Genomic DNA, 57,671 nt, shown 5'->3' with positions numbered 1-57,671 from the left:
ACGACGGCTGGCTGACCGGCGTCGAGCAGATCGGTTACGGCGGCGACTACAACCCGGAGCAGTGGCCCGAGGAGGTCTGGGCTCAGGACGTCCGGCTGATGAACGAGGCGGGCGTGAACCTCGTCAGCCTCGGCATCTTCAGCTGGGCACTGCTGGAGCCGCGCGAGGGCGAGTTCGACTTCGGCTGGCTGGACCGCGTGGTCGAGCTGCTGCACGCGGGCGGCGTCCGGATCCTGCTCGCAACGCCCACGGCGGCCCCGCCCGCCTGGCTGTACGCGGCCCACCCGGACGCCCGGGTGATCGACCGGAACGGCACACCGATGGGCCCGGGCGGGCGGGGCCTCATGGCGCCGACCGCCCCCGCATACCGCGAGGCGGCTCTGCGCATCACCACCCAGCTCGCCGCGCGGTACGGCACGCACCCGGCCGTGGTCGGGTGGCACGTGCACAACGAGTACGGCGCGCCGGTCTCGCTCGACTACTCGGTGCACGCCCAGCGCGCGTTCCGCACGTGGCTGCGCGAGCGGTACGGCTCGCTCGACGGGCTGAACGCCGCCTGGGGCACCGCCTTCTGGGGGCAGGTCTACGGCGACTGGGAGCACGTGCAGGTACCGGCGGCCACGGCGACGTCGGCCAACCCGGCGCAGCAGCTCGACTTCGCGAGATTCTCGGACGCGGCCCTCCTCGCCTGCTTCGTCGCGGAGCGCGACGCGATCCGCGAGCACTCCGCGGCGCCGGTCACCACGAACTTCATGGCCACGATCTGCCCGTCCACCGACCTGTTCGCGTGGGCTCGTGAGGTCGACATCGTGGCGAACGACCACTACCTGTGGGCCGCGGACCCGCGCGGCCACGTGGGCCTGGCCATGGCCGCCGACCTCACCCGGTCCGTCGCGGGCGGCAAGCCGTGGCTCCTGCTGGAGCACTCGACGTCGGCCGTGAACTGGCAGCCGCGCAACGTGGCCAAGCGCCCCGGGGAGCTGGCCCGCAACTCGTTCTCCCACCTGGGGCGGGGTGCGGACGCGATCATGTTCTTCCAGTGGCGGGCCTCCCGCTCGGGCGCGGAGAAGTTCCACTCGGCGATGGTCCCCCACGCGGGCACGGAGTCCCGGGTGTGGCGCGAGGTGACCGAGCTCGGCGCGAACCTCGGCCGGCTGACCGAGCTGCACGGCTCCCAGGTCCACGCCGACGTCGCGCTGCTCTGGGACTACGAGTCGTTCTGGGCCCAGGACCTCGAGTGGCGGCCAAGCCAGGGCGCGTCGCACCGGGAACGGATCGACACCTACTACGACCGCCTCTGGCGGGACGGCCACACCGTCGACCTGGTGCGGCCGGGCCAGGACCTGTCGGGCTACAAGCTGGTCGTCGCGCCGGCGTCGTACCTGCTCACGGCCGACGACGCGGCGAACCTCACCGCCTACGTCGAGGCCGGCGGCACGCTGCTGGTGAGCTACTTCAGCGGCATCGTCGACGAGAACGACGCCGTGCACCCCGGCGGCCTGATGGCTCCGCTGCGGGACGCGCTCGGCGTGTGGGTCGAGGAGTTCCTGCCGCTGCGCGAGGGCGACTCGCTCACCGTGGCGTACGGGGCCGGAACGGCGGCGGCCGACGCCGGCACCACGGCGCTCACCGGCACGGTCTGGGCCGACGACCTGGTCCTCGCCGGGGCCGAGCCCGTCGGAACCTACGCCGACGGCCCGAAGCCGGGCGGCGCCGCGATCACGCGGCACACTCACGGTGCGGGCACTGGCTGGTACGTGTCGACCAACCTCGACGTCGAGGCCCTGGCCACGGTCTTGGCCGACGTGTACGCGACGGCCGGGCTGGCGCCGTCGGGCACCGTGGACGGGCTGGAGGTGGTGCGCCGCACGGGCGACGGCGCCACCTACACGGTCGCGATCAACCACACCGACGACGACGCGAAGCTGCCCCTGGACACGCCGGCCACCGACCTGCTCACCGGCGACGCCGTCGCGGGCGACGCGACCGTCCCCGCGGGCGCAGTCCGGGTGCTGCGCCAGGACGGCTGACGCCCCGCTGCGCACCCGCTGCGGACCCCCCGCGCGCCGGCCTACGGTCTCGCTGCCTGACCGGCTGTAGGACCGGCGCGCTCGACGGGCAATAATCAGTTCCGTGACCACCATCAACTGGCTCGAAGCCTGGACCGCCGAGGACGGCGCGCGCCGGGTCGACGAGCTCTTCACCCGTTCGTTCGACGGCTCCCCTGAGGGCGTCTGGTCCGCCCCCGGCAGGGTCAACCTCATCGGCGAGCACACTGACTACAACGCCGGGCTCTGCCTCCCGACCGCACTGCCGCACCGCACCTACATCGCGCTGCGGCCGCGCGACGACGACCACGTCCGGCTGGTATCGGCGCAGGCAGAGGGCATGTGGGAGGCACGCCTGTCCGACATCGCACCCGGCGCGGCGCGCGGCTGGGGCGCGTATGTGGCGGGCGTCGCCTGGGCCCTGGACCAGGCGGGCCACAAGGTCGGCGGCTTCGACGCCGCCGTCGACTCGTGCGTGCCGTTCGGCGCCGGCCTGAGCTCGTCGGCCGCGCTTGAGGCCGCCGTCGCGGTGGCGCTCGACGCAGTGGCCGGCCTCGGCCTCGCAGCGTCCGACGCCGGGCGCGCCGAGCTGGTCGACGCCACCCGCCGCGCGGAGAACGAGATCGCAGGCGCGCCCACGGGCGGTCTGGACCAGTCGGCGTCGCTGCGCTGCCGCGAGGGCCACGCGCTGCTGCTCGACTTCAAGCCCGGGCTGGACCCGCTGGAGTCCGGCGTACCCGTGCCGTTCGACCTCGCCACCGCCGGTCTGACCCTCCTGGTCGTCGACACCAAGGCCGAGCACGACCACGTGAGCGGGGAGTACGGTGCGCGGCGCGCCTCGTGCGAACAGGCCGCGGAGCTGCTCGGGCTGGACTCGCTCCGCGACATCGCGCCGACGCTCGGCGGCATGGGCATCGAGCGGGCGCTGGCGGAGCTCGAGGCGCACGACCCCGACGGCGTCCTGCGCCGTCGCGTGCGGCACGTCGTGTCGGAGATCGACCGCACCGCGCGGTTCGCCGACCTGGTGCGAGAGGGGCGCGCGGCCGACGTCGGCCCGTTCATGCTGGCCTCGCACGCTTCCCTGCGTGACGACTACGAGGTCTCCTGCCGCGAGCTCGATCTCGTCGTCGACACCGCCATGGCCTCGGGCGCGCTCGGCGCGCGCATGACCGGCGGCGGCTTCGGCGGCAGCGCCATCGCGCTGGTCCACCTGTCCGACGTCGACGCGGTCTCCCAGGCGGTCGCGGACGCCTTCGCCGACGCCGGCCTGACCGCCCCGGCGTTCCTCCTGGCCCCGCCCTCGGCCCCGGCCGCCTAGCCGGCTCTGCTGAGGGCGTGATCGTTGCGGCTAGAACGGACGCATAGTCGCAACGATCACGCCCACGACAAGACCGCCCGCTGGCCGCAAAGCCTTGGCTTCACCCGGTGCTTCCATCCCGTCCCACGCCGGATCCGCCGCCGCGACCGCCTCGGCGGCATCCTCCACGAATACCAACACGCGGCTTGACCTGCGCCGACGGACTTCTCGGCGCTGACAACGTCCCCGCCGTCGCGCCATCGGTCCACATAGGACGGTAGGTACCTCGGCGCGGATACCGTCGCGGCGGTTGCATCCACGACGCCGCCGCCGAGGAGACCGCACCGTCCGGGCACAGGACTACCCGGCCCAGCGGATCTGGCCGACGCTCATGGAGCGGCCTCTTCTCGCGACATGGTTTACAAAGACGTAACGGAATGGTGTTACGAGAGATGACATTTGTCATCAGCCATCGGTCAGGATGTGCGTCGTGATCATTCGACGCTCCGGCATGCCAGTGAAAGCAACGCACGGCCGCCACAAAGGCGTGCTGCCCAGGCGTTGGCTCGTCGTGTCGGCAACTGGGGCGGCCCTCGTCGCCACCGCGCTCATCGCCACCCTGGTCGTGGTTTTGCTACCCGACCACGTGGCCGATGCCGACCCTGGCGCCGCCGGCACGGAGGCGATTGACCCAACCGGGGTTGAGTCCCCGACCGGGTCGGCTTCACCCACACCGTCGGCTTCACCCACCCCGTCGGCTAGCGCGAGCGCCAAGCTGACCTCGGGTAAAACTTTCATGGGCAAGAGCACGGTGTTGATCGGAAGAATATCGAATGATGAACCTTCGGTTGCCGCACCATTCGACGCTCAGTACCAATACGTCGTCAGTCCGCCTGCACCGTCGAGCGACGTGTACACGGCGAAGACCTGCCCGGATGGGACGAACTGGTGGGGATGCGTGTGGGGTGGGCGCGGGGGGCTCGTCCCCCATATGCAAGACCGCGCTGCACAGGCCACCTATAAGGGTCAACCTTATCCGCAGACGATGGTGTGGTCGTGGTTTGTACTCCCTCACCTCACCCCCAATGCGACGTGGCAGGACGAGGTGAAGGCGGTCAACCAGGTCGACCTCCTCACCAGGTACCTGAACGACTACCGTTTCTTCCTCCAGAAGATCGGCACCTCGCCCGACATGATCGATCTCGAAGCTGATTTTTGGGGATTCGCACGCGGGACGGGCGATGTGAACACGGTCCCGGCGCAGGTGACTGCTGCGGCGCCGAACGACTGCGGAAACCAGGCGAACACTATTGCGGGCCTGTCCCGCTGCCTGATCGAAATGACCCGCAAGTACGCTCCTAACGCGACCGTCGGTCTGCACCTCACCTGCTGGGACTGGCCGGGCAACGAGCAGAAATGCGCCAGGGATTACGGGGCCCTCGGGGCAAAAAACGCGGACTTCCTGGTCGGGGAGGTTGAAGATATGGACGCCGGCCTCAAGGCCTTGCCGGAGAATGGCGGACACAACTCATTCTGGAGCGAAGAGAAGTGGTCCGCGCAGCTCGCGTATTGGAAGATTATGGCAGAGGCGGCCGGCAAACCGATCGTGGTCTGGCAGATCCCGGTCGGCAACATGCGACAGAACAACACCCCGTACCACTATCAGGACGACAAGGTGGACTGGCTGTTCTCGAACATGGACCGGGTCGCGAGCGCCCATGTCGCGGGTCTGCTGTTCGGCCAAGGATCGGACAAGTCGACCACGATTGAAACCGACGGCGGCAACCTGTTCGCGAAGACGATCGCCTACCGAAACTCGGGTGGCACGCCGCTGAACTTACCGTGACAAGGCTGCTGCCTTCGCGGTCGGCGCGTCGTTCAGCACGGTCGGCCTGGTCCGCCCTGGTGGGAATGGCGTGCGCCGTCGGCATCGGTGCCCTTGCGGGCCTGATCCCGGCGATCTACGCGGTGCGCGTCAAAGTGATCGACGCGATCCGCCACTGACGGCCCGGGATGCCGCGGCATCCCGGGCGGCTACAGCTCGTAGGTGGCCACGACCGGGGCGTGGTCGCTCCAGCGCTCGGCGTAGGTGGGCGCGCGGTCGACCTCGACCTTGCGGCACGCACCCGCGAGGACCTGGTTCGCGAGCTGGTAGTCGATGCGCCAGCCCGAGTCGTTGTCGAACGCCTGGCCGCGCCACGTCCACCACGTGTACGGGCCGGGCCCGTCGCCGGCGTGCACCCGCCCGAGGTCGGTCCACCCGTGCTCGTCGAGCCAGCGCGTCATGTAGGCGCGCTCCTCGGGGAGGAAGCCGGCGCTCTTCAGGTTGCTCTTCCAGTTCTTCAGGTCCACGTTGTGGTGCGCGATGTTCAGGTCGCCGGCCACGACCACCGGACCGTGCGCCACCGAGAGCTCGGCCAGGCGCGCCGTCACCTTCTCCAGGTAGGCGTACTTGGCCACCATCGTGTGCTCCTCGCCCGGCCTGGTGGACCCGGAGTGCAGGTAGGTGGAGACGGCGGTCAACGTGCCGCCGTCGGGCAGCTGGACGTCGGCCTCGATCCAGCGGCCCGTGTCCGGGCCTGCCTCCTCGGCGCCGTCCGGCCCGTGGGCCGCGAGGCCCGTGCGGATGTCGCCGATCGGCATGCGGGACGCGACGAGCACGCCGGCGCGCCCCTTGACCTCGCTCTCCGAGTGGGCCACGTGCCAGCCGTCGAGCAGCTCACGGGCGACCTTGTCGGGGGCGCGCACCTCCTGCAACATGAGGACGTCGGGCGTGCGGGTGGCGATCCAGGAGTCCATCCCGCGGCGGACGGCGGCACGGATCCCGTTGACATTGGCGGTAGCGACGATCAGAGGCACCGGGGAAGCGTACTTGCCACCCCCGACAGTCCGCCCCCGTCAGGCCCCGTCGTGGGCCGCCTGCAGCGCCGCGACGTCGATCTTGCCCATCTTCAGCATCGCGTTCATCGCGGCGATCTCGGGGGGCGTCGAGTACGTGCCGCAGAGCTCCTCGAGCTCCTTCGGGATGACCTGCCACGACACCCCGTACTTGTCCTTGCACCAGCCGCAGGGACCGGGGGCGCCGCCGTCGGCAATGAGGATGTCCCAGTAGTGGTCGACCTCCTCCTGGCCCTCGACGGACAGGTAGAACGAGAACGCCTCGTCGAGGGTGAGGTCGGGTCCGGCGTTCAGCCCGATGACGGGCAGGCCGGCCACGGTGAACTCCACGATGAAGTCTCCACCCGGCTCAGTGCCGTCCGGAAGGCCCTCGGGCGTCTTCACCACGCTGTCGACGGACGATCCCGGGATGTGCTCCGCGTAGAACGCGGCGGCCTCGCCGGCCTTGTTGTTCCCGAACCAGAGATGCGGTCGAACGGTAACCATCGTGTCCTCCTGAGTTGGTGGGGGCGTCTTCGGCCCCGTCTCAGTAGGTCCGACGCCACCCGATCCCGCAACTCATCGGCCATCTGTGAACCGAGCCTCCCGGTCTCGCCAGACCGGGAGGCTCGGGCCGAGTCAGACCAGCGACCGCTCCGCCGACTCCACGACGTTCGCGAGGAGCATCGCCCGCGTCATCGGGCCGACGCCGCCCGGGTTGGGCGACACCCAGCCCGCGATCGCCGCCGCCTCGGGCGAGATGTCGCCCACCACGCGCGACTTGCCTGTCTCGGGGTCGGTCTCGCGGGAGACGCCGACGTCGATCAGCACGGCGCCCGGCTTCACCATCTCGCCGGACACGATGCCCTTGACGCCGGCGGCGGCCACGACGACGTCGGCCCGCTTGACGAGCCCGGCGAGGTCCGTGGTGCCGGTGTGCGTCAGGGTGACCGTCGCGTTCACGGCGCGCCGCGTGAGCAGCAGGCCGATCGGGCGGCCCACGGTGACGCCGCGGCCCAGGACCACTATCTCCTTGCCCGCGAGCTTGATCCCGTGCCGCTCCACGAGCTCGATGATGCCGCGCGGTGTGCAGGGCAGCGAGGACGTGATCTCCTCGTTGACCCGCAGGACCAGGCGCCCCAGGTTCGTGGGGTGCAGGCCGTCGGCGTCCTTGTCGGGGTCGACGAGCTCGAGCACGCGGTTGGTGTCGATTCCCTTCGGCAGCGGCAGCTGGACGATGTACCCGGTGCACGCCGGGTCCTCGTTCAGCCGCCGTACCGCCGCCTCGATGTCCTCCTGCGAGGCGTCGGCCGGGAGGTCCTCCCGGATCGACGCGATGCCGACCTCGGCGCAGTCGCGGTGCTTGCCCGCCACGTACCACTGCGACCCGGGGTCGTCGCCCACCAGGAGCGTGCCGAGTCCCGGTACGACGCCGCGCTCACGCAGCGCGGTAACCCGCTCCTTCAGCTCCGCCTTGATCGAGGCGGCAGCTGCCTTCCCGTCCAGGATCTGTGCGGCCATGGTCAGAGACCCGGGTAGAGGGGGAAGGCAGCCGTCAGCTTCGCGACCCGGGCCGAGAGGGCGTCCACGTCCGTCGCGGCGCCGTTCTTCAGGGCGGTCGCGATGATGTCGGCGACCTCGGTGAACTCGGCGTCGTCGAACCCGCGCGTGGCGAGTGCCGGCGTGCCGATGCGCAGGCCCGAGGTGACGCGCGGCGGGCGCGGGTCGAACGGGACGGCGTTGCGGTTCACGGTGATCCCGGCGTCGTGCAGGAGGTCCTCGGCCTGCTGGCCGTCGAGGTCCGAGTTGCGCAGGTCAACGAGGACCAGGTGCACGTCGGTGCCGCCGGTCAGGACGGACACCCCGGCCGCGGCGACGTCGGGCTGCGAAAGACGCTCGGCGATGATCGACGCGCCGCGGAGCGTGCGCTCCTGGCGGGCCTTGAACGACTCGGTCGCCGCGACCTTGAACGAGACCGCCTTGGCAGCGATCACGTGCATGAGCGGGCCGCCCTGCTGGCCCGGGAAGACCGCGGAGTCGATCTTCTTGGCGTACTCACCCTTGGAGAGGATGAAGCCGGAGCGCGGCCCGCCGATCGTCTTGTGCACGGTCGAGGAGACGACGTCGGCGTGCGGCACGGGCGACGGGTGCAGACCCGCCGCGACGAGCCCGGCGAAGTGCGCCATGTCGACCCAGAGCTTGGCGCCGACCTCGTCCGCGACCTCACGGAACGCGGCGAAGTCGAGCTGGCGCGGGTAGGCGGACCAGCCGGCGATGATGACGTCGGGCCGGTGCTCGAGCGCCTTCTTGCGGACCTCGTCCATCTCGATGCGGTAGGACTGCGGGTCCACGCCGTAGGAGCCGACGTCGTACAGCTTGCCGCTGAAGTTGATCTTCATGCCGTGCGTGAGGTGGCCGCCGTGGGCCAGCTCGAGGCCGAGGATCTTGTCGCCCGCGTTGATCAGGGCGTGCAGCACTGCCGCGTTGGCCTGCGCACCGGAGTGCGGCTGGACGTTGGCGTGCTCGGCGCCGAACAGGTCCTTGGCGCGGGCGATCGCGAGGTTCTCCGCGATGTCGACCTGCTCGCAGCCGCCGTAGTAGCGGCGGCCCGGGTAACCCTCGGCGTACTTGTTCGTCAGGACCGAGCCCTGGGCCTCCAGGACTGCGCGCGGAACGAAGTTCTCGGACGCGATCATCTCGAGAGTGTCGCGCTGGCGGGCCAGCTCTCCGTCCAGGACGGCGGCGATCTCGGGGTCGAGCTCGGCGAGCGGGGTGGAGAGCGGGTCGGGAGTCGATGCGCTCATAGCTCCTCGATTCATGCGGGACGGGGATAGTCGGACGGCGGTGGAAGAGCCCACGCACCGTGACACATTGCCCGGGCGCACACCCTCCACGAGGTGACCCAGGGCCCAGGCGAACGACCCGTCGTCGGCATGACTCGTCGCTCCCCGGTGGTGATCCACCTGACGCCAGTCGCGACTCCAAGATCGTAGCAGCGGCGGGTCGGGGCTCGTGCCCGGGGCCCCCAGCTGCCCGCCTGCTCTAGCCGCTGAGGCCCGCGATTGCAACGAAAGTACCTGAGACCCTTTGGCTATTCAGCCGTACATCGCTAATGTGCCGCTCATGCCCTCCCCCGTGTCGCCGGACGCAGGTGTTCCGGAACACCAGCCAGACCCGCACCGCCAGAGCCACCGACCGCAGTCCGGCCAGTTCCAGTCGGGCCAGTTCCAGTCAGGCCAGTTCCAGGCGAGCCGGCCCCGGTCCGGCCAGCTGCCCACCCGGTCCGGCGCCAACCCGTTGCCGCCCGTCCCGCCACGAGAGCCCGCCCGCGACGACGGCAGAGGTCGGGGCCGCGACGGCGGGCGCACCACGAAGAGGGACTGGATCTGGTCCGTCGTCGCGTTCCTCGTCGCCGCCGGAGTGATCACCGCGGTAGCTCTGCACTTCTTCGGCCCTGACGGAGCTGAGGACGCCGGTGCGACGTGGGCGGTCAACGCCTGCGCAGGCCCCGAGCCCACGGGCGGGGACGCCACGAACGAGACCGAGGCCTACCGCCCCCTGCCCTGCGACGACCCGGACGCCACAGTCACGATCCTGGACATCCAGGACGCCGTGCGGGTGGAGCAGGTGCACTGCCCGGCCGGCGCCGACATCGTCTTCCAGAAGGACGGCCAGGCCGGCGGCAACACGCAGGCGGTCTGCGCCCGCAACCTGTCGGACGACCATCCCGGAGACCCCGGGAACGGCGGCGGGCAGCTCGTGACGGGCGACTGCGTGGACGAGGACGGCACCGAGGTCGCGTGCTCGTCGAACGGCGCTCGCAAGGTCACCGGCCTCATCGTCGGTTCCAGCGAGTGCCCGGACGGGACCAAGGACAAGCTCGAGCTCGGCTTCGACGCGGCGCGCAGCTACGAGACGATCTGCCTGGGCGGTTGATGCCGACCGTGACCGGCACTGTCACCAGACGCTTATCCACACGAAACCGCTGACCATCGGACATTGGCTAGATTTGCGGCATGGCGCGCCTGCAGAGGACCGTTTTTGAACGCAACATCCCGGCTGGGTCTGTCGTAGACCATGCTTTGGGCGGGTCGCGTCAAGCAGTGTTCTGGCAGGACGACCTGGGCGAGCACCCGACCTACCCTGCCCTGTCGGCCGCGACCCGGGCCGACGTAGTGGTGGTCGGCGGCGGGTACACCGGCCTGTGGTCGGCGCTGCGCGCCAAGCAGCGTTACCCCGGCGCACGCGTGGTGCTGGTGGAGGCGAGGTCGGTCGGCTGGGCGGCGTCGGGCCGGAACGGCGGGTTCTGCGAGGCGAGCCTCACCCACGGTGACGAGAACGGACGCGGCCGCTGGCCCGACGAGTTCGACACCCTGACCCGCCTCGGCTACGAGAACCTGGCGGCCATGGAGTCCGCGATGGGCGACCTCGGGCTGGACTGCCAGTGGGAGCGCACCGGCATCATCGACCTCGCCGTGGAGCCCCACCAGATCGACTGGCTGCAGGACGCCGCGCAGGACGCCGCCCGGGCCGGCGTGCCGCACACGTTCCTCGACCGGGCGAAGATGCGTGCCGAGATCGCGAGCCCGACCTACGAGGCGGGCCTGGTCCGCCCCGACGACGCCGCGCTGGTGCACCCCGCGCGGCTCGCCACCGAGCTGGCGCGGGTCGCGAGCGAGCTCGGCGTCGAGATCTTCGAGCAGACACGGGTGACGCGGCTGGTCCCGCCGGGCCGCGGGGCGAGCAGCGACGCCGTCCTGCGGACGACGTCGCCCGCTGGCGAGGCGACCCTGCGCGCGGACCGCGTGATCCTCGGGACCAACGTGTTCCCGTCCTTGTTGCGGCGCTATCGCCTGCACACGGTGCCCGTCTACGACTACGTGGTCGCGACGGAGCCGCTGCCCGCCGACCTGCTCGGCGCCATCGGCTGGCGCGGCCGGCAGGGCCTCGCGGACCTGGCGAACCAGTTCCACTACTACCGGCTGACGGCCGACAACCGGATCGTGTTCGGCGGGTACGACGCGGTCTACCACTACGGCGGGCGCGTGAGCAGGACGTACGAGAACCGGCCCCGGACGTTCCGGCGCCTGACCGAGCACCTCCTGACGACGTTCCCCCAGCTCGAGGGCATCCGCCTCACGCACAGGTGGTCCGGTGCGATCGACACGTCCACCCGGTTCTGCGCCTTCTTCGGTCAGGCCGGCGGCGGACGCGTGCAGCACGCGGCGGGATTCACCGGGCTCGGTGTCGCCGCTACGCACTTCGCGGCGCAGGTCATGCTGGACCGGTTCGACGTTCTCGACGGCTCCCCCGACACCGAACGCACAGCGCTCCAGATGGTGCGGCAGGTCCCGGTCCCGTTCCCGCCGGAGCCGATAGCGGCTGCCGGGATCCAGGCCACCCGCTGGGCCCTCGACCAGGCCGACCACCAGGGCGGGCGCCGCAACGTGCTGCTCCGGTCGCTGGACGCGCTTGGCCTGGGGTTCGATTCCTGATTGGCTGCTCCCGACCGACCGTCAGCCGTCGAAGGAGCACACGTGGCCACGCCCCCGATCCCCGAGCACATCGCGAAGATCCTCGAGAAGCCGAACCCCGCCGTCATGGCGACGGTCCGGCCCGACGGCGCGCCCGTGTCGGTGGCTACCTGGTACCTGTACGACAACGGCCGGGTGCTGCTGAACCTCGACGGCACGCGCAAGCGTCTGGAGCACCTGCGCGCGGACCCGCGCGTCTCCCTCACGGTGCTCGACGGCAAGAGCTGGTACCGGCACATCAGCCTTCAGGGCCGCGTGACGATCACGCCCGACGAGGGTCTGGCCGGCATCGACCGGCTGTCCATCCACTACATGGGCAGCCCGTACTCGAACCGGGAGAACCCGCGGTTCGACGCGTGGATGGAGATCGAGTCCTTCCACGTGTGGGGCTACTGAGCTACTTCTGCTGCGGCACGCTCTGCGCGCCTGCCGCACCCAGCACGCGGCGCAGGTAGGTGTACGTCAGGTCGCCTGCGGCCTTGTCGTACTGCTCCTCGTAGCCGTGCTTGGTGTACATCGCGAGGTTCTGCTTGGAGTCCTTGCCGGTGAAGACCCAGATCTCCTTGGTCTGCTCCGGCAGGAACGGCAGCACCGCGAACAGCATCTCGGTGCCGATTCCGCGGCCCTGCTTGTCCGGGGCCACGGCGAGCCGGCCGAGCGTCGCCTTCTCGTCCTCGATCTCGACGCGCACCGAGCCGATCATCCGGTGGCCCTCCCACGCGCCGATCGTCACGACGTCGTCGCGCGCCAGGTCTTCCCGGAGCTCCGTGAGCGTCTGGGTCAGCGGCGGGATGTGCGGGTCGTCGTACAGCTGGGCCTCGGTCACGAACGCGGCGCGCCGCAGCGTGAGGAGCTCGCCCGCGTGCTTGTCCTCGACCAGCGCGATCGTCGTGGTGGTGTTGCTCATGAGTCCATCGTGTCAGAGGTGGCGTGCCCAGGTCGACGGCGCCCACGTTTGGGACTGCCGTGTCAGTGACCGCGCGTAGGTTCGGAACATGGGAGACCAGGGAGGCGCCCGGCCGGCCGGACCCGGAGGGCAGATCGACGCGGGGCGGATCGACGTGCGCCCCGCCGTCGGGCGATATGACGACTTCTCCGAGGTGGTGGGGGTCAAGAAGCCCGGTGGCGGGGGCTGCTGGTGCATGAGCTACCGGGACAGCCGTGTCCGCAACGAGGAGCGCCCCGGCTACATGCGGAACCTCTGCGAGACCGAGCCCGGCCCCGGTGTGCTGGTCTACGTCGACGGCGTCGTGGCGGGCTGGTGCTCGATCGCGCCCCGTTCCACGTACCGCCGGCTCATGAACAGCCGCACCATCCCGTTCGTCGACGACCGTGACGCCTGGGTGGCGGTGTGCTTCGTGGTCCGCGCGGGGTACCGCAAGCGCGGGCTCATGCATCACCTCCTCGCCGGAGCGGTGGAGCACGCGCGGGCGCACGGCGCCGAGGTGGTCGAGGGTTATCCGGCCGAGGTCGGCGCGGGCCGCGTCGACGTGATCAGCGGTTACGTCGGGACAGTGCGCATGTTCGAGGCGGCGGGCTTCGAGCGCGCCGCCGAGACCGGCGGCGTGAGCGGTGGCCGACGGCGGTGGGTGATGCGGCGGGAGCTCACGCAGGATGCGGGGCCGCCCGTCACGGCGGGTTAGCCTGACCGCGTGAACGACACGACCGCGGCCACCCACTGGATCCTGACCCTGTCCTGCCCGGACCAGCCGGGAATCGTGCATGCGGTGGCGGGGATGCTCGCGGAGCACGGAGGCAACATCACGGAGTCGCAGCAGTTCGGCGATCCGACGTCGGGCCTCTTCTTCATGCGCGTGCAGGTCGAGTCGACGGCGTCCCGCGACGAGCTGACCATGGCGATGTCGCAGGTAGCGGACCGGTTCAAGATGACGTGGACGCTCGACGTCGTGGGCCGGCGCATCCGGACGCTCGTCATGGTGTCCAAGGCCGCGCACTGCCTCGTCGACCTGCTGTACCGGGAGCGGTCGCAGCGCATGCCGATCGATGTGGTCGGCGTGGTGGGCAACCACCGCGACCTGGAGGACATCGCCACGTTCTACGGCAAGCCGTTCCACCACGTGCCGGTCACCAAGGACACGAAGCCGGAGGCGGAGGCGACGCTCCGGGCCCTGGTCAAGGAGCTGGACGTCGAGGTGGTGGTGCTGGCCCGGTACATGCAGATCCTGTCGGACGAGCTGTGCCGCGACCTGAGCGGGCAGATCATCAACATCCACCACTCGTTCCTGCCGTCGTTCAAGGGCGCCGGACCGTACCGGCAGGCCCACGACCGCGGCGTGAAGATCATCGGCGCCACGTCCCACTACGTGACGGGCGACCTCGACGAGGGCCCGATCATCGAGCAGGACGTCGAGCGCGTGGACCACTCCCGCACGGTCGAGGACCTGGTCGGCATCGGCGAGGACGTCGAGCGGCGCACGCTGGCGCGCGCCGTCCGCTGGCACGCCGAGCGGCGGGTTCTGCTCGACGGCCGCCGCACGGTGGTGTTCCGCTGAGCTGACGGCCGCCCCGCCAGCCCTTGACCGCGCCCGCCAGCGCGAAGGCCGAGCCCGAGATCCTTGTGACCAGCACGTACAGACCGAGCACCGGCGCCGCGTAGAGCAGCGAGTACGCGGCGAGCTGTCCGTAGGCCACGCTTCCGTACTGCCCGAAGAACGCGAAGATGCTCACGGCCGCCGGCTGCTTCTCCGGGGAGAGCAGCAGCACGAACGGGACGAAGAAGTTTCCCCACGCCTGCACGAACACGAAGATGAACACGACGGCGATCCCCGGCCGCATGAGCGGCAGCACCACGCGGCGCAGCGCCTGCATGGCCGACGCACCCTCGGTCCATGCCGCCTCCTCGAGCGAGATCGGCACGGAGTCCATGAAGTTCTTCGTCATCCAGATCGCCATGGGCAACGACGTCGCCGCCATGAAGAAGATGGTTCCCGGCAGCGAGTCCAGCAGGTTGAGCTGCACGAACAGCGCGTAGACCGGGACCATGATCGCGGTGATCGGCAGGCACGTCCCGAACAGCACCGTGTACAGGAAGTACTTGCCGAACCGCATGCGGTACCGCGACAACGGGTATGCGGCGAGCACCGAGACGACCACCGTGATCGCCCCCGAGCCGGCCGACAGCACGAACGCGTTCCACAGCGGCAGCCACGTGAGCTCGGGCGTCATGATCGCGGCGAAGTTCGCCGTGGTCGCGGCGTCGGGCAGCCCGAACGAGAGCGTGGCGTTCGCGTCGAAGGACGCGAAGACCACCCACGCCATCGGCAGCACGAAGCACACCGCGATCAGGAGCAGCACCAGGTTCGCCGCCACGCGGGTCACACTCGCGCCGGGCGCTGCCATCGGGCCGACCGCCGGGCGACGTCCGGCAGTCGGCTGACTTCCGGTCTTCTCTGGTGCGGGCGCAGTCGTCGGTCCGGCCATCAGTCCACCTCCGGTCGGAGCGCGCGGATGTAGATCACGGAGAAGATCCCGCCCACGACGATCATCACCGTCGCGATGGCCGTGCCGTAGCCGACCTGCGCGAACTTGAACGCCTCCTGGTAGGCGAGGATCGGCAGGGTCGAGCTGTCGGTGCCGGGGCCTCCGCCGGTCATCACGTAGATCAGCGTGAACACCGACAGGGTCTGCAGCGTGGTGAGCATGAGGTTGGTCGAGATGCTGCGCCGGATGACAGGCAGGGTGACCCAGGCGAGCCGCTGCAGCCCGTTCGCGCCGTCGAGCTGGGCGGCCTCGGTGAGCTCGGGCGGCACCTCCGCGAGCGCCGCCGAGTAGACCATCATCGAGAAGGCGGTGCCGCGCCAGACGTTGGCCAGCACCACGGCGAGCATCGGGGTGGAGTAGAGCCAGTCGGGTCCGGTGATCCCGACGCCGCCGAGCATTGCGTTCAGCGTGCCCTCGGAGTGGAAGAACGCGTAGGCGGCGAACGCCGCGACGATCTCAGGCAGCACCCACGCGGCGACGACGACGGTCGACGCTATGGAGCGCACGGGCCGGACGGCCGAGCGGAGCAGCCCGGCGAGCGCGATGCCGAGCACGTTCTGCCCCACGACGGCTGAGGCGAAGACGAACACGACGGTAAGCCAGAGCGACTTGGGGAAGTCGGGGTCACCGATCAGTCCGATGTAGTTGTCGAACCCGATCCACTCCGGGTTCGCGGCGGTGGGCCCGGTGAGCGCGGTGTTCGTGAACGAGCCGTAGAACGACCACACCACGGGTCCGAGCATGAAGAGCGCGAGCAGGACGACGGCGGGCGCGAGCGGTACCGCTCGCGCCACGCCGCGGGACATGACGGCCACGGGCTCAGCCCTGGGTCGTGTTCTCGTCGCCGACTATGCCTGTTACCGCCTCGTCGTAGACGGCGGCCGCCTCCTCCGGCGTCTGCTGTCCGGTCATGACGGACTCCATGGCGACCATGATCTCGTTGGAGATCTTCGGGTAGTCCGACGTCGCGGGCCGGAAGTGGGTCACCTCGACCAGGTCGGTGAAGAACTCCGCGGTCGGGTTGGTCGCGGTGTACTCCGGGTCCTCGGCGACGTCGGACCGGACTGCGATCTGGCTGGCCTCGACGTCGTACCGCAGGGAGTTCTCCCGGTTCAGGGCCATGGAGATGAACTCGAACGCCTCGTCCGGGACCTCGCTGCCCGAGCCGATCGCGAGCGTCCAGCCGCCCGACATGCTCACGGCGCCCGGGTCGGCACCGTCCTGGGTGGGCATGGCGGCCGTGCCCATGGTCTCGGACCACTCGGGCCAGGGCGCGGCCCCGGACTCGAGCCAGTTGCCCGCCACCCAGGAGCCGTCCAGGGCGATGCCCACCTTGCCGTCGGGCAGCCACTCGGCCGACACGGTGTTGCCGATGTTCGTGTCGAGCGCCTGCTGCGGGGTCGGCGCGAGGCCCTCCGTGTACACCGTGCCGATGAAGTCGAGGGCGTCCACGAAGCCCTGCGAGCCGAGCACCCACTTGCCGTCCTCGTAGAGGGTGTCGCCCGTCCCGTACAGCAGCATCTCGAAGCCCTGCATCACCGAGGCCTCGCCCATGGGCTTGCCGGAGTAGATGTTGAGCGGGACCACGTCCGGGTCGGACTCCTTGATCGCGCGCGCCGCCTCGAGCAGCTCGTCCCACGACGTCGGCGCCCAGTCCTCGGGCAGGCCTGCCTTGGCGAGCACGTCCTTGTTGAACCAGAGGCCTCGGGTGTCGGTTCCCATGGAGACGCCGTAGGTCTTGCCGTCGTCGCCGGCCCCGGCTTCCTTGGCGCCGTCGACGAACTGGTCCCAGTCCTCCCACTCCGCGAGGTAGTCATCGAGCGGCAGGAGGTAGCCGGCCTCGACGTCGGACTTGATCATGAACGTGTCCTCGTACATGACGTCGGGCGCGGTGCTGGGCGACCGGTTCATCAGGGCGAGCTTCGTGAAGTAGTCGTTCTGCGCCGCCTCGATGGGCACCAGCTCGACGGTGACGCCAGGATTGGCTTCCTCGTAGGCAGCCTTGACGTCCTTGAAGAGTGCGTCACCCTGCGTGAAGTTGCCGAACTTCTGATAGGCGACGGTGATCGTGGAATCGTCGGATCCTCCCCCGCCGGCGCCGCAGGCACCGAGGGACAGGGCGAGTGCTGTGGCCGTGACAGGTGCGATGAAGACTCGTGCCGTGCGCATGAAGCTCCCTTGCATCGTGCGAGGCCCGGCGACGCCGCCGAGCAGGCTCAAACACACAATTCACCGCAAAGGACACCGGAGTCAAGACCCTTTTGTCAGCGCTGTCACCCCTGGGGGTCCGTCAGGACCGCCACGGTCCGCGCCGGGACGGTCACCGTCCCGTCCGCAGCGTCCCAGGTGGTCTGGCGCACGACGGCGTCCGCCCCGCCCGCCTGCACCGGCGACAGCGCGTAGTCGCGGCCCACGAGCTCGGGCACCTCGACCGTGGCCGACGTCGGCGACGCGTTGAACACCACGAGCACGCCGTCCAGCGCGGGGTCGACGTCGGAAGGACCCGCGAGGTCGTCGACCGACATCGTGATCACGCCGGGCGCCGCCGCCGGGCCGGAGCCGGGGAAGCTGACCTTCTGCCCGATGAGCTCTGCGGATCCGAGCCGGAACAGCTCGGTCGAGTGCCGCAGCTCCAGGAGCTCGCGCGCCTGCGCCGCGGAGAACGCGATGTCGTCCGGGCCCGGCTTGAGCGCGGCGTCGGCCAGGAGGGGCCTCTGGTAGGGCCACTTGTCCTCGTTGTCGGCGGCCATCGGCAGGCCGCGCCCGAACCCGTTGTCCTGCCCCGACCAGTCGATGGTGTTGAACCAGTCGCCGGAGTCGTACGAGTTGCGGTCCAGGGACTTGGAGCGCAGCAGGTCGGTGCCCGCGTGCCAGAACGAGGGCGACTGCGACAGCGCGGCGGTCGCCAGCGAGACCGTGTTCATCCGGACCCGGTCCAACATCGGGGTGTCGGCCGGCAGCTTGAGCGCGAGCAGGTCGAACAGCGTCTCGTTGTCGTGCGCGTCCACGTAGGTCACGACCTCCTCGGGCGAGTCCGCGTACCCCGCGGGCGAGCCCCGGTAGTCCAGCTCGTCGCCGCGCACGCGTCCGCCGTCCGAGGTGGTGATCTCGTAGGCGCGCAGGTTTCCGGCCAGGCCGAGCTTCACGAGGTCGCTCTGGTGGGCCAGGTCCGCCGCCTCGTCCGCCCCGCCGTCGTTGACCGACGCCGCGTCGCCGAGCCGCGCGTCGTTGCCGTTCGGGTCGGTGAACAGCCCCGTCCCGAAGCCCTGCGTGAACAGGGACGCGCCGTCGACGGGCGAGCCGCCGTGGACGGCGTCGCGCAGGCGGTCGCTGAACGTGCCGATACCCGTCCCGCCGAGCTGGCCCTGCGTGGCCTGCTCGAACCGCGCGTTGCCCGCCACCTCGCCGAAGTCCCAGCCCTCGCCGTACAGGTACACGCCCGACCCGTCGACGCCGTCCTCCTCCAGCGTCAGGGAGTCCAGCCCGGCCCGGACCGCCTCCATGTTCGCGCGGGAGTGGTGCCCCATGAGGTCGAACCGGAACCCGTCCACGTGGTAGTCGCGGGCCCAGGTGACCACCGAGTCCACCATCAGCTTCTGAGCCATGGCGTGCTCCGTGGCGACGTTCTGGCAGCAGGTGCTGGTCTCGACCGCGCCGGACGTCGGGTTCTGCCGGTGGTAGTAGCCCGGGACCACACGGTCCAGCACGGACTTCGGGTCCTGGCCCGACGCCGCCGTGTGGTTGAAGACCTGGTCGAGCACCACCTGCAGGCCTGCCCGGTGCAGGTTGCCGACCATCGAGCGGAACTCGGCGACGCGCTCGCCGCCGGTCGCACGCACCGCGTACGAACCTTCGGGCGCCATGAAGTGGTACGGGTCGTAGCCCCAGTTGAAGCCGTCCTGCCCCTGGACCTCCGCGACCGCTGCCTGCTGCTCCGTACCGTCGGGCGCGAACCCGGACAGGTCGCCGGTCGTGGCCTGGGCCGCGCGGTCCTCCGGGATCGTGGCGATGTCGAACGTCGGCAGCAGGTGCACGGTGGTGAGCCCGGCGTCGGCCAGCGAGCGCAGGTGCGACATCCCGTCCGAGCCGCGCACGCCGAAGGCGCCGTAGGTGCCGCGCAGGCGCTCGGGCACTGTCTCGTCGGAGCTCGAGAAGTCGCGCACATGCAGCTCGTAGATGGTCTGGTCCACGGCCCGCTCCACGACCGGCGCCGGCGTGGCGCGCCAGACCTTCGGCCGCCACGCGGCCGCGTCCAGGTTCACCGCCACCGAATGCGTCGAGTCGAGGGTGAGGCCCACCGAGTACGGGTCGGTCACGACGTTGGTCTCGACCTGGCCGGTGCTGGGCACGTACACCTCGACGGCGTAGCGGTAGCGCGTGCCCTGCCAGTCGCCCTTCGACGGGCTCAGGGACCGCGGGACGCGACCGCCGTCGAGCGTCCAGGCGCCGTCGTCCTGCCGGGCCATCTCGAAGGTGCGCGGCTCGGCGTCCAGCGACGCGCCCGCCGGCCAGGCCTGCAGCGTCACCGCACGGGCCGTCGGCGCCCACAGGGCGAACGACGCCCGCTTGCCGCCCTGCCACGTCACGCCCAGCGCGCGGTCGGTGGCGAACAGGTGGTCGAGCACGCCCGGGATCTGCACGCCCGTGGCGGCAGTCAGCGTCTCGCCGTCGTGCCGCGTGAGCCGCAACGGCCCCTGCAGGGCCGACGTCGCCGCGGCACGGTCCAGACCCTCGACCTCCAGAGCGAGGTGGTTCGCCAGGTGGGGGAAGTCCTCGGCCACGTCCGCGGGCACGTCACCCGAGCCGCCCGAGGCCGGGACCAGCGTGTACGACGTCGGCGCCTCCTGCGCACCCGTCTCCAGCGCCCAGGTGTCGCCTGTGCCGAAGTTATCGGCCGGCACCAGCACCAGCCCCTGGCGCACCCAGTGCGCGGCCTGCTGGCCCTCCCCCGGCGTGCCGGGCGTGCCGACCCGCACGGTCGGCACCTTGGTCTCCGGGTCCCAGGTGAACGTGACCGGGCCACCGCCGGTGGAGTAGGGGATGTTGGCACCGTCGCGCACGCCGTCGGCCCCGTAGTTCTCCGCCCAGGAGCCGTTGACGGCCACCTTGAACTCGTACGACCCGGCGGGCACCTCGAAGGTGCCGGTGTACGTGCCGTCGTCGGCGAGGGTGAGGCGCGCGGCCTCGCAGTCCGGAGTCCAGTCGCCGGCGCAGCCCATCTCGCTGTTGTGCGATCCGGGGACGGTGACCATGTCGATCTCGGGGTCGCCCGGATCGTCGACCACACCGCTCACGTCGACGCCCACCGACGCGTACGAGCTGGCGGCCGCGCGGTCGCCGTCGGCGTCCCGCGTCACCGCGCGGTACTCGACCAGGGCGCCCTCAGGCAGGGCGGCTCCGTCGGGTCCGACGTCGTGGAACACCCTGGGCGTCGTGTCCTCGGCGGTACCGAGGTGGTGCCACTCGTCGGTGCCGACCGGACGCCACGCGAAGGATGTCTCCGCCCAGGCGTCGTCGATCCCGGCGGCGACCGGGGCGACGCCGGTCACCGCGGCGCCCGGCCGGGCGCTCGTGCCCGGGACCACGGTCCCGGCTCCCGCGGAGTCGGGGCCAACCGTGCGGTCGGCGACCAGCACGACCGCGGAGTGCGCCGGGACGGTCAGGGTGACCGCGCCGTCGGCGTCGGCGGTCAGCGAGGTGCTCGTGCCGTACAGCGGGGCGAAGGCCGCGCCCGGGGTGAGCGTGTCGATGGTGACCGTGCGCTCCTGCGCCGCATTGTTCGCGGCGACCAGGTGCTCGACCTGCTCGTCGCGGTCCACGCGGGAGAACGCGTAGACGCCGGCGCCGTCCTCGGCGTAGCGCTCGATCTGGGCGCCGCTCGCCAGAGCCGGGTGCTCCTCCCGGAGCGCTGCGAGGGCCGCGATGTGCTCGTAGAGCGGCGCGTCGGTGCCGTACCGGTCCGCGCTCCCGGCCTGCTCGCCCGTCACCAGGGGCTGGTTCGCGTACTCGTCGACCTGGGTGGCAAACAGGGTCTGCCGGGCGTCCTTGTCGCCGCCGGTGCCCGCGAAGCCCTGCTCGTCCCCGTAGTAGACCACCGGCTGGCCGCGCGTCAGGTACATGAGCTCGTGCGCCAGCTCGTCGCGCTCGAGCGGGTTGTCGGTGCCGGCGAGCATGAAGCCGACGCGGCCCATGTCGTGGTTGCCGAGGAACGTCGGCAGGGCCGACGCGCTGCTTCGCGGGGTGGTGTACAGGTCGTCGGAGGCGTACAGCTCCGCCAGACGCCGCGCGCTGTTGCCGCTCGCGTAGCTCGTGGCGGCCGCCTGGAACGAGAAGTCGAGCACGGAGCTCATGTCGGTGCGCCGCACGTACGGGGAGGTCTTGGCGGCGTCGGCGTCGTACACCTCGCCGAACGTGAAGAACTCGTCCTTGCCCTGGGCGTGCGCGTACTCCTCGATCTCCGCGGACCACTCCTCCCAGAACTGGAAGTTCACGTGCTTGACCGTGTCGATGCGGAACCCGTCGATGCCGAGGTCGATCCACGCCTTGTAGATCTCCTCGAAGCCGTCCACGACCGTAGGGTGCTCGGTCATGAGGTCGTCCAGGCCGCTGAAGTCGCCGTAGGTGACGGACTCGCCCGCCCACGTCGAGTTGCCCCGGTTGTGGTAGAGCGTGGGGTCGTTGAGCCAGGCCGGGACCTTCACGTCCTGGTCGGCCGGGTCGACGACGGGCGTGTACGGGAAGCTCGTGGCCGGGTCGAGCTCGGGGAAGCTGCCGGTGCCGGCGAAGTCGGCCGGGTCGAAGGGGTTGCCGCCGGCGTCCGTGTACGGAGCCGTGGCCTGGTCCACGTAGTCGTAGGTGCCCTCGGCGTAGTCGACGACGTCGGCCGTGTGGTTCGTGATGATGTCGAAGTAGACCTTGAGGCCGCGCGCGTGGGCGTCGTCGATCAGCGCCTCGAGCTCGGCGTTGGTGCCCAGGTGCGGGTCGATCCGCGTGAAGTCGGTGATCCAGTAGCCGTGGTAACCGGCGCTCACGTCGTCGCCGGAACCCTGCACCGGCCGGTTGAGAAAGCTCGGGGTGAGCCAGATCGCCGTGGTGCCCAGGCCCTCGATGTAGTCGAGGTTCTCGCGCAGGCCCGCCAGGTCACCGCCCTGGTAGAAGCCCTTGTCGCTGGGGTCGAAGCCGGTGGCGAGCCGGTCGCCCGTCAGGCCGCCGGTGTCGTTGGCGGCGTCCCCGTTGGCGAACCGGTCGGTCATCACGAAGTAGAAGCGCTCGTCGCTGCCGGGCTGGCGGACGGGCTCGTGCACCAGGGCGGCGTCCGCCTCGGAGTACTCGCCCGCGAGGGTCAGCGGGGTCAGGGCGGTGCGGTGGGTCGTGTCGTCGTAGGTGACGCGCACCCGGGCCGGTCCTTCGAGATGGAGCGGGGCGTTCTCCTGGCCCCCGTCGCGGCCGTAGGACTCGTCCCAGGAGTCGTTCAGCGCGACCTTGTACTCGTACGTGCCCGCCGGGAGCTCGAACTCGGCGCCGAACGTGCCGTCTGCCTGGGGCGCGAGCTCGGTGGCCGCGCAGGCCGGGTCCCAGTCGGCAGCACAGCCGAGCTCGTCCTGGAGGCTGCCGACGAGGGCGGCGGTTCGGTCCTCTGCTGCCGCGGCGACCTGGCCGGTCGCCCCTGTCGCGACGGCCGACGTCGACGCTCCGGTCGCGGCCGCCGACGCCGCTGCGCTGAGCCCGAGCGATGCCGTCAGGGTGAGGGCGGCGACGGCCGCGCCGAGCTGCGCTGGGCGCAGGCGTGCAGAGCGAGACATGGATGACCCCTTCGTCGTCCTTCGTCGTCCGGAACCCCGGTGTGTGGACCGGTTGTGACTGTAACGCTTGCAGAACTTTGCAGCAAGCGATTATGGGCGCGCGCTCGGACCTTGGTCGTCTCCGGAGTCAGAGCGGGAGCTTGAAGCCCTCGTGGGACTGCTCGTAGCCGAGGCTCCGGTAGAACCGGTGCGCCTCGGGCCGCTGCTTGTCCGACGTCAGCTGGGCCAGGGCGCAGCCCCGCGCCCGGCCGCGCTCGTGGGCGTGCTCCATCAGGCGGCGGCCGATGCCCTTGCCGCGGAGGTCGCGGTCCACCCGGACGGCCTCCACCAGGAGCCGGGAGGCTCCGTTGCGCGAGATCCCGGGGATGAACGTGAGCTGCATGACGCCGATCACCTCGCCGCCGGACTCCGCCACCACCAGCTCGTTGTCCGGGCTCGCGGTGACGGCCTCGAAGGCCTTGATGTGCGGCTCGCCGTAGCTGCCGGTGCGGCGGGCGGCGACGGCGTCGTCGGCGATGAGCTCCACGATGCGCTCGAGGTCGTCGCGCTTCGCCTCACGAAAGATCAGTTCCACAACCACCCACCCTAAGAACCCTTGGTTGTGGGCGTGATCGTTGCGCCTGAACCGGGCAGGTAGTCGCAAGGATCGCGCCCACAGCCAGGGGGTGACGCGTCGCTCGGCCTGTCGGAGGCGCGCCGTACGATCGTCTCGTTACGCCGTCCCTCGAGAGGCGCCTTGCCCGTGACCACCTCCCCCGCGCCCACCGCCTCGAACGCCACACCGGACGCGGCCCCGCGCAGCTCCTGGATCGCGCTCGCGGTGCTCATCCTGGGCGTATCGATGGCCCTGCTCGACACGACAATCGTCAACGTCGCGCTGCCGACCATCCGGACGTCGCTCGACGCGTCGGAGGGCACGCTGTCCTGGATCATCTCCGGGTACGCACTCGCCTACGGCCTGGCGCTCATCCCGGCCGGCCGCGTGGGTGACCGGGTGGGCCACAAGTGGGTGTTCGTCGTGGGCCTGGCCGGGTTCACGCTCGCCAGCCTCTGGTGCGGCCTCGCGGCGGGCGCCACCGAGCTGATCGTGGCCCGCGTGGTCCAGGGCCTGTGCGGCGGCATCTTCTTCCCGGCGGTGACGGCGCTGATCCAGCTCATGTTCGCCGGCCGCACGCGCGGCAAGGCGTTCGCGGTGATGGGCGCGGCCATCGGGTTCTCCACCGCCCTCGGGCCGATCGTCGGCGGCCTGCTCATCGAGGCGTTCGGTGAGGACGAGGGCTGGCGCTCGATCTTCTTCGTCAACCTGCCCTTCGGGGTGATCGCCGTGGCCGCGGCGATCGTGCTGCTGCCCAGGATCGTCGTGGGCGCGACCGCGCGCGGGGTCGACGTCGTGGGGCTGCTGCTGGTCTCCGTGGCGCTCGTCGCGGTGCTGGTGCCGCTCATCGAGGGCGAGGACGCCGGCTGGCCGTGGTGGACCTGGACGTCCCTGGTCGGCGGCCTGTTGCTGCTCGTCGGATTCGCGTTCTGGGAGCGCCGGGTCGCGGGGCGCGGCGGCAACCCGCTCGTGCCGCCCCGCCTGTTCGCGCACGCCGCGTTCACCGGCGGCGTGATCCTCGCGCTGGTCTACTTCGCGGCGTTCACCAGCATCTTCTTCACGATCTCGATCTTCTGGCAGTCCGGGCTGGGCCATTCGGCGCTGGCGTCCGGGCTGGTGTCGGTGCCGTTCGCCCTCGGATCGATAGTGGGGGCGTCGCAGAGCGAGCGCCTGGCGCACCGGCTGGGTCGGGTGGTGCTCGTGATCGGCACGGGCATGGTCGCGCTCGGGCTCGTGTCGCTGTGGCTCGTGCTCTGGCTGGTGCCGACCGGCGACCTGACCCACTGGACCCTGGCGGCGCCTCTGCTGGTCGGCGGTATCGGCAGCGGCCTCTTCATCGCGCCGAACGCCCAGTTCATCGTCGCGACCGTGGACCGCGACGAGGCCGGGGCCGCGTCCGGCGTCATCGGCACCATGCAGCGCGTCGGATCGGCGGCCGGCATCGCCGTCGTCGGCTCGGTGCTCTTCGGGTCGCTCGCGTTCCCGCCCGGTCGCCCGACGCCCGAGGTGGTCGCCGATGCCTTCGCGCACGCCGCGACGATGGCGATGGCCACCAGCGCCGCGCTCTCCGTGATGGCGTTCCTGCTGGTCTTCACGCTGCCGCGCCGGGCGGACAGACGAGCGCCCACCAGGTGAGGCGACCGCCCGGGTCGGCCGCCCGCAGGCGACAGGAGCCTGCGGGCGGCGTCAGTGCGCGGACGGATCAGCCCGCGAGGTGGCTCCACTTCGGCGCGAGGCCGGCCCACGGCCCGACGTCGGCCACCTTGCCCTCGACCAGCACCACCACGCGGTCCGCGCGAGAGAGCGCCGCGCGCTTCGACGTCGCGCCGACCACCGTGGTGCCCCGCTCCCGCAGGGCGGCCCACAGCTCGATCTCGGTCGAGGCGTCCAGCGCGCTGGAGACGTCGTCGGCGAGCAGGAGCTCGGTGTCCGCGGCGAGCGCCCGTGCGAGCGCGAGCCGCTGCACCTGACCGCCGGACAGGCGCACGCCGCGGTGGCCCACGAGGGCATGCGGGCCGCCCGCCTCCTCCATGTCCTGCGCGAGCCGCGCGCCCTGGACGGGGCCGACGATGTCACGCGCGTGGTCGAGCCGGACATTGTCGGAGAACGTGCCGGACAGCACGCGCGGCACCTGAGCCACGTGCGCCACCTGACCGGGGCGCAGGAACGTCTGGGCGTCCGTCACCTCGGTCCCGTTCCACCGGACCTCGCCGGTGTGCTCCATGAGCCCGGCCAGCGCGGACAGCAGGGACGACTTGCCCGACCCGACCTGCCCGAGCAGCAGCACCAGCTCACCGCGCCGGATCTCGAGGTCGACGTCGGACACGCCGATCGTGCCGTCGTCGTGCACCGCGGTGAGGTCGCGCAGCTCGAGGCGGTCCAGGGGCTCGCGCCGGGTCGGCTCGGGGGCGGGCGCCGTGCCCGTCACCAGGTCCACGCCGCGCTGACGAGACACGAGGTCGGCGCCACCCGCGAAACGGGCCGTCGCCACCTGCCACGCCCGGGTGCCGGGCGCCTCGGTAACCACCGCACCCGCCACGACGCCGAACCAGGCGAAGCCCGTCACAGCGCTCGCCACGAGCAGCGTCGTGGCCAGGTCCCACCTGTCGGTGAGGTAGAACGCCCATGCGGCGACCACGCCCACGTACAGGGTCACCAGTGGCACCGAGTCCAGCACTGCCTGCACCCGGTGCTCGAAGATCGCGGCCTTCACGCGGCCCGAGTCGACCTCACCGAGGTGCCGGCGTACGTCGGGCGTGCGTGCGGCCAGCTTCACCGTGCGCGCCGAGTCGAGCGCCGAGACCAGCGCGCGGCCGAACCGCGCACGAGCCGCCGACGAGCCCGCGGCCGAGCGGCCGGCGATCGGCCGGCCGATGGCCGAGGCCGCGGCCGACACCACCATGACCGCAAGCAGGACGGCGCCCGCGGTCCAGGTCCCGCTGATCAGTGCGGTGACCGCCACGATCGCGAGGCCGTTGACGAAGTCGACCCAGCGGTCCGCGTACCGCACGAACCGGTCCGCGTCCATGGACCGGGCCACGACCTCACCGGGCGGCGTGGCGGGCAGCCGGTACTGCCGGGTCTGCCCGTGCATGACCGACATCCGGATCCGCAGCAGGATCTCGATCCACCAGCGCGGGTACACACCCATCGCGCGAGAGACGAACAGCGGCTGCATGAGCAGCAGCACCGCGAGCGAGATCAGCAGGACGACGGGCAGCTCGCCCGCCTCCACCTCCTCGACCGTGCGGCCCCACAGGAACCCGGTGACCGCGCCCTGGGCGGCGACCAGGCTCGCCAGGAGGAACAGGGCCGCACCGAACAGGCCCCACTTCGGGCGCACGAACAGCGCGTGCAGCACGCCGCGCGCGAGGTTCGGGCCGGCGCCGGGCTCCGGCAGATCGGGCGGGGTTCCGGTCCGACGGCGCCCCCCGACCGCGTCGGGCTCGGCGTCGTCGGCGCCTTCGGTGTGGTCGGTGACAGTGCCGGCCGGGCCGGTGTGCCCGGCAGCGGCCGCAGCCGACTGGGCGCGGGTCCCGGCCGCGGCGTCGGTCTCGTGGCCGGCCTCCCCGGCGTCCAGCGAACCGTCGCTCGCCCCGGCTTCCAGCAGCGTGCGGAACGGACCCGGCGTGCGGGCGAGCGTTGCGCGCGGCCCCTGCTGCACCACGCGGCCGTGGTCGAGCACGGCGACGAGGCCGGCCCGCTCGATGGTGCCGAGCCGGTGCGCGATCAGCACGCCGGTGCGTCCGGTGAGCAGCCGGTCGGATGCGGCCACGACGCGCGCCTCCGTGAGCGGGTCCATCCGCGCGGTCGCCTCGTCGAGCACGACGAGCTGCACGTGCCGCACGAGGAGGCGGGCGAACGCGACAAGCTGCTCCTCGCCCGCGGACAGCGTCGTGCCGCCGGGGCCGAGCAGGGTCTCGAGGCCGTCCGGCATGCCCTCCACCCAGTCGGTCAGCCCAAGCTCACGCACGGCGCCCTCGATGTCGGCCCGCGGCACGTCCGCGAAGAGCGCGATGTTCTCGGCGAGCGTCCCGGCGATGATCTCGGTGCGCTGGGTGACCACACCCACGGAGCCACGCAGCTTCTGCAGGTCCAGGTCGCGAACGTCGGCACCGCCCAGGAACACCGAGCCACGCTCCGGCTCAACTGCCCGCGACAGCAGCGCGGCCAGCGTCGACTTGCCCGAGCCGGTACGGCCCACGAGCGCGATCGTCTCCCCGGCGGGTACCAACAGGTCGACACCGGTCAGGGCGAACGTGCCCTCGTCGTAGGCAAAGGTCAGGTCGCGTACCTCGAGCCCGAGCCGCCCGTCCGGCAGGTCGTCGCCGCCGTCGGGCTCGGGCTCGACCGCCAGCATCTGCCGGATGCGGAGCACCGCGCCGAGGCCCTCCTGGATGTCCGGCAGGTGGTGCACCAGGTTGTCCATCTGGCCCACGAACATCGCCGTGACCAGGAACAGCGTGACGAGCTGCTCCACCGACAGGCCGCCGCCGGAGGCCACCACCGCGCAGACGACGACGGTCCCGGCCAGCAGGGCGTACATCACCAGGCCGGCCAGCCGCAGCAGGCGCTCCTCGACGCGCACGACCGCGCGGAACTTGTCGTGCACGACCGCCGAGAGCTGTGCCACGCGCCGCACGGCGAACGCCTGCCCCAGGCTGGTGCGCAGGTCGTTCCGAGCGGCGACGGCCTCCTCGAAGGCAGCGGCGTGGTCCGTCCACGCGGCCTCCTCGATCACCTTGCGGCGCGCGATCTCGCCGAGCATGGGGCGGGTGAGCAGCGCTACGAGCACGCCGAGCACGGGGAACAGGAACCAGGCGGGCCACCAGGTGACACCGGCGACGATCCACATGGGGACGGTGCCCACGACCGTCCGGCCCGCGCCCCACAGCTGACGGCGCACCAGGGTGCCGACGGCATGCGTGTCGTCGTCGACCCGGTCGAGCACCTCGCCCATTGCCTGCTCGGAGAGCGTCGCGAGCGGCTGGCGCAGCGCCGCGCTGAGCAGGTCGCTCCGCAGCTTGCCCTCGGCACGGTCCACGACACTGGCCCAGACCACCTGCCCGACGCCGTCGAACAGCGCGCCACCCACCACGCAAGCGGCGAGCAGCACCAGCCCGAGGACGGTCGCGTCAGCCGCGAGCTGACCGGCCGCCGCCGTACCGAGGGCCTGGCCCACGGCACCCGCCGTGAGGGCGAGCAGGGCGATGACGGCCGCCGCACCGCGCAGCCGACGCCAGTCGAGCCGGCGGTCCGGGTCGTCCGTCAGGACGGGTGCAGGGCGAGGCGACGCCTCGTCAAAAGGCGTGGTCTCCGGGGTCTGGGGCGCGTCGATCATCGTTTTCCGAGGCTACGTCGAGACACCGACACTCTCCGCCTCTTTTTCCACAGGCCGACCAAGGTCACGCCCGGCACCGCGAAGTAGAACTGTGGCTCCTCGCCAGGGTTCTACTTCGCGGGACCTCCGGGTCAGAGCGACGCGAGCGCCTCGTTGAACGTCTTGCTCGGGCGCATCACCGCGGTGACCTTGGCCTCGTCCGGGCGGTAGTACCCGCCGATGTCGGCCGGCTTGCCCTGGACGGCCAGCAGCTCGTCCACGATCGCCTGCTCGCCCGCGGCCAGCGCCTCGGCGAGCGGCTTGAACGCCGCGGCCAGCTCGGCGTCGTCGGACTGCGTGGCCAGCTCCTGCGCCCAGTAGAGCGCGAGGTAGAAGTGCGAGCCACGGTTGTCGATGGTGCCGAGCTTGCGGCCGGGCGAACGGTCCTCGTTGAGGAACGTCCCCGTGGCGCGGTCGAGGGTGTCGGCCAGGACCTGGGCCCGTGCGTTGCCCTCGTTCCCCGCGAGGTGCTCGAATGACGCGGCCAGCGCGAAGAACTCACCGAGCGAGTCCCACCGCAGGTAGTCCTCCTCGACGAGCTGCTGCACGTGCTTAGGCGCGGAGCCGCCGGCGCCCGTCTCGAACAGGCCACCGCCGTTCATCAGCGGCACGATCGACAGCATCTTCGCCGACGTGCCGACCTCGAGGATCGGGAACAGGTCGGTGTTGTAGTCACGCAGCACGTTGCCGGTCACCGAGATGGTGTCCAGGCCCTGGCGGATGCGCTCCAGCGAGTACGCCGTCGCCTCCGCCGGGTCCATGACGTGGAGCTCGAGGCCCTCGGTGTCGTGCTCCGGCAGGTACTGCTCGAGCTTCCCGATCAGGTTCGCGTCGTGCGCACGGCGCGAGTTGAGCCAGAACACGGCCGGGGTCGCGGAGGCGCGGGCGCGGGTGACGGCCAGCTTGATCCAGTCGCGGATCGGGGCGTCCTTGGTCTGGCAGGCGCGCCAGACGTCGCCGGCGTGGACCGCATGCTCCATGACGACGTCGCCCGCGGAGCTCACGATCCGGACCGTGCCGTCCGCGGCGATCTCGAAGGTCTTGTCGTGGGAGCCGTACTCCTCGGCCGCCTGCGCCATGAGGCCCACGTTCGGGACGGAGCCCATAGTGGCCGGGTCGAGGGCGCCGTTGACGCGGCAGTCGTCGATGACGGTCTGGTAGATCCCGGCGTAGGACGAGTCGGGGATGACCGCGAGGGTGTCCGCCTCCTCGCCGTCGGGCCCCCACATGTGGCCGCCGATGCGGATCATGGCGGGCATCGACGCGTCGACGATGACGTCGGACGGGACGTGCAGGTTGGTGATGCCCTTGTCGGAGTTCACCATGGCCATCTTCGGGCCGTCGGCCAGCGCGGCGTCGAAGGCGGCGCGGATCTCCGCGCCGTTCGGCAGCGCGGCGAGCCCGGCGAAGATCCCGCCCAGGCCGTCGTTCGCCGACAGGCCGGCGGCGGCCAGGTCCTGCCCGTACTTCTCGAAGACCGGCCTGAAGAAGGCCTTCACCACGTGGCCGAAGATGATCGGGTCCGAGACCTTCATCATCGTCGCCTTGAGGTGCACGGAGAACAGGACGCCCTCGGCCTTGGCCCGCTCGATCGACTCGAGGAGGAACGCGTCCAGCGCCGCGGCGTCGAGGAACGTGCCGTCCACGACCTCGCCCGCCAGGACCGGCAGCGACTCCTTGAGGACGGTCACAGTGCCGTCGGCGGCGACGTGCTCGATGCGCAGGGTGTCGTCGGCCTCGATGACCACGGACTTCTCGTTGGAGAAGAAGTCGTCGTGGCCCATGGTCGCGACGTTCGTCTTCGACTCCGGCGACCACGCGCCCATGCGGTGCGGGTGTGCCTTCGCGTAGTTCTTGACCGACGCCGGGGCGCGCCGGTCGGAGTTGCCCTGGCGCAGCACCGGGTTGACGGCGGAGCCCATGACGCGGCCGTAGCGCTCGCGCGCGTCCTTCTCCGCGTCGGTCTCGACGCTCTCCGGGTAGTCCGGCAGGTCGTAGCCCAGGCCCTGGAGCTCCGCGATGGCGGCCTTCAGCTGCGGCAGCGACGCCGAGATGTTGGGCAGCTTGATGATGTTCGCCGACGGGTCGTGCGCCATCTCACCGAGCTCGGCGAGGGCGTCCGACAGGCGCTGCTCGTCCGTGAGCCGCTCCGGGAACTGCGCGATGATCCGGCCGGCGAGCGAGATGTCGCGGGTCTCGACGTCCACACCGGCCTTGGCCGCGTACGCCGAGACGATCGGCAGGAACGAGTACGTCGCCAGAAGCGGGGCTTCGTCCGTATGGGTATAGATGATCTTGGACATGGGTGTGGCTGACTCCCCGGGTGATTGGAATGTGCCGATCTCTCGATATCAAGATACCTGAGGGTCCTGCGCACTCCTGAATTGCGAGACGCACCTCACGCCCGACGTGTCAGACGCCCGGGACACCGGAGTGACCTGGCGTCCGACACGTCGAGCGGTGGTGGGTCAGATCAGGCCCAGGGCCCGGACAGCGTCACGTTCCTCGACCAGCTCGGCCACGCTCGCGTCGATCCGGGCGCGGGAGAACTCGTCGATCTCGAGGCCCTCGACGATCTGCCACTCGCCGCTGCCGTCCGAGGTCACGGGGAACGAGGAGACGAGCCCCTCCGGTACTCCGTACTCGCCGGACGACCACAGACCCGCCGACGTCCAGTCGCCGTCGGGCGTGCCGAGCGTCCAGTCGCGCACGTGCGCGATCGCCGCGTTCGCTGCCGACGCCGCTGACGACGCCCCGCGCGCCTGGATGATCGCGGCGCCCCGCTTGGCGACGGTCGGGATGAAGTCGTCGGTGAGCCAGGCCGTGTCTGCGGCGACGTCGGCGCCGGTCCGGCCGCCCACCTCCGCGTGGAACAGGTCGGGGTACTGCGAGGCGGAGTGGTTGCCCCAGATCGTGAGCTTCTTGATGTCCGCGACGGCGGTCCCCGTCTTGGCCGCGACCTGCGAGAGCGCGCGGTTGTGGTCCAGGCGGGTCATCGCGGTGAACCGCGTGGCCGGCACGTCGGGGGCGTTCGACGCCGCGATCAGCGCGTTGGTGTTGGCGGGATTGCCGACCACGAGCACGCGGACGTCGTCGGCGGCGCCGTCGTTGATGGCACGACCCTGCGGGCCGAAGATGCCGCCGTTGGCCTCGAGCAGGTCGGCACGTTCCATCCCCGGGCCGCGCGGACGGGCGCCGACCAGGAGTGCGACGTTCACCCCGTCGAAGGCCTTGGCCGGGTCGTCGAAGATCTCGACGCCGGCCAGGTTGGGGAAGGCGCAGTCGTCGAGCTCCATCGCGGTGCCCTCGGCGGCCGCGACGGCCTGTGGGATCTCGAGAAGGCGGAGCCGTACTGGCGTGTCCGCGCCGAGCATCTCGCCCGCGGCTATGCGGAAGAGGAGCGCGTACCCGATCTGGCCAGCGGCTCCGGTGACGGTGACATTCACGGGTTCAGTCATGGCACCCACTCTTGCATCGACCGGCCCGCCGCGCCCAGCCCCCACGCACTATCCGTTGCCCACTCGGTTCGACGGATCGGTACGACGCCGAAGACCCGCCGCTGGGGATGCCGTCGACATCAGCGCGAGTACGGTGAAGAAGATACCCGTGCGTATTCAGGATTTGCCCAGGCGGGTAATGGCAGGATGTGCGCGACATCGCACGCACGTCGCCATGACGCGCACCGGATGGTGCGCCACTGAAAGGATCTGACTTCATGTCCCAGGACCTCGCCGCTACCCGCGGCGTCACCGAGGTCGAGGAGCGGTCGCCCAGCCTGCTCTCCCGCCTGCTCGCCGAGACGTTCGGCACGTTCCTGCTGACGCTCGTGATCGTGGGCGTGCTCGTCTACAGCCCGCTGAACACCGTGGGCGGGCTCGGCATCGCACTCGGGGGCGGCTTTGCCTACATCGCGGGCGCCGCGGCCGTCGGTCGTGTCTCCGGCGCGCACTTCAACCCGGCGATCTCGCTGGGCGCCTGGCTCAGCGGCCGCATCACGATCAGCAGCATGTTCAGCTACTGGGGTGCCCAGCTCGTCGGCGCGATCCTCGCCGCCGCCGTGCTCTTCGCGACCGTGCCCGAGACGCTCCAGACGCTGCTCGGCCGGGAGAGCCGGTCCGACCTCTTCGACTCGGCAGTGAACGGCTTCTCCGAGAACTCCCCGCTCTACCTGCAGACGCAGGGCCAGGCGCAGTTCGACTGGTTCCCGGCGCTGCTCATCGAGGTCATCATCACCGCGGTGCTCGTGGGCGTTTACCTGGGCGTCAACGACTCGCGCAGCAAGATCGGCTACGCCCCCGTCGCCGTGGGCAGCGCCATCGCCGCGCTCACGCTGGTCTCGTGGTTCGTCACGAACACCGGCATGAACCCGGCCCGCTCGACGGCGGCCGCGCTCTTCGCGAACAACTGGGGCGCTGACGGCTCCGGCCGCCAGCTCTGGCTGTTCTGGGTAGCCCCGCTCGTCGGTGCCGCCCTCGCCGCGCTGTTCTACCGCGCGTTCGCCGCTGCCGAGCCCGAGTACGAGGAGCTCGAGTTCGACGAGGACGACGAGGAGGACGTGGACGCCGTGGAGAAGGAGCTCGTCACCGCGCAGGCGGCCCCCAAGGCCGAGGTCACGACGGCCGAGCCCGAGAAGAAGGCCGACGACAAGGCCTGATCTCCCGCACCACCTGCACGACGCCGGGGCCGCACCTTCCGTACGGGAGGTGCGGCCCCGGCGGCGTCACGCGACCCCGGGCCGGGTGAATGCTGCCTTTCGTCCCGGAACCCTGCACCGCTACGATCGCGCATCATGGCCGACACGTTGCACAGCCCTGGAGACGCGACGGAACCGGGCTCGGACGGCCCAGAGACGGAGCTCGACGCGGCACCGGAGCCGGTTGCCACAGAGGACCCCGCGGACGACGCCGACGACGAGTCGGCCCTGCCCTACCCGACCCGCGTGGGCTGGGTGGTCGCCGCGTTCCTGTTCTTCTGGCCGCTGGCCATTCCCGCCCTCGTGCAGTCGATGCGCACCGCCGAGGCCAACGGCACGGGCAACGCGCGCCGCGCGAAGAAGTCGTCGGTGCACACCCTCGACTTCGCCCTTGGCGCGGTCACCCTCGGCGTGCTCGGGATCGTCGGGCTGGCCATCGGCATCGCGGCGGCGCCCACCTACGCGTCGGCGCTCCCGCCCGGGTTCGTATCGGCCGCCAGATCGTTCGTCCCGCCGGCCCTGGCGGGCCCGCTCGGCATCACGCTGCCCGACGACGGTCCCGCGCTCACCGCCCCGACGTCGGCCCCCACCCCCACGGAGGACCCGAACGCCGCGGCAGACCCGTACGTGGACCCGACCGCGGACCCGTACGCGGAGGATCCGGCAGCCCCGCTCCCGACGCCCGACACCGAAGGCCGGCTGGAGCCGACCGGGGAGCCCGCCCCGCCGTCGGACACCACCGCGACCGCTGGAGCCGAGATCCCGGACCTGGCCGTGGGCGACTGCATCGACACGGCGGCGACGTCGGGCCGGACCACGCTGTACCGGATCCCGGTGGTGCCCTGCACCACCGCGCACGGCGGCGAGATCTACGCCGAGACGACGGCGTCCGACAGCCTCGCCGGAGACCGCTCGACGCCCACCCAGCAGGCGCTCTGGGACGCCGCCGACGCGTACTGCTACCCGCAGTTCGCCAAGTTCGTCGGCCTGCGGTGGGCCAAGTCGGAGCTGCTGTACTGGCCGATCGCGCCGTCGGAGGAGAGCTGGGCCGAGGGCGACCGCCGGATCCTGTGCGTGATCGAGTCCGAGAGCCCGGTGACCGGCTCGCTCGAGGGCGCGGATCGCTGAGGGGCCCCGCTCACCGCATACGCGCGGGCGGGCGCCGCTCGCGGCATGCGAGGGGGCGGGCGCCGCCAGGTGCGTCAGATGCTCGGCGTGGCCACGGCGAGGACGCCGATCAGCACCGCGGTGGCCCCGTAGAGCATGATGTCGACGGTCCGCGTGCGGATGACGAGCCCCACCGGGCTGTCGAGCACCGCGCGGAAGATCGCGCAGACCACGAGAACCACACCGATACCGATCGCTCCGGCGCGCGCGCCGACCGCCATCCCGAGCACGACCGAGAGCGCGACGCCGGCGAGAACCAGCCAGATCGCGAGGTTGCTGCGCTGCAGCTCCGGCGGAGTCATGTCAGAGGCCTCGCCGCTGGCTGGCTCACTGCGGTCGAGCTCCTGGCTGGTCGTCTGGTTGGTCACAGCTGCGGCCGTGGCCAGTCGGGCCTCTCCGGTGCGCTCGAGCGTAGCCGTTCCGGCTGAGCCCGGCTCGAGGAGCGTGGTGGCGCCACCCGGTGCGCCGGGGGCAGTCCGCGTCTCACTGAGATCCACGGCACGAGGGTACAACCGAAACGTCGCGATTCTGCATGACCGTGACCGGCTTGCAACCAGAATGACAGCGCATTCCCAGGTTGGCGGCCTGCGAGCTACCGTGAGGTCCATGTCCTCGCCTTCAGCTCAGCTCCCCCGCAGCGTCGTCGTCGTGGGTGCGGGACTGGCGGGAGCACAAACCGCCTCGGCCCTGCGAAAGCACGGCTTCGAGGGACGCCTGACCGTGCTCGGCTCCGAGGGCCTGCCGCCCTACGACCGACCGCCGCTGTCCAAGGAGCTGCTCAAGCGAACCGAGCCGCTATGGCTCGCGGACGACCTCGGCATCGACCTGACCGCGCTCGCGGACGACCTGCGGCTCGCCGACCCGGCCACCCGCCTCCACGTGGACCAGGAGCGGGCGGTGGTGCGGACGGCGTCGGGCGACGACGTCGTGGCCGACGCCGTGGTGCTCGCCTGCGGCAGCGCGCCCGTCCGCCCGGTGGGCTGGGACGCCGCGACGACCCTGCACACGGCCGCCGACGCGGAGCGGCTGCGCGCCGCGATCGTGCCGGGGACGCGGCTCGTCGTGGTGGGCGCCGGATGGATCGGCGCGGAGGTGGCGGGCGTCGCCGCGGGCGCGGGCGTCCGCGTCACGGTCGTGGAGGCCGGCCCGGTGCCGCTGGAGCGGCAGCTCGGCCGGAGCGTGGGCGGTCTGCTCGCCCCCTGGTACGACGACGCCGGGGTCACCCTGCTCACGGGTGTCCCCGTCGATCAGGTGCTGCCCGGGCCACGCGGCGACGCGCAGGACGGGAGCGTGACGCTCGCCGACGGCCGGGTGCTGGAGGCCGACGTGGTGCTGGCCGCCGTGGGGGCGCGGCCGGCGTCGGGCTGGCTCTCCGGTTCGCTGCCGCTCGAGACGAGCGGCGGTCTGCGGGTCAACCGCGCGGGCCGGTTGATGGGGCTGCACTCCCCGACCGACCCGGCGGGCAAGCTGCACCTCGACGCGCTACGCCGCATCTGGGCGGTGGGCGACATCGCGACGCGCGAGCACCCGGTGTTCGGGCCGGTCCCGGGCGGACACTGGTCGGCAGCCCTGCACGACCCCGAGGTCACCGTGCGGGCGCTGCTCGGACTCGACGAGCGCGCCGCGGAGCCCGAGCACGTGCGCGAGCGGCTCGGGCTGGCCCCGATCCCGGCGCACGCGCCGTACGTCTTCTCGCAGCAGCTGGGGCACGACCTGGCGCTGTTCGGGGTGCCGTCCCCGTTCGACGAGGTGGTGCTCCGCGGCGCCCCCGCGGCGTCGGATGTGCCCGCCCCGGCGGACGGGCCTGCCCGTCCGGGCGGCTGGGCGGCGCTCTACCTGGAGAACGCGCTCGACCGGCACCCCCGCCGCACCGCGGACGGCCACCGGGTGGCGACCGTCCGGGCGCTGCTGCTGGTCGACTCCCCGCGCGAGGTGGGGCAGGCGCGCAAGCTGATGAACCGCGGCGTCCCGCTCGAGGTCGACCTGGATCGCGCCATGGACCCGGCGATCAAGCTCAAGGACGCCGTCGTCTGACCCGCCGGGTGCGCCCGGCCCTCGCTCGCGGAGCAAGTACTACTCCGCCGAGCAGGTAACGCTGAGCTAGCAATGCTCCCTCTCCGTTACCTGCTCGGCGGAGTAGTACTTGCCCTGAGGCCGGGATCCCCGCTCAGTGCGCGAAGTGGCGGGTGCCCGTGAGGTACATCGTGACCCCTGCCGCCTCGGCGGCCCTGACGACCTCCTCGTCGCGGATCGAGCCGCCCGGCTGCACGACGGCGGTCACGCCCGCGTCGAGGAGCACCTGCAGGCCGTCCGCGAACGGGAAGAACGCGTCCGACGCCGCGACGGCACCCCGGGCGCGCTCGGCGCCGTCGGCCAGGGTGTTGGCGCGCTCGACCGAGAGGCGGCACGAGTCCACGCGGTTGACCTGGCCCATGCCGATGCCCACCGCGGCGCCGTCCTTGGCCAGGAGGATCGCGTTCGACTTGGCGGCGCGCACGGCCTTCCACGCGAAGGCGAGGTCGGCGAGCACCTCGGGTGAGGCGGCCTCGCCGGTCGCCAGGGTCCAGTTCTCCGGGGCGTCCCCGTCCGCCTGGAACCGGTCGGTGGCCTGCATGAGCAGCCCGCCCGAGATCGTCCGGGTCTCGACGGCGCCGGACGGCGCGTTGGGCACGACCAGCAGCCGGATGTTCTTCTTGGCCCGCAGGATCTCCAGCGCCTCCGGCTCGAAGCCGGTTGCCACGACGACCTCGGTGAACACGGGGGCGATCTGCTGTGCCGCGGCCGCCGTGACCACGCCGTTGGCGGCGATCACGCCGCCGAACGCGCTCACCGGGTCCGTCGCGTGTGCCTTGGCGTGCGCCTCGGCGATGTCGGCACCGACGGCGATCCCGCACGGGTTGGCGTGCTTGACGATCGCCACCGCGGGTCCCTCGTGGTCCCAGGCCGCCCGCCACGCGGCGTCGGCGTCGACGTAGTTGTTGTAGCTCATCGCCTTGCCGTGCAGCTGCTCTGCCTGGGCCAGGCCCGTGACCCCGTCACCGCGCGTGTACAGGGCGGCGCGCTGGTGCGGGTTCTCGCCGTAGCGGAGCACATCCGATCGGTCCCAAGTGCCGCCGATCCAGGCGGGGAAGCCGGAATGGCGCGGCTCGCCGTCGACCATCACCTCGTCCGTGGGCGACACGACGCTGCTCATCCACGAGGCCACGGCGACGTCGTACGTCGCGGTGTGCACGAACGCCTGGACGGCGAGTGCCTTGCGCTGCGCGTACGTGAACCCGCCGGCGCGGACGGCGTCGGTCACCGCGGAGTAGGCGTCCGGGTCGACGACCACCGCGACGCTCGGGTGGTTCTTCGCCGCCGCGCGCACCATGGACGGCCCGCCGATGTCGATCTGCTCGACGACGGCGTCCGGCTCGGCGCCGGACGCCACGGTGGCCGCGAACGGGTAGAGGTTCACGACGACAAGCTCGAACGGCTCGATCTCCAGGCCCTCGAGCTGGTCGAGGTGGTCCTGCTTGCGGGTGTCGGCCAGGATGCCCGCGTGGACGCGCGGGTGCAGGGTCTTGACCCGGCCCTCGAGGCACTCGGGAAACCCGGTGAGCTCGTCGACGGGCGTGACGGGGATCCCGGCGTCGGCGATCTTGGACGCGGTGGACCCGGTGGAGACCAGCTCGACGCCCGAGGCGTGCAGCGCCGTGGCGAGCTCGATCAGGCCGGTCTTGTCGTAGACGCTCAGCAGGGCGCGCCGGACGGGGCGCTGCGAGTCGTCGGTGAGCTGGACATCAGGTGCGGACGGGGCGCCGGACATGGCGGTTCTCCTCGGAGGTAGCTTCGCGGAAAACCCTGGCACCCAGGCGGGCGGCGCGCATCACGGGTCGCTCGGCCGCTCCCCGGTGGTGACCCACCCTCGCCAGTCACGGCCACCGGCAGTCTAGCGGTGCCCGGAACCGTCATGCGGTCACGCCAGCGTGGGTCCGGGGCCGCGACTAGGCGGCACCGGCCTCCGTGGGCGGGATCCGCACCTCGATTCCCAGCAGCTCCCAGGCCCGCGCCGCCCGGTGCATCCGGTCGGCCTCCCCGGTCTGCGACAGCCCCCCGGCCACCATCGCCACCGCGAGCAGCAGGTCGTCCGACGTCGTCCCGGCGGGGACCTCGCCGTCGGCGACCGCCCGCTCCAGCCGGGTCCCCAGCGCGACGGCGACCCGCTCGCCCAGGGCGAGGAACCGTGGGTCCGGCTCGCCGGACCGGACCAGGTCCACGAACGCTACCGAGTCGACGGCGTGCCGCGTGACCAGCCCCAGCAGGTCGGGCAGCCCGACGTCGGGGGCCGCCGCGAGCTCCTCGACCGCAGCGACCTGCTCCTCGAAGACCGCGCTCACGAGGTCCAGCCGCTCCGGGAAGTGCCGGTACAGGCTGCCCTGCCCGACGCCCGCGCGCTTGGCGACAGCGCTCAGCGGCGCGTTGGTCCCGGCGGACCCGAAGACCTCGCGGGCCGCCTTGAGCAGGGCCGCACGGTTGCCCGCCGCGGCGCGGGGGCCGAGGTTGGGCGCTCCGCCGCGGCGCGCGGGAACGCGGGGAACCTCACTGCGTCGGGGGTCGCGAAGTACACCGGTCATGGGGCTATCCTAGGTACCGGACACCATTGTCCGGTACCGTCCGCGTCCCAGGAGCACACCATGGCACTGACCGTTCACTCCACCGTCGGCGAATGGCTCGACCACCCCATCGGCGGCAGGATCCTCGCCGGCTTCCTCGCGCAGGGCGGTGCGACGCCCGACTCGCTCGCCCCGGCCAGCGGGCTGCCGCTGGAGCAGCTCGTGGCGCTGTCCGGCGGCAAGTTCCCCGCCGAAGCGCTTGACGGCCTGATCGCCGCGTACCGGGAGGCCGCGCCCGACGAGGCAGCCCAGGCGGACGTCGAGGGCGAGCGGCCGGCCGGCTGGGTCGAACAGGTCACTCCCGGCCGCTTCGCCGGCCAGACCGTGATCGTCACCGGCGCGGCCTCCGGCATAGGCCGGGCCGTCGCGTCCCGCGTGGCGCGGGAGGGCGGTCGGGTTGTCGCCGCGGACATCTCCAAGGAGAAGCTTGACGAGCTCGCCGCCGCACTGACCGACCTCCCGTCCGGGGCGGAGGTCATCCCGGTCGCCGGAGACATCTCCGACCAGGGCGACGTCGAGCGGATCGTCCTCGCCGCAGGCGACCGCGTGGACGCGCTGGCAAACGTCGCGGGGATCATGGACGACATGTCCGCGGTCCACGAGGTCAGCGACACCCTGTGGGAGCGAGTGCTGCGTGTGAACCTCGAGGGCACCATGCGGCTCACCCGCGCCGTCGTGCCAAGCATGCTCGAGGCGAAGGAGGGGCGCATCGTCAACGTCGCGTCCGAGGCCGGCCTGCGCGGCTCGGCCGCCGGCGTCGCCTACACCGCGTCGAAGCACGCGGTGGTCGGCCTGACCAAGTCGACCGCCGTGATGTACGCGAAGAGCGGCATCCGCACCAACGCCGTTGCGCCCGGCGGCGTCGCCACCGGCATCCCGGTGCCCGGCCAGGCACAGTTCGGCGCGCCGGTCCTGCGGCCCTACCAGGGCAACATCCCGAGCCTGGCCATGGCCGAGGAGCTCGCCGCCTCGATCACGTTCCTCCTGTCGAAGGACTCGGTGAACCTCAACGGGGCGATCATCGCCTCGGACGGCGGCTGGTCAGCGGTCTGACAGGTGCGGATCGTGGCCCTCTACTCGAGCGCGTCGGCCGCCCATGTGTCGGGCTTGCCGATCCGCATCAGGGGGCGGGCGAAACAGAGGGCCACGAGGACGCACGTCATCGCGCCGACCATCACCCACAGGGTGGCGCCGATGCCCCATCCCTCGAGGAGCGCGCTGCCCACCACGGGGGCAGCCGGCGCGGCGATCAGTCCCGTCAGGCCGAGCAGCGACGTGGCCCGGCCCATCATGCGGTCCGGGATGATCACGGTGAGGTAGCCCGTGAAGCCCGCGTTGAGCGCCGGATAGAGGAACACGCCGACCGCCAGCATCGAGACGAACACCCAGTACGTCGGCGCGAGCGCCATGACGGCCAGCGCGACGACGAGCAGGCCGATGGTCAGGATCCCGAACCGGCCCACGCGGGTGCGCTGCACGATCGGGCCAGCGACGACCGCGCCCGCCAGCAAGCTGATGCCGGCGCACGCGTCGACCAGCCCGATGAGCCGTGGGTCGGTGCCGGTGCGCACCAGCTCCAGGTTGATCGCCACGATCAGCGCGATCGAGGTGAGGTTGAGCAGCGTGATCAGCACGAGCATCGCCCGGAACAGCGGCACGGCGCCCACGAAGCGCAAACCCTCGCGCAGGTCGGCCAGGGGGTGGGTCCGCTCGGTCCGCTCACCGTTGAGCGGCTTCCGGACGAACGAGACGGCCACCGCCTCGATCAGGTGCCCCACCACGGACGCCACGAACGGCAGGACGTGAGCCATCCCGTACAGGAGCCCGCCGACCGGCCCGGCGAACAGGCCCACCGCAGCCATCCGCCCCTGGTTCACCGCCATGGCGTTCGCCATCTGCTCGGCCGGCACGACGGCGCGCAGCGCGCCGCCCGACGCCGGGTTCACGAACGCGCTCACCATCGAGGAGCCGAACAGGACGGCGGCCAGGTGCCAGGCGCTGAGCGCGCCCGCGAGGCCCGCCGCGACGACCGTTGCCCACAGGGCGGTGCCCGTCGCGGCCGCGACCAGCAGGAGCAGACGCCGGTTCACCCGGTCCGCGACGACGCCCGCCGGCAGCGTGGCCACCAGCGCGCCAACCTGGCCGATGCCGCTGATCAGGCCCGCCTGCCCCACCGAGCCCGTGACCTCGAACGCCACCAGCGGCACCGCGAACGTGCCGACGCCCGCGCCGATCGCCTGCGCGAACCGCCCGGTCGTGAGCAGCAGGTAGGCGCGGTTGCGCCGCAGCGGTGGCGCGTCACGGGTCGGCGCAGCCGTCTCGGGCACGGCCTCGGTCGGGATCTCTGCGGTCACGCCGCACAACGTAGCGGTCAGGCGTGTCGCGCGGGTGAAATATCCACCCAGGTGTCGGGCAGACCGACCCGCCAGAGCGGCCGGACGAGCAACATCGCCACGACGAGAACGGCCCAGGCGGCCGAGAAGAGCCACAGCGCGCCACCGATGCCGAGGCCGTCCAGCAGAAAGCTGCCGGCGAGCGGGGCAGTGGGCCCGGCTACCAGGCTGGTGAGCCCCAAGGTTGCCGAGGTACGGCCTTGCAGGTGCGCGGGCGTGATGGCGGTGACGTACGAGACCAACCCGGCGTTCAGCGCGGGCGCGAAGAGCATCATGCCGGTCAGCGCCCCGACGAACCCCCAGAACGTCGGGAACAGAGCCATCACCAAGGTGGCGGCCGCGCCGACCCCGAGCGCCATGACGGTGAGGACGCCGAGCCGCACCCGCGGGATGAGCCTGCCGGCCAGCACGGATCCCGCCAGCACCCCGACGCCGACGGCGGTGTTCACGAGCCCGATCAGGGCAGGCACGGTGCCGATGCTGACGAGATGGAGGTTGATCGCGATCATCATCCCGTTCAGGACCACGTTGACCACGATGAACAGCCCGAGCACGCTGCGGAACAGCGGGACGCCCACCACGTAGCGCAGGCCCTCCTTCAGCGCGGTCAGCGGGTGCTCCGACGCGGCGGCGCCGAGGTCGCCGTTCAGCGGCTGGCGCACCAGCGCGGCGGTCCCGGCCGACACCAGGCGCCCGACGGCGGACACCAGGAACGGCAGCACGCTGCTCATCCCGTACAGCAGGCCGCCGACCGGCCCCATGAGCAGCGTGGCGGCGGCGTCGCGCCCCTGCGCCACGGACATCGCCTGGCCCATCTGCTTCGCAGGGACCACGGAGTGCAGGGCAGCAGTTCCGGCAGGATCCATGAGGGCGCCCACGACGGACGACACGAACAAGGCGGCGGCCAGGTGCGGTGCGGTGACGGACAGCCCGTCGACCACGCCCGCGACCACCACGCTGAGCCAGACCACGGCCGCCACCAGGCCGCCACCGACGATGAGCCTGCGGCGGTCCACCCGGTCGACGACCACACCAGCCGGCAACGTCACGAGCACCGCCCCGAGCTGGCCGACGAAGGCGATCGCTCCCGCCTGCACCACCGAGCCCGTGATCCCGTAGGCCACCAGCGGCACGGCGAAGGCACCGATCGCCGCCCCGACGTCCTCCGCAGTCGAGCCGGTCAGCAGCAGACGGTAGGACCGGTTCTTCCAGAGGGCCGGGATCTCTTCCTGGGTCATGGCGCAACCGTAGATCCCGCAACTAGCGTTGCGCAATCACTCTTGCGCAATAAATGGTGCAGGTAGTTGGTAACCTCGCGGAGTGACCGGCGACGACGTGTTCCGCATCAACGACCCCGAGACGCTCAAGGCGGTCGCCCATCCGCTGCGGCAGCGCATCGTGCTCGAGATCGCGGTCAGGGAGCACGCCCGCGCCGCCGACCTGGCCAAAGCCCTGGGCGAGCCGGCCAACTCGGTGAGCTTCCACCTCCGGGTGCTCGCCAGGGCCGGGCTCATCGAGGAGGCGCCGGAGCTGGCGCGCGACAAGCGGGACAGGGTCTGGAAGCGGGTCATCCAGCAGTTCACGGTGGATCCGGGACTGGCGGACGCCGGCGCCCTGTTCGAGCCGTACCTGCGATGGATGCGCGCCATGTTCCTCCGGGACCGCGCGGCGCCCGGAAAACGGCACGACTACAACACGGGAGTGGCCCACGACGGCTTCTTCACGCGCGAGGAGGCGCGCGAGATGGCCGACGAGGTGAAGTCGGTCCTCGACCGCTGGTCGGACCTGACCATCGAGCGCAAGCGAGCGGCCCCCGACGACCCGGACCGCAAGTACTACCAGATCCTCTTCGCGGTAGGTCCGCGTGACCTGGCAGCGGAGGCGGCACCGGAGGACTGAGGCCGCCGGGTCTCGACAGGCTCGACCAGCGGGAGGCTCAGCGGCCGATCACGGCCTGTCGCCCCGCCAGGAACAGGCCATCGCGGGCGATGCGCCCCACGGTCTCGACCAGCAGCGCACGCTCGGCGACCTTGACGCGCTCGTGCAGCGTCGGCTCGTCGTCGTCCTCCAGGACCGGCACCGCGGCCTGGGCGATGATCGGGCCGGTGTCCACGCCGTCGTCCACGACGTGCACGGTGCAGCCGGTGACCTTCACGCCATGGGCGAGGGCGTCGCGCACGCCGTGCGCGCCCGGGAAGGAGGGCAGGAGGGCTGGGTGCGTGTTGATGATGCGGCCCTCGAACCTCCGCACGAACGTCGGCGCGAGGATCCGCATGAAGCCGGCCAGCACCACGAGGTCAGGCTGGAACACGGCCACGGCCTCGGCCAGGCCCACGTTCCACGCGGCACGGTCCTCGAAGTCCTTCGTGGAGACGACGACGGACGCGACCCCTGCGTCCCGCGCGAGGTCGAGGGCGCCGGCGGCGGGGTTGTCGGTCACCACGCCAACGACCCGCGCCCCGTAGGACCCGTCCTCGTGCGCGGCGAGCAGGGCGGCGAGGTTGGAACCGAGGCCGGAGACCAGCACGACAACTCGCTGGGCCGACGTGGACTCGACGGGGTGACCGGAGGGCGTCTGCACGGGCTCCAGCCTACTTTCCCGGACCGACCTCCGATGCCTCGGCCGGCGTGTCCGACCGGTCGGGCCCGTCAGCCAGGTCCGGATCCGGCTCCAGCTCCGCCTCGGGCCGCGACTGGTCGCCGGGCACATCCGAAGCGCCGTCGAACCCGAGCTCGGCCGCGAGGTCCGGAGCGAGGTCCGGCCCGCCCGCCGGCCGGTCGCCCGGATCGGCGTCGGCCGGCGCGGGGCCCGGGCGCCGCAGCCACGCCACCAGGTCGTCCCTGAACTCGCCGCGCCGCGCGACCACGTCCAGCTTGGCGCCGAGCAGCACCGCCACCGCTCCCCCGGCGACCTCGGCGGACACCAGTCCGGCGGTCACGAGCGGGCTGGCGCCGATGTCGGCCAGCCGGCCCGGGCCGCCCGCACCCGCCGCCACCCACTGTCCCAGCAGCATGACGACGCAAGGAACGGCCACGATCCCGCCGAGCACCCAGCCGACGTCGGACCACCGGACCAGGTCCGGCTCCAGCCGCCGCCACACGAACAGGCCGGCCACTACGCCGCACGCGACCACGAGCACAGGCGCCCAGGCGGTGAGGGGGTTCGCCCAGTCAGCCCCGGGCAACGCCCCGAGGAGCGGGATCGCGGGCAGCGGACCCGAACTGGTGCCGAACGGCGTGAAGCTCGTCCCCTCGCCGACGGCGAATCCCGGCCCCGCGAGCCAGGAGACCGCCCACAGCACCAGGTTGGGCAACAGCGCCAGCTGGGCCACGGCGAACACGATCCCGCCGGTCCAGCCCGGCTCGAGGGCGGTGATGATGTCCGACGACGTCGCACGCCCCGCCAGCGCCCACGCTCCCACGAGGAGCGCCGCACCGCCGACCAGCAGCGCGACCACGACCGCGCCGCCCCGCAGCCCGAGCCGCAGCGTCGCGGGGAACAGGTCGACACCCATGAGCCGGCGGGCCAGCGCCTCGGCTCGCTCGCCGATGTCCGCGATGGTCGGCGTGTCCGGGCGCGCCAGGATGCCCAGCGCCATGCCGAGCCCGCCCATGACCAGGCCCCCCAGGGGTGCCAGGGCGAGCGACCAGCCGGGTGCGCTGCCCGCGAGGGCCGCTACCGCCGTCGTGCACAGGGCGTACGTGGCGGTGCCCGCGGCCCAGGCCCGCAGGGACGTGGTGGCGAACCGCTTGGCGGAGACGTACATGGCGAACAGCGCAAGGGCCGCTAAGCCGAGGGGCGCGAGGGAGACGGTCACGGCGCCGGCGGTGAGCGGGACGCCGTGGCCCAGGAGCCAGATGCCCATCGCGACGTCGACCGCGGAGCGCAGCTGGACGGCGTCGTCCGGGCCGTCGGCGGGGGTGCCCATGGTGGCCGTGCCCACGAGGTAGGCGACCACCGCCGGGAGGACCACGACGGTGAGGGACAGGACCACGGCCTGGATGGCCGAGAGAGAGCCGGCGACGATGTGGACGAGCGTGAGCGGGGCCCGCTCCGGCGCGGACTGCTCCTCGACCAGGCGGCCGCGGCGGGCGGTCGGCCGGCTGCCTGCCGGGCGGCTCGACCGGACGCCTGACTTGCGGGCGCCTGACGTACGGGCGCCTGACGTTCGGATGGCCGCGTTCGGGCGGGGTGGTGCACTCACGAGCCCATCTTCACCCTGTTCCCGCCGTCACACGGGGGACCTGCCCCGGCGTGGCCCGGGTGAAATCCGGGAAAAATCACAGCGAAGCATGGTGCTGGGCACGAGCTCTGGTGTAAAAGCGCCCGCTCCCCAAATCGTCGAAGTCGAACTGGGGCGAAGTAGAACCCTGGCGAAGTAGAACCCCAGCTCGTGCTGAAGTTCTATCTCGCCAGGGTTCTATCTCGCCCTGGTTCTATCTTTCGGGGACGAGGTCAGAGCGACTGGAGGATCTCGCGCATGAGGTCGGCGGTCTCGGACGGCGTCTTGCCGACCTTCACGCCGACGGCCTCGAGGGCCTCCTTCTTCGCCGCGGCGGTGCCGGACGAGCCGGACACGATCGCGCCGGCGTGGCCCATCGTCTTGCCCTCGGGGGCGGTGAAGCCCGCGACGTAGCCGACTACCGGCTTCGTGACGTGCTCCTTGATGTAGGCCGCCGCACGCTCCTCGGCGTCGCCGCCGATCTCGCCGATCATCACGATCGCCTTGGTCTCAGGGTCGTTCTCGAAGGCCTCGAGCGCGTCGATGTGCGTGGTGCCGACGATCGGGTCGCCACCGATGCCGATGGCGGTGGAGAAGCCGAGGTCGCCCAGCTCGTACATCATCTGGTAGGTCAGGGTGCCCGACTTCGACACGAGACCGATCGGGCCCTTGCCCGTGATGGTGTGCGGGGTGATGCCGGCCAGCGACTCGCCCGGGGTGATGATTCCGGGGCAGTTCGGCCCGATCATCCGGGTCTCCTTGCCCTGCAGGTACGACCACACCTCGGCGGTGTCCTGCACCGGCACGCCCTCGGTGATGATCACGAGCAGGCCGATGCCCGCGTCGATGGCCTCGATGGCCGCGTCCTTGGTGAAGGCCGGCGGCACGAAGACGACGGAGACGTCCGCGCCGGTCTCGGCCATGGCCTCCTTGACGGTGCCGAAGACGGGCAGCGTCACTTCGTTGCCCTCGTGGTCCTTGTGCTCCACCGTGGTGCCCGCCTTGCGAGCGTTCACGCCGCCGACGATCTGCGCGCCGGAGTCGAGCATCAGGGCGGTGTGCTTGGCACCCATGCCACCGGTGATGCCCTGGACGATGATCTTCGAGTCCTGGTTCAGGTAGATCGACATTGTCTTGTGGTCTCTGCTTTCGAAGTCTTCAGCGGGCGAATCAGGCGTTGGCCAGCTCGGCAGCCTTGTCGGCGCCGCCGTCCATGGTCTCGGCAAGGGTGACGAGCGGGTGGTTGCGCTCGGCCAGGATCTGACGGCCCAGCTCGACGTTGTTGCCGTCGAGGCGGACGACCAGCGGCTTGGTGGCGTGGTCGCCCAGCAGGTCGAGCGCACCCACGATGCCGTTCGCTACCTCGTCGCAGGCGGTGATTCCACCGAAGACGTTCACGAACACTGCCTTGACCTGCTCGTCGCCCAGGATGACGTCGAGTCCGTTCGCCATGACCTTGGCATTCGCGCCGCCGCCGATGTCGAGGAAGTTCGCGGGCTTCACGCCGCCGTGCCGCTCACCGGCGTACGCGACGACGTCCAGGGTGGACATGACCAGGCCCGCGCCGTTGCCGATGATGCCGACCTCGCCGTCGAGCTTGACGTAGTTGAGGTCGTTCTCCTTGGCCTTGGCCTCGAGCGGGTCGGCGGCGGCCGAGTCCTCGAGCTCCGCGTGCTCCGGGTGGCGGAAGCCGGCGTTCTCGTCGAGCGTGACCTTGCCGTCGAGGGCGACGATCTCGCCGTCCTCGGTCTTGACCAGCGGGTTCACCTCGACGAGCGTGGCGTCCTCGGCCTTGAACACGGTCCACAGGCCACGGATCACCTCGGCGACCTTGCCCTTGATGTCCTCGGCGAAGCCGGCGGCGTCCACGATCTCCGCGGCCTTGGCCTCGTCGATGCCGACGGCCGGGTCGACGGCGATGCGGGCGAGCGCCTCAGGACGCTCGACGGCGAGCTGCTCGATCTCCATGCCGCCCTCGACGGAGCACATGGCGAGGTAGTTGCGGTTCGACCGGTCGAGGAGCACCGAGAAGTAGAACTCCTCGGCGATCTTGGCGCCCTGCGCGATCATCACGCGGTGCACGGTGTGGCCCTTGATGTCCATGCCGAGGATCTCGCCGGCCTTCTCAGCGGTCTCCTCCGGCGAGTGAGCCAGCTTGACGCCGCCCGCCTTGCCGCGACCACCGGTCTTGACCTGGGCCTTCACGACGACAGTTCCGCCGCCCAGCTTCTCGGCGCCTTCGCGAGCCTCCTCGGGGGTCGTCGCGACAACCCCGCCCAGCACGGGCACGCCGTGCTTCTCGAAGATGTCGCGCGCCTGGTATTCGAACAGGTCCACCCTGCTGCGTCCTTCCATCGGGATGCGGCCCTCGGACGTCGCCCGGAGCCCGGCTGAAGCGATGTCTCGACGTCAAGACATCCCGGTACAGAGTAGCCCTCGATCGCCCGTGCTTCCGAACGAAGCGGCGGTATTCCGCGGCTCGGCGGCACGGGCGTCGAGGGAGGCGCGGTTACCGGCGGCACCGCGAGAAAAAGTCCCAGACCAGCTCGGTGGCGGAGACCTCCTGCGTGGCGCTGCCGTCGTCGGCCCCGGGCCAGGTGGGCGCGCCCCCGGAGACCTTGTAAAGGACGACGTCGGCTTCGCCGCGGCGTGTGGTGTACGTCTCGCTGGTCACGTGCTCGATGACCGGCTCGACGCGGGCCGGTCGGGCAGCCTTTGTCAACTGGGGTTGACAGGTTGAGTTCTGTCAACCATGGTTGACACATGACCCAGCAAGCACTCGCCGCATCCGCGGCCGGGGACGATCCCACCGAAGGCCTCCGCGCCGTGCGATCCCTCCGCGAGCTGGCCGACCGCCTCGAGACGCTCCAGGTGGAGCGCGCACGAGCCCTCGGCTGGTCGTGGCAAGAGGTCGCCGACGCGCTCGGCGTCAGCCGGCAGGCCGTCCACAAGAAGCACAGCAGGAGGATCTGATGTTCGAGAGGTTCAGCAAGGAGGCGCGCGCAGCCGTCGTCAAGGCCCAGGAGGTCGCCCGGGACGAGCACTCCGGCGTGATCGACTCGCGCCACGTCCTCGTCGCCCTCATCGAGACGCCCGGCCCGGCGGTCGCCGCGGTCGCGGGATCGGGCCTCGACACCACCGAGGCCGTCCGAACGCTCCGCCGCGACATCCGCGCCGGGGACGCCCTGGACGCCGATGCGCTCGCCGCGCTCGGCATCGATCTCGACGCCGTCCGTGACCGGACCGACGCCGTCTTCGGCGAGGGCGCGCTCGACCGTGCCGGCGCCGCGCGGCGCCGTCGGTCACCCGGCCACATCCCGTTCACCCCGGACGCGAAGAAGGGGCTCGAGCTCGCGCTGCGCGAGGCGATCCGGCTCAGGTCGTCCACGATCGACGGCGGACACCTCCTTCTCGGCATCCTCCGGGACACGCGCAACCCCGCGGCGCGCGCCCTGTCCGACGCCGGAGCGGACCTCGGCCGCATCCGTCACCTCGTGGAGAACCCGGCCGAGGCGGCCTGACAGGCCCGTGGCCGGTGCTTCGCCATGGGTTGTGTCGGCGGCGGACTTTCAACCAGATCGTCCGTAATGCACCGCTACGATCGTCCGCCATGAAGCACGCCCGAAATGACGGTCCCGACATCGCGTTCCGGCTCGCCCGCCGCGTGGTCGCGACCGTCGCCGACGACATGTCGACGATGCAGCGCGTCGGAGCCGGGATCGTCGCGGCCCTCGTTGCCATCACCCCGTTCGGGGCCTGGAGCGAGGTGGAGGCGCACGCCGACCCGCTCGCGGCCGGCACTCCGGTCGAGGTCGGGCCGTTCGAGGTGAAGGTCGTCAGGGTCGCCACCGTCGATGAGTTCGCTTACCTCGTCCCGAAGCCGGGCAACCACCTGCTCGGCGTCGTCGCCGAAGTCACGAACACCGGCGAGGTGCCGGAATACCGTGCCACTCTCGGCCAGGCGATCCCCGCGCCCCAGAACGTGGCGATCGTACCGAAGGCGGCACTCGACGAGCTGGGAGCCGACACCGCGCCCGACGGCGGCGCCGACCCGTCGGCGGACCCTGCAGCGAGCGCCGATCTGGGAGCGTCCGAAGAGGCCGAGCTTCCGCCCGCGACGATCCTCAGCGCCAAGGACGGGACCACCATCAGCGTCTTCAACCCGGGCGTCACCCACCGGGTGGCGCTGCTCTGGGAGCAGGGCGGCAAGTGGTCGGGCAGGACGATCCCCCTCGAGGTCATCGAGCTGGAGTGGATCGAGGAGAGCGTAGTAAGCCTGGACAACGGCTACTGGCTCCCGAACGAGGTCGCCTACCACGGACGGATCCCGGTCGACGCAGAAAGGCCCGGGGCCGGCTCGAACCAGTCGGGACCGAGCGCTGAGGCGGGACAGCCATGAGGCACGGACGCCGTCGGATCACGTGGAAGGGCACGGCGCTCGTCGTCGGTGGGGTGGTGGCCGGCTGCACGCTGGTGACCTATGTGCCGCAGGACACGGGAGTCGACGAGCCCTTCATCGTCGAGGGTGCGGTCGGCGAGGTCCTCGACCTCACGTATGCGGAGCTCACCGTGACCGAGGTGCGGGTCGCCGACACACTGGCCGGGGTGGCCGAGGCCGCCGCGGCGGGCGGCACGTTCATCGTGGTGGACGCGAGCTGGCGGGCCACGCAGGGCGAGACGACGTTTGTCGGGGCGGAGGTCACCGACGCGCGGGGTCGTCGGTTCTGGCCCACCGATCAGGCGGGCTGCTCGATCCTGGCCAAGGCTCAGCCGGGCTACGCGTGGCGCGCCACGTACTGCTTCGACGTGCCGCGCGACGCGCTGGACGGTGCGACCGTGCGGCTGGCCCGCGGCGACCAAGGCGAGGAGCACGCGGGCCAGCGGCGCGACGCCGTCGCTGTGGTGGACCTCGGGATCTCCGGGCGGGAGGCCGACGAGCTGTGGCAGGCGACCGAGACCGTGTCGCCCCAGGAGCCGGGGTACGCCCTGGCGAGCGCAGGAGGTAGCGAGGGATGACGACTCTGGTGACCCCGGCGGCGTCGGGCATGGGCCCGGGCGCGGGTCCGGGCACGGATCAGGGATGGCCACCGAGCCTGCGGCCGGGCATGCTGCCCGGGACGGTTCCGCCCGATGTTCCGGTGCCGGAGGGGCGCAAGGGCTGGTGGCGGCGCAACGCCGTGTGGCTGGTGCTGCTGCCGGTCGCGATGGCGGTGGCCGCCGGGGCGTCGTCGTTCCGGGTATGGGCGTTCTGGTGGCCGGTCGGTCTGCACCACGAGGTGGAGCGGGTCGCCGTGGGTGAGCAGGCGCACCTGGCGGGCGAATACTACGACCTCGGGCTCGACGTGCCGGAGCGGGCGAACACCACGGTGCTGCGCGAGATCGACGCGACAGTGACGAGCATCCAGCAGGTGGACCGGCTGCCCCCGCCGAGCTGGGGCGACCCCGTGACGATCCCCGACGGGTCGGTCGCGTACGAGGTGGGCATGCACTTCGCCGCCGAGCCCAAGACCGATCTTTCCGGGTGCCAGATCGTACTGGTCGCCGACGACGGCACTCGGTACGGGGAGTCGACCACGGACGTGCTGGGCAGCTCCAACCGCTGCTCGACGCCGGACGCGGCCGGGTTCGTCAGCGCGCGGCCGGAGTGGGACGTGACGTCATTCGTGCTCGCCGACCCGGCCGCGAAGATCACGCAGGTACGGCTGGGATTCGGTGGTCCCGAGTACGTGACGTTCGACGTGCCGTAGCTGGGCCGGCCGCGGCGTCGTCCTCCTCTTCCTGGACCACCAGCCCGCGCTCGACCAGCGCATCGACCGTCGCCGCGATGAGCGCCGCCGCCAGGGCCAGCGAGATCGCGAGCCCGGCCCCAGCCTCCATGGCGCTGAAGGCGAGCCATGTGTTGGTCTCGACGGGGCCCGTCACCGTACGCACAAGCCAGCCGACGCCGTACGGCACCCGCATCACGACGAGGTAACCCAGGCAGAACACGAGCATGGGGCCGAGGCCGCCGTGCACGATCATCTTCAGGCCGTTCCACAGGGCGGAGAAGCGGGCCCGCAGGTCCTCGGTGAGCGACTCGAGGAGCGAGCGCAGCCCGCCGGGCAGCCAGGTCATGCGATCGAGCCACTGGTGCTCGGTCGACGGCGGCTCCATGAGCTTGTGCCCCAGCACGACGGCGCCGATCGCGAGCCATGCCAGGGGCGCGATGAGCACGATGTCGAGCGACTCGAAGACCGCCGCGATGCCGTCCGCCAGGAATGCCACGGCGGTGTTGCCCGCGTCGCCGACGCTCTCCTGCGCGACGCCGACAGTGCCGACTGCGGCCGCCACGAGCTGCCGGTCCGCAGCCACGTTCCACAGGCCGAGCTCGATGGTCTCGATCTGGCCCGCGACCTGGTTGGTCCAGTAGATCTCGAGGCATCCGCCGAGCACGGCGATGCCGAGGAAGCCCAGCTTGCCCTCGAGCCTGCCGAGCAGCCAGCGCAGCACGAACGCACAAGCCACGATGGCGACGAGCGTCCAACCGGACCAGACGCCGAGCCGGGAGGTGAAGTCGATCCCCTCCGCGGTGAAGATGTCGTTGAACATCTCGTCGGCCGCCGCCTCGTTGACGAACTGGGCCCGATCGGCGTCCATCAGGCCCTCGACCTCGTAGACCACCAGGAACGGCACCAGCACGGACAGCGCTACGTCGATGAGGCGCCGCTCCCGCCCTTCCGACGGCATCATCGGGGCGCGCGCGCCGGGGAGCATGCCGGGCAGGTGGCCGGGCCTGCCGGGGTACGGCATGGTCGGGCCCGGCGAGGTCGGGCCCGGCACGCGAAGGTTCGGCAGCGAGTCCCGGCAGACCCACAGCATGCCCACCACCGGCACGAGGTACCCGAGCGGGCTCATGATCAGCAGGAGCTGCGCAACGAAGGAGTTCCACTGGCTCAGCTCGACCGCGCCCCACATGGCACCGTTGCGTACGGCGACGCCGAGCAGGCCGAGCGTCAGAAGCGCGGGCCAATGCGCCACGAACAGTCTGCCTGCGGAGACCAGGATCCTCATGGCGACACATAGTGGCCTAAAGCGGGCGGCGTGCGCCAAGCCGTGTCATCCCAGCGGAATCACGCCAGCCGTCACTCCGGCTTGCCACTCCAGCTGTCACTCCAAGGCCGCGAACGACCTCTCCACGAGGTCCGTGTAGGCCTCCACGCCGTCCTGGTCCGGGTGCGTCGCGTCCGCGTGCAGCAGCCCGGGCCGCCTGCCGACGAGCGCGTGCCAGTCAGCCACCTCGACGTTCTCGCGGCCGGCGGCGATCCGGTCGAGGGTCTGGTTCGCGTCGGGCACCCAGTAGCTGATCCCCACGCTGTTGACGAGCACCACGCGGCGGTCGGGTCCGATCATGTCGAGCACGCGCCGGGCGGCGTCGACCGAACCGTTGAGCTGGAAACCCGAGTTGGTGCCGAAGTTGAGGAGCACGGTGTCGCGCAGGCGGCCCTCGCGCTTCGCGGTCCGCACCATGCGCTCGGCGTCGAGCCAGTCGGTGCTCACGACGCCCTGGATCTGGGCGCGCGGGTAGCGCGCCAGGATCGCGGGGGTGGCCGCGGCCAGGACCGAGTCGCCGAAGGCCGAGACCTGCGCGCCCTGCTTCGCCCCGAAGGGCAGCCTCTGCTCGGGCTGCACTGGCTGCACGGCCGCCGGCCCGCCGGTGCGCGACGCCGGGGTGGGTTCGCCCGGACGTCCCGGAGCGCCCGGCTGCCCGTCCCGAGCTTGCGGCGCGGCCACTGCCTGCGCGTCCAGGCCGGCCTGGACGCCTGCCTGGATGGCGAGCTCGGTCGCCGTCCGCTCGGGCGCCGATGTCACGGCGGCCCCGGTGCCGACGATCGCGAGCACCGCCACGACCACCACGCCCTTCGGCACGACGGCGGTCGAGCGCACCGCGCCGAGCAGCGCCCGGAGGGCACCGCGGAACCCGAGCCGACGCACGGGCGCCTCCACCCACCGGTACGACGCCGCCCCGGCGAGGAACGTGAGCATCACCGAGAGCCCCGTGCCGACTCCCCACCACGCGGTGCCTGGCTGCGCCCCCACGGCCGCGGTGACGATGCAGGCGACCGGCCAGTGCCACAGGTAGATCCCGTAGGACCGCTCCCCCACCCAGCGCAGGACCGGCGCCTCCAGGGCGGCCGTGAACCAGGTGGGCTCGGTGCGGGCCGCGCCGCACGCGAGCACCAGCACGAGGGACAGCAGGGACGCGGCCAGCAGCCCGAGCGGGTAGGTGAGCGGCGAGTCGCTGCGCAGCAGCAGGAACATCGCGATCAGCCCGGCCAGCGCGAGCGGGGGGAGCACACGGGCTCGCGCGCCCTGCAGCACGGGCGAGGCCTTGGCCCAGCGCAGCGTCACCGCCGCGCCCAGCAGGAGCCCGAACGCGTGGGTGTCGGTGCCGTAGTAGACGCGGGTCGGGTCCACGCCAGCACCGTGCACCGGGGTGAACAGCAGCGTCATTGCCAGCACGGAAACGAGTGCAGCCGCCGTGACCACGCGCACCCGCCGGTCCGCGGAGCGCACGGTGATCAGCAGGAGCACCAGCAGCACCGGCCAGGCCAGGTAGAACTGCTCCTCGATCGCGAGCGACCACAGGATGCGCAGCAGCTCCGGCTGGGACTCGTCGAAGTAGTCGGTGCCAGCCGCGATCTCGACCCAGTTGGTGCTGAACGTCAGCGCGCCCAGCAGCTGGCGCCCGATTCCGACCGTGAGGTCCGGCTCGACCAGCCGCGCGACCGGGATGCTCGCCACCAGCACGAGCCCGAGTGCGGGCAGCAGGCGGCGCGCCCGGCGCAACCAGAACCGGGGCAGCCGGATCCAGCTCGTGCTCTCGACCTCCCGCAGCAGCAGCGTCGTGATGAGGAACCCGCTGACCACGAAGAACACGTCCACGCCGAGGAATCCGCCCGGCACCCACGCGGGTGCCAGGTGGAACGCCCCGACGGCGAGCACGGCGACCGCGCGCAGCCCGTCGAGGCCCGGTATCCGGGGGCCGTGCACGATCGCCGACCCGGGCTGAGAGGCGGGGACCGCAGCGGCAGTCGGTGCGGCAGCCGGTGCGGCAGCCGGTGCGGCAGCCGGACCGGCGACCGAGACCGGTGCGGCGACGGTTCCGGCGACCGGGGCGGGCCGGACGTCGTCGGTCAGGACCATAGGCGGACCGTACCGAACCTCGCCGGGGTGAAGAAGCCCGGATGCGAAGTTGGCCGGACGCCGGATTCGGTCAGGTGCGGGCGTGCCCGGCGTGAGCTCGGTCAGTTGCTAGCGGATCTCCGCACCAGTGCGCACCCTCATAACTACGGGACCGCCCCCGGCACCAGCGGCGCGGGTCAGAGCTTGGTGACGGCCGTGTACTTCAGCGCTATGCGCTTGGTCCCGTTGCTGCCGAAGTCGATCTTGACCACGGCGTTGGCCTCGACGTCCACGACGGTGCCGAGCCCGTACGAGTCGTGCGTGACGCGGTCGCCGATCTCCAGGCTGGGGATGTTCTTCTGGACGTTGATCCCGCCGAACCCGCCCTTCGCTGGCGCCTTCTTCTGCGGCGCGAACGCGTTGGTCTGCCCGTTGCCCGACGCTGCCGTCGTGCCGGTGCGCGTGGTCGCCGACCGGCCCGCGGACCACGTCGAGCCCGTGCCCGAGCCGCGCCCGCCGGAGCCGTACCCCCCGGACCCGTATCCGCCGCTCCAGCCGCCGCGGCCGGCACGGATCGCCGCCGTCGACGACTCCCGGCGCCGCCAGTCCCACAGCTCCTCGGGGATCTCCTGCAGGAACCGGCTCTCGGGGAACTCGTTGGACATGCCGAAGGCGGCCCGCATCGACGACCGCGTGATGTACAGCCGCTCGCGCGCCCGGGTGATGCCCACGTAGGCGAGGCGGCGCTCCTCGGCGAGCTCGTCGTCGTCGTGCAGCGAGCGCATGTGCGGGAACGTGCCGTCCTCCATGCCCGTGAGGAAGACGACGGGGAACTCCAGGCCCTTGGCGGTGTGCAGGGTCATGAGCGTGACGACGCCCTGGTTCTCCTTGGGCGCCTCTTCCGCGGCACCGTCCGCCACGTCCTCGTCGGGGATCTGGTCGCTGTCCGCGACCAGCGAGACGCGCTCGAGGAAGTCCGCCAGCGAACCCTCGGGATCGGTGTCGCCGAAGTCGACGGCGACGGCGTGCAGCTCGGCCAGGTTCTCGACGCGGCCCTCGTCCTGCGGGTCGTCGCTCGCGCGGAGCTCGGCGAGGTAGCCGGTGCGGTCGAGCACAGCACCAAGCACCTCGGCGGGCGGGGCGCCCTGGTCGACCAGGGCACGCAGCTCCCGCATCATGTCGCGGAAGGCGAGCAGCGGCTTGAGCGAGCGGTTGGTCATGCCGGGGATCTCGTCGGCGCGCTCGAGGGCGGCGCCGAACGAGATGCGCTCCCGCTCGGCGAACGACGCCACGAGCGACTCGGCACGGTCCCCCAGCCCGCGCTTGGGCACGTTGAGGATGCGGCGCAAGTTCACGTCGTCGTCCTCGTTGGCCAGCGCGCGCAGGTAGGCGACGGCGTCCTTGACCTCGCGGCGCTCGTAGAACCGCGTGCCGCCCACCACCTTGTACGGCAGGCCGACCCGGACCAGTACCTCCTCGAGCGCCCGCGACTGCGCGTTGGTCCGGTAGAAGATCGCCACGTCGCCCGGGCGGACGTCCTCGGCGTCGCCCAGCTTGTCGATCTCGTCGGCGACGAACCGCGCCTCCTGGTGCTCGTCGTCCGCCACGTAGCCAACGACCTTGGCACCTGCCCCCGAGTCGGTCCACAGGCGCTTGGGCGTGCGGCCGGCGTTGCGGGAGATCACCGCGTTGGCTGCGCTCAGGATGTTTTGCGTGGAGCGGTAGTTCTGCTCCAGCAGGATCGTGGTGGCGTTCGGGTAGTCCTTCTCGAACTCGAGGATGTTGCGGATCGTGGCGCCACGGAAGGCGTAGATGGACTGGTCGGAGTCGCCCACGACGGTGAGCTCGGCCGGGTCCAGCCCGGAGTCGTCGGTGGTGCCGACCCCTGCCAGCTCCCGGACCAGCGTGTACTGCGCGTGGTTGGTGTCCTGGTACTCGTCCACCATGACGTGCCGGAACCGGCGGCGGTAGTGCTCCGCGACGTTCGGGAAGGCCTGGAGCAGGTTCACCGTCGTCATGATGATGTCGTCGAAGTCGAGGGCGTTCGCCTGCGCGAGACGCGCCTGGTACCGCGCGTAGACGTCGGCCAGGACCTGGTCGAACTTCGGCGTCGCCGTGTTCCGCTCGTCCGCCGACTGCCCGCCCCAGGGCCGGCGGATGCCGCCCGCCGCCGCCGAGGCGGCCTCGGCGCGCGCCTCCTCCGTGGCGTTCGCGCCGGCCTGCCGCGCGTACGTCTCGGGGTCGACCAGCTCGTTCTTCAGGTCGCTGATCTTGTTCGACAGCCCGCGGGCCGGGTACTTCTTGGGGTCGAGGTTGAGCTCGCGCGTCACCAGCGTGATGAGGC

At 71.5% G+C, this 57,671-nt stretch carries 44 protein-coding genes, 1 pseudogene and 2 riboswitches (2 of these 47 running past the window's edge); of the genes and pseudogenes, 19 read left to right on the top strand and 26 right to left on the bottom strand.

Annotated features, from left to right (window positions below):
* The 3 genes from IE250_RS11515 to IE250_RS11505 all read left to right on the top strand — a co-directional run.
* Positions 1-2,030, top strand: partial view of a beta-galactosidase gene (locus IE250_RS11515; RefSeq protein ID WP_189669425.1) — the 3' portion only. The gene continues 37 nt to the left of window position 1, outside the view; only the last 2,030 of its 2,067 coding nucleotides appear in the window; its start codon lies beyond the left edge, outside the window; the stop codon is at positions 2,028-2,030.
* 103 nt (positions 2,031-2,133) lie between these two features.
* The gene (gene galK, locus IE250_RS11510; protein WP_189669424.1) at positions 2,134-3,366 is read left to right on the top strand and encodes a galactokinase; all 1,233 of its coding nucleotides are present in this window, start codon (positions 2,134-2,136) and stop codon (positions 3,364-3,366) included.
* A 469-nt stretch (positions 3,367-3,835) separates the two neighbouring features.
* Positions 3,836-5,191, top strand: coding sequence for a hypothetical protein (locus tag IE250_RS11505; RefSeq protein WP_229872369.1), 1,356 nt, complete (start codon positions 3,836-3,838; stop codon positions 5,189-5,191).
* A 188-nt stretch (positions 5,192-5,379) separates the two neighbouring features.
* Here the strand turns inward: IE250_RS11505 and IE250_RS11500 are convergent, their stop codons facing one another.
* The 4 genes from IE250_RS11500 to glyA all read right to left on the bottom strand — a co-directional run bounded on the left by IE250_RS11500 (position 5,380) and on the right by glyA (position 9,026).
* A complete protein-coding gene (locus IE250_RS11500; protein ID WP_189669423.1) occupies positions 5,380-6,204 on the bottom strand; it encodes an exodeoxyribonuclease III in 825 nt (274 codons plus the stop codon).
* A 39-nt stretch (positions 6,205-6,243) separates the two neighbouring features.
* Positions 6,244-6,729, bottom strand: a complete 486-nt coding sequence (locus tag IE250_RS11495; protein WP_189669422.1) for a VOC family protein — start codon at positions 6,727-6,729, stop codon at positions 6,244-6,246.
* A gap of 132 nt (positions 6,730-6,861) precedes the next feature.
* Entirely contained in the window at positions 6,862-7,743 is an 882-nt protein-coding gene (locus IE250_RS11490; protein WP_189669421.1) for a bifunctional methylenetetrahydrofolate dehydrogenase/methenyltetrahydrofolate cyclohydrolase, read from the bottom strand.
* A gap of 2 nt (positions 7,744-7,745) precedes the next feature.
* Complete coding sequence (glyA, locus tag IE250_RS11485) at positions 7,746-9,026, bottom strand: serine hydroxymethyltransferase (RefSeq protein ID WP_189669420.1); 1,281 nt, start codon at positions 9,024-9,026, stop codon at positions 7,746-7,748.
* A 96-nt stretch (positions 9,027-9,122) separates the two neighbouring features.
* Positions 9,123-9,209: riboswitch (ZMP/ZTP riboswitch) on the bottom strand.
* A gap of 136 nt (positions 9,210-9,345) precedes the next feature.
* Between glyA and IE250_RS11480 the strand changes: the two genes are divergently transcribed.
* The 3 genes from IE250_RS11480 to IE250_RS11470 all read left to right on the top strand — a co-directional run bounded on the left by IE250_RS11480 (position 9,346) and on the right by IE250_RS11470 (position 12,152).
* Positions 9,346-10,158 carry a hypothetical protein gene (locus IE250_RS11480; protein ID WP_189669419.1) on the top strand — a complete coding sequence of 271 codons (813 nt, stop codon included), beginning with the start codon at positions 9,346-9,348 and terminating at the stop codon, positions 10,156-10,158.
* Positions 10,159-10,247: 89 nt separating this feature from the next.
* Positions 10,248-11,717, top strand: coding sequence for an NAD(P)/FAD-dependent oxidoreductase (locus tag IE250_RS11475; protein ID WP_229872415.1), 1,470 nt, complete (start codon positions 10,248-10,250; stop codon positions 11,715-11,717).
* Positions 11,718-11,759: 42 nt separating this feature from the next.
* Positions 11,760-12,152 (top strand): PPOX class F420-dependent oxidoreductase, encoded by a 393-nt coding sequence (locus IE250_RS11470; RefSeq protein ID WP_189669417.1) that lies wholly within the window; start codon positions 11,760-11,762, stop codon positions 12,150-12,152.
* Between the two features lies 1 nt (position 12,153).
* Here the strand turns inward: IE250_RS11470 and IE250_RS11465 are convergent, their stop codons facing one another.
* The gene (locus IE250_RS11465) at positions 12,154-12,663 is read right to left on the bottom strand and encodes a GNAT family N-acetyltransferase (protein WP_189669416.1); all 510 of its coding nucleotides are present in this window, start codon (positions 12,661-12,663) and stop codon (positions 12,154-12,156) included.
* Positions 12,664-12,751: 88 nt separating this feature from the next.
* Between IE250_RS11465 and IE250_RS11460 the strand changes: the two genes are divergently transcribed.
* Entirely contained in the window at positions 12,752-13,399 is a 648-nt protein-coding gene (locus IE250_RS11460) for a GNAT family N-acetyltransferase (RefSeq protein WP_189669415.1), read from the top strand.
* A gap of 9 nt (positions 13,400-13,408) precedes the next feature.
* Positions 13,409-14,269 (top strand): formyltetrahydrofolate deformylase, encoded by an 861-nt coding sequence (gene purU / locus IE250_RS11455; RefSeq protein WP_189669414.1) that lies wholly within the window; start codon positions 13,409-13,411, stop codon positions 14,267-14,269.
* Between the two features lie 19 nt (positions 14,270-14,288).
* Here purU and IE250_RS11450 read toward each other — a convergent pair.
* The 5 genes and pseudogenes from IE250_RS11450 to IE250_RS11430 form a co-directional block, all read right to left on the bottom strand.
* Positions 14,289-15,116 (bottom strand): annotated as a pseudogene (locus IE250_RS11450) (carbohydrate ABC transporter permease); the annotation flags it as partial.
* 80 nt (positions 15,117-15,196) lie between these two features.
* Positions 15,197-16,063, bottom strand: coding sequence for a carbohydrate ABC transporter permease (locus IE250_RS11445; protein ID WP_189669721.1), 867 nt, complete (start codon positions 16,061-16,063; stop codon positions 15,197-15,199).
* Positions 16,064-16,076: 13 nt separating this feature from the next.
* Positions 16,077-17,426 (bottom strand): extracellular solute-binding protein, encoded by a 1,350-nt coding sequence (locus IE250_RS11440; protein ID WP_189669413.1) that lies wholly within the window; start codon positions 17,424-17,426, stop codon positions 16,077-16,079.
* A 104-nt stretch (positions 17,427-17,530) separates the two neighbouring features.
* Positions 17,531-23,059 carry a pullulanase-type alpha-1,6-glucosidase gene (pulA, locus tag IE250_RS11435; RefSeq protein WP_189669412.1) on the bottom strand — a complete coding sequence of 1,843 codons (5,529 nt, stop codon included), beginning with the start codon at positions 23,057-23,059 and terminating at the stop codon, positions 17,531-17,533.
* Between the two features lie 127 nt (positions 23,060-23,186).
* Positions 23,187-23,633: a GNAT family N-acetyltransferase gene (locus IE250_RS11430; protein WP_229872368.1), complete on the bottom strand. Its 447-nt coding sequence runs from the start codon at positions 23,631-23,633 to the stop codon at positions 23,187-23,189.
* Positions 23,634-23,801: 168 nt separating this feature from the next.
* On the opposite strand from IE250_RS11430, the gene IE250_RS11425 reads away from it, so the two are divergent.
* Complete coding sequence (locus IE250_RS11425; protein WP_189669411.1) at positions 23,802-25,289, top strand: MFS transporter; 1,488 nt, start codon at positions 23,802-23,804, stop codon at positions 25,287-25,289.
* A 67-nt stretch (positions 25,290-25,356) separates the two neighbouring features.
* Here the strand turns inward: IE250_RS11425 and IE250_RS11420 are convergent, their stop codons facing one another.
* The 3 genes from IE250_RS11420 to IE250_RS11410 all read right to left on the bottom strand — a co-directional run bounded on the left by IE250_RS11420 (position 25,357) and on the right by IE250_RS11410 (position 32,492).
* Positions 25,357-28,995 (bottom strand): ATP-binding cassette domain-containing protein, encoded by a 3,639-nt coding sequence (locus IE250_RS11420; protein ID WP_189669410.1) that lies wholly within the window; start codon positions 28,993-28,995, stop codon positions 25,357-25,359.
* Between the two features lie 131 nt (positions 28,996-29,126).
* Positions 29,127-31,337 carry an NADP-dependent isocitrate dehydrogenase gene (locus IE250_RS11415; RefSeq protein ID WP_189669409.1) on the bottom strand — a complete coding sequence of 737 codons (2,211 nt, stop codon included), beginning with the start codon at positions 31,335-31,337 and terminating at the stop codon, positions 29,127-29,129.
* A gap of 165 nt (positions 31,338-31,502) precedes the next feature.
* Positions 31,503-32,492 (bottom strand): malate dehydrogenase, encoded by a 990-nt coding sequence (locus IE250_RS11410; protein ID WP_189669408.1) that lies wholly within the window; start codon positions 32,490-32,492, stop codon positions 31,503-31,505.
* A gap of 257 nt (positions 32,493-32,749) precedes the next feature.
* Here IE250_RS11410 and IE250_RS11405 point away from each other — a divergent pair, with 257 nt between their 5' ends.
* On the top strand, positions 32,750-33,688 hold the full coding sequence (locus IE250_RS11405) for an MIP/aquaporin family protein (protein ID WP_189669407.1): 939 nt from the start codon (positions 32,750-32,752) through the stop codon (positions 33,686-33,688).
* A 135-nt stretch (positions 33,689-33,823) separates the two neighbouring features.
* Positions 33,824-34,855: a septum formation family protein gene (locus IE250_RS11400; protein ID WP_189669406.1), complete on the top strand. Its 1,032-nt coding sequence runs from the start codon at positions 33,824-33,826 to the stop codon at positions 34,853-34,855.
* 74 nt (positions 34,856-34,929) lie between these two features.
* On the opposite strand, the gene IE250_RS11395 is transcribed toward IE250_RS11400, so the two are convergent.
* The gene (locus IE250_RS11395) at positions 34,930-35,391 is read right to left on the bottom strand and encodes a DUF3017 domain-containing protein (RefSeq protein ID WP_189669405.1); all 462 of its coding nucleotides are present in this window, start codon (positions 35,389-35,391) and stop codon (positions 34,930-34,932) included.
* A gap of 109 nt (positions 35,392-35,500) precedes the next feature.
* Here IE250_RS11395 and IE250_RS11390 point away from each other — a divergent pair, with 109 nt between their 5' ends.
* The gene (locus IE250_RS11390) at positions 35,501-36,928 is read left to right on the top strand and encodes an NAD(P)/FAD-dependent oxidoreductase (RefSeq protein ID WP_189669404.1); all 1,428 of its coding nucleotides are present in this window, start codon (positions 35,501-35,503) and stop codon (positions 36,926-36,928) included.
* 133 nt (positions 36,929-37,061) lie between these two features.
* On the opposite strand, the gene purH is transcribed toward IE250_RS11390, so the two are convergent.
* Both purH and IE250_RS11380 read right to left on the bottom strand, forming a co-directional pair.
* Complete coding sequence (gene purH / locus IE250_RS11385; protein WP_189669403.1) at positions 37,062-38,702, bottom strand: bifunctional phosphoribosylaminoimidazolecarboxamide formyltransferase/IMP cyclohydrolase; 1,641 nt, start codon at positions 38,700-38,702, stop codon at positions 37,062-37,064.
* 33 nt (positions 38,703-38,735) lie between these two features.
* Positions 38,736-38,822: riboswitch (ZMP/ZTP riboswitch) on the bottom strand.
* Positions 38,823-38,880: 58 nt separating this feature from the next.
* A complete protein-coding gene (locus IE250_RS11380; protein ID WP_189669402.1) occupies positions 38,881-39,510 on the bottom strand; it encodes a TetR family transcriptional regulator in 630 nt (209 codons plus the stop codon).
* Between the two features lie 60 nt (positions 39,511-39,570).
* Here IE250_RS11380 and IE250_RS11375 point away from each other — a divergent pair, with 60 nt between their 5' ends.
* Positions 39,571-40,602 (top strand): SDR family NAD(P)-dependent oxidoreductase, encoded by a 1,032-nt coding sequence (locus tag IE250_RS11375; protein WP_189669401.1) that lies wholly within the window; start codon positions 39,571-39,573, stop codon positions 40,600-40,602.
* Between the two features lie 20 nt (positions 40,603-40,622).
* Here IE250_RS11375 and IE250_RS11370 read toward each other — a convergent pair whose 3' ends face one another.
* Both IE250_RS11370 and IE250_RS11365 read right to left on the bottom strand, forming a co-directional pair.
* Positions 40,623-41,903 (bottom strand): MFS transporter, encoded by a 1,281-nt coding sequence (locus tag IE250_RS11370; RefSeq protein WP_229872367.1) that lies wholly within the window; start codon positions 41,901-41,903, stop codon positions 40,623-40,625.
* A 17-nt stretch (positions 41,904-41,920) separates the two neighbouring features.
* Positions 41,921-43,180, bottom strand: a complete 1,260-nt coding sequence (locus tag IE250_RS11365) for an MFS transporter (protein WP_189669400.1) — start codon at positions 43,178-43,180, stop codon at positions 41,921-41,923.
* Between the two features lie 82 nt (positions 43,181-43,262).
* Between IE250_RS11365 and IE250_RS11360 the strand changes: the two genes are divergently transcribed.
* Positions 43,263-43,841: an ArsR/SmtB family transcription factor gene (locus tag IE250_RS11360; RefSeq protein ID WP_189669399.1), complete on the top strand. Its 579-nt coding sequence runs from the start codon at positions 43,263-43,265 to the stop codon at positions 43,839-43,841.
* A gap of 37 nt (positions 43,842-43,878) precedes the next feature.
* Here the strand turns inward: IE250_RS11360 and purN are convergent, their stop codons facing one another.
* The 5 genes from purN to IE250_RS11335 form a co-directional block, all read right to left on the bottom strand.
* Positions 43,879-44,523, bottom strand: coding sequence for a phosphoribosylglycinamide formyltransferase (purN, locus tag IE250_RS11355; RefSeq protein ID WP_229872366.1), 645 nt, complete (start codon positions 44,521-44,523; stop codon positions 43,879-43,881).
* 10 nt (positions 44,524-44,533) lie between these two features.
* Positions 44,534-46,147, bottom strand: coding sequence for a cell division protein PerM (locus tag IE250_RS11350; RefSeq protein WP_189669397.1), 1,614 nt, complete (start codon positions 46,145-46,147; stop codon positions 44,534-44,536).
* Positions 46,148-46,398: 251 nt separating this feature from the next.
* The gene (gene sucD, locus IE250_RS11345; RefSeq protein ID WP_189669396.1) at positions 46,399-47,295 is read right to left on the bottom strand and encodes a succinate--CoA ligase subunit alpha; all 897 of its coding nucleotides are present in this window, start codon (positions 47,293-47,295) and stop codon (positions 46,399-46,401) included.
* Positions 47,296-47,335: 40 nt separating this feature from the next.
* Positions 47,336-48,502: an ADP-forming succinate--CoA ligase subunit beta gene (gene sucC / locus IE250_RS11340; protein ID WP_189669395.1), complete on the bottom strand. Its 1,167-nt coding sequence runs from the start codon at positions 48,500-48,502 to the stop codon at positions 47,336-47,338.
* 172 nt (positions 48,503-48,674) lie between these two features.
* Positions 48,675-48,887, bottom strand: coding sequence for an alpha/beta hydrolase family protein (locus tag IE250_RS11335; RefSeq protein ID WP_189669394.1), 213 nt, complete (start codon positions 48,885-48,887; stop codon positions 48,675-48,677).
* Between the two features lie 41 nt (positions 48,888-48,928).
* On the opposite strand from IE250_RS11335, the gene IE250_RS11330 reads away from it, so the two are divergent.
* The 5 genes from IE250_RS11330 to IE250_RS11310 all read left to right on the top strand — a co-directional run bounded on the left by IE250_RS11330 (position 48,929) and on the right by IE250_RS11310 (position 51,912).
* Entirely contained in the window at positions 48,929-49,138 is a 210-nt protein-coding gene (locus IE250_RS11330) for a helix-turn-helix domain-containing protein (RefSeq protein ID WP_189669393.1), read from the top strand.
* Positions 49,138-49,686, top strand: a complete 549-nt coding sequence (locus IE250_RS11325; RefSeq protein ID WP_189669392.1) for a Clp protease N-terminal domain-containing protein — start codon at positions 49,138-49,140, stop codon at positions 49,684-49,686. The genes IE250_RS11330 and IE250_RS11325 overlap by 1 nt, the downstream gene beginning before the upstream one ends.
* A gap of 89 nt (positions 49,687-49,775) precedes the next feature.
* Positions 49,776-50,564 (top strand): hypothetical protein, encoded by a 789-nt coding sequence (locus tag IE250_RS11320; RefSeq protein ID WP_189669391.1) that lies wholly within the window; start codon positions 49,776-49,778, stop codon positions 50,562-50,564.
* Entirely contained in the window at positions 50,561-51,181 is a 621-nt protein-coding gene (locus IE250_RS11315; protein WP_189669390.1) for a hypothetical protein, read from the top strand. Before IE250_RS11320 ends, IE250_RS11315 begins: the two co-directional genes overlap by 4 nt.
* Complete coding sequence (locus tag IE250_RS11310) at positions 51,178-51,912, top strand: hypothetical protein (RefSeq protein WP_189669389.1); 735 nt, start codon at positions 51,178-51,180, stop codon at positions 51,910-51,912. Before IE250_RS11315 ends, IE250_RS11310 begins: the two co-directional genes overlap by 4 nt.
* On the opposite strand, the gene IE250_RS11305 is transcribed toward IE250_RS11310, so the two are convergent.
* The 3 genes from IE250_RS11305 to IE250_RS11295 form a co-directional block, all read right to left on the bottom strand.
* On the bottom strand, positions 51,854-53,215 hold the full coding sequence (locus IE250_RS11305) for a hypothetical protein (RefSeq protein WP_229872365.1): 1,362 nt from the start codon (positions 53,213-53,215) through the stop codon (positions 51,854-51,856). The genes IE250_RS11310 and IE250_RS11305 overlap by 59 nt on opposite strands.
* 96 nt (positions 53,216-53,311) lie before the next feature.
* Positions 53,312-55,348, bottom strand: a complete 2,037-nt coding sequence (locus IE250_RS11300) for an acyltransferase family protein (RefSeq protein ID WP_189669387.1) — start codon at positions 55,346-55,348, stop codon at positions 53,312-53,314.
* A 176-nt stretch (positions 55,349-55,524) separates the two neighbouring features.
* Positions 55,525-57,671, bottom strand: the 3' portion of a protein-coding gene (locus tag IE250_RS11295) for a UvrD-helicase domain-containing protein (protein WP_189669386.1). Its footprint extends 574 nt past the window's final position; only the last 2,147 of its 2,721 coding nucleotides appear in the window; the start codon falls outside the window, past its right edge — the gene reads right to left on this strand; the stop codon is at positions 55,525-55,527.

The sequence above is a fragment of the Promicromonospora soli genome (assembly GCF_014653785.1).
GTDB classification, from domain to species: domain Bacteria; phylum Actinomycetota; class Actinomycetes; order Actinomycetales; family Cellulomonadaceae; genus Promicromonospora; species Promicromonospora soli.
The sequence above is the reverse complement of the archived record's forward strand: the minus strand, read 5'-3'. Positions and strand labels throughout refer to the sequence as shown.

Excerpts from the sequence above, each read along its gene's own strand:
- IE250_RS11365 (WP_189669400.1), bottom strand. The coding sequence starts at position 43,180 with ATGACCCAGGAAGAGATCCCGGCCCTCTGGAAGAACCGGTCCTACCGT.
- glyA (WP_189669420.1), bottom strand. The coding sequence starts at position 9,026 with ATGAGCGCATCGACTCCCGACCCGCTCTCCACCCCGCTCGCCGAGCTC.
- IE250_RS11390 (WP_189669404.1), top strand. The coding sequence starts at position 35,501 with ATGTCCTCGCCTTCAGCTCAGCTCCCCCGCAGCGTCGTCGTCGTGGGT.
- IE250_RS11325 (WP_189669392.1), top strand. The coding sequence starts at position 49,138 with ATGTTCGAGAGGTTCAGCAAGGAGGCGCGCGCAGCCGTCGTCAAGGCC.
- IE250_RS11305 (WP_229872365.1), bottom strand. The coding sequence starts at position 53,215 with ATGAGGATCCTGGTCTCCGCAGGCAGACTGTTCGTGGCGCATTGGCCC.
- IE250_RS11460 (WP_189669415.1), top strand. The coding sequence starts at position 12,752 with ATGGGAGACCAGGGAGGCGCCCGGCCGGCCGGACCCGGAGGGCAGATC.
- IE250_RS11415 (WP_189669409.1), bottom strand. The coding sequence starts at position 31,337 with ATGTCCAAGATCATCTATACCCATACGGACGAAGCCCCGCTTCTGGCG.
- IE250_RS11405 (WP_189669407.1), top strand. The coding sequence starts at position 32,750 with ATGTCCCAGGACCTCGCCGCTACCCGCGGCGTCACCGAGGTCGAGGAG.
- sucD (WP_189669396.1), bottom strand. The coding sequence starts at position 47,295 with ATGTCGATCTACCTGAACCAGGACTCGAAGATCATCGTCCAGGGCATC.
- IE250_RS11440 (WP_189669413.1), bottom strand. The coding sequence starts at position 17,426 with ATGCGCACGGCACGAGTCTTCATCGCACCTGTCACGGCCACAGCACTC.
- IE250_RS11465 (WP_189669416.1), bottom strand. The coding sequence starts at position 12,663 with ATGAGCAACACCACCACGACGATCGCGCTGGTCGAGGACAAGCACGCG.
- IE250_RS11480 (WP_189669419.1), top strand. The coding sequence starts at position 9,346 with ATGCCCTCCCCCGTGTCGCCGGACGCAGGTGTTCCGGAACACCAGCCA.
- IE250_RS11410 (WP_189669408.1), bottom strand. The coding sequence starts at position 32,492 with ATGACTGAACCCGTGAATGTCACCGTCACCGGAGCCGCTGGCCAGATC.
- pulA (WP_189669412.1), bottom strand. The coding sequence starts at position 23,059 with ATGTCTCGCTCTGCACGCCTGCGCCCAGCGCAGCTCGGCGCGGCCGTC.
- IE250_RS11420 (WP_189669410.1), bottom strand. The coding sequence starts at position 28,995 with ATGATCGACGCGCCCCAGACCCCGGAGACCACGCCTTTTGACGAGGCG.
- purH (WP_189669403.1), bottom strand. The coding sequence starts at position 38,702 with ATGTCCGGCGCCCCGTCCGCACCTGATGTCCAGCTCACCGACGACTCG.
- IE250_RS11495 (WP_189669422.1), bottom strand. The coding sequence starts at position 6,729 with ATGGTTACCGTTCGACCGCATCTCTGGTTCGGGAACAACAAGGCCGGC.
- IE250_RS11375 (WP_189669401.1), top strand. The coding sequence starts at position 39,571 with ATGGCACTGACCGTTCACTCCACCGTCGGCGAATGGCTCGACCACCCC.
- IE250_RS11490 (WP_189669421.1), bottom strand. The coding sequence starts at position 7,743 with ATGGCCGCACAGATCCTGGACGGGAAGGCAGCTGCCGCCTCGATCAAG.
- IE250_RS11300 (WP_189669387.1), bottom strand. The coding sequence starts at position 55,348 with ATGGTCCTGACCGACGACGTCCGGCCCGCCCCGGTCGCCGGAACCGTC.
- IE250_RS11315 (WP_189669390.1), top strand. The coding sequence starts at position 50,561 with ATGAGGCACGGACGCCGTCGGATCACGTGGAAGGGCACGGCGCTCGTC.
- IE250_RS11400 (WP_189669406.1), top strand. The coding sequence starts at position 33,824 with ATGGCCGACACGTTGCACAGCCCTGGAGACGCGACGGAACCGGGCTCG.
- IE250_RS11320 (WP_189669391.1), top strand. The coding sequence starts at position 49,776 with ATGAAGCACGCCCGAAATGACGGTCCCGACATCGCGTTCCGGCTCGCC.
- IE250_RS11380 (WP_189669402.1), bottom strand. The coding sequence starts at position 39,510 with ATGACCGGTGTACTTCGCGACCCCCGACGCAGTGAGGTTCCCCGCGTT.
- IE250_RS11330 (WP_189669393.1), top strand. The coding sequence starts at position 48,929 with ATGACCCAGCAAGCACTCGCCGCATCCGCGGCCGGGGACGATCCCACC.
- IE250_RS11445 (WP_189669721.1), bottom strand. The coding sequence starts at position 16,063 with ATGTCCCGCGGCGTGGCGCGAGCGGTACCGCTCGCGCCCGCCGTCGTC.
- IE250_RS11310 (WP_189669389.1), top strand. The coding sequence starts at position 51,178 with ATGACGACTCTGGTGACCCCGGCGGCGTCGGGCATGGGCCCGGGCGCG.